The 55,534-nt window shown below is 68.8% G+C and carries 57 protein-coding genes and 1 pseudogene (1 of these 58 cut by a window edge); 30 read left to right on the plus strand and 28 right to left on the minus strand.

Features of this window, described 5'->3' with window-relative positions:
* Positions 1 to 201: 201 nt before the first annotated feature.
* Together ACNAYW_RS00005 and ACNAYW_RS00010 are read left to right on the plus strand one after the other, a co-directional pair.
* Positions 202 to 2,388 (plus strand): transglycosylase domain-containing protein, encoded by a 2,187-nt coding sequence (locus ACNAYW_RS00005; RefSeq protein WP_415847767.1) that lies wholly within the window; start codon positions 202 to 204, stop codon positions 2,386 to 2,388.
* 98 nt (positions 2,389 to 2,486) lie between these two features.
* Positions 2,487 to 4,088: a glycosyltransferase family 87 protein gene (locus tag ACNAYW_RS00010; RefSeq protein WP_415848198.1), complete on the plus strand. Its 1,602-nt coding sequence runs from the start codon at positions 2,487 to 2,489 to the stop codon at positions 4,086 to 4,088.
* On the opposite strand, the pseudogene ACNAYW_RS00015 reads toward ACNAYW_RS00010, so the two are convergent.
* The 4 genes and pseudogenes from ACNAYW_RS00015 to ACNAYW_RS00030 all read right to left on the minus strand — a co-directional run.
* A pseudogene (locus tag ACNAYW_RS00015) lies at positions 3,980 to 5,323 on the minus strand (hypothetical protein); the annotation flags it as partial. The gene ACNAYW_RS00010 and the pseudogene ACNAYW_RS00015 overlap by 109 nt on opposite strands.
* Positions 5,324 to 5,370: 47 nt before the next feature.
* Positions 5,371 to 5,775, minus strand: a complete 405-nt coding sequence (locus ACNAYW_RS00020; protein ID WP_415847768.1) for a CPBP family intramembrane glutamic endopeptidase — start codon at positions 5,773 to 5,775, stop codon at positions 5,371 to 5,373.
* A gap of 42 nt (positions 5,776 to 5,817) precedes the next feature.
* Entirely contained in the window at positions 5,818 to 5,952 is a 135-nt protein-coding gene (locus ACNAYW_RS00025; RefSeq protein ID WP_415847769.1) for a hypothetical protein, read from the minus strand.
* Positions 5,953 to 6,048: 96 nt separating this feature from the next.
* Entirely contained in the window at positions 6,049 to 7,539 is a 1,491-nt protein-coding gene (locus ACNAYW_RS00030) for an aldehyde dehydrogenase family protein (RefSeq protein WP_415847770.1), read from the minus strand.
* Positions 7,540 to 7,617: 78 nt separating this feature from the next.
* On the opposite strand from ACNAYW_RS00030, the gene ACNAYW_RS00035 reads away from it, so the two are divergent.
* The 3 genes from ACNAYW_RS00035 to ACNAYW_RS00045 all read left to right on the plus strand — a co-directional run bounded on the left by ACNAYW_RS00035 (position 7,618) and on the right by ACNAYW_RS00045 (position 9,974).
* Positions 7,618 to 8,607, plus strand: a complete 990-nt coding sequence (locus ACNAYW_RS00035) for an NAD(P)H-dependent flavin oxidoreductase (protein ID WP_415847771.1) — start codon at positions 7,618 to 7,620, stop codon at positions 8,605 to 8,607.
* The gene (locus ACNAYW_RS00040) at positions 8,604 to 9,365 is read left to right on the plus strand and encodes an enoyl-CoA hydratase-related protein (RefSeq protein WP_415847772.1); all 762 of its coding nucleotides are present in this window, start codon (positions 8,604 to 8,606) and stop codon (positions 9,363 to 9,365) included. Before ACNAYW_RS00035 ends, ACNAYW_RS00040 begins: the two co-directional genes overlap by 4 nt.
* Before the next feature lie 138 nt (positions 9,366 to 9,503).
* Complete coding sequence (locus ACNAYW_RS00045) at positions 9,504 to 9,974, plus strand: DUF3995 domain-containing protein (RefSeq protein ID WP_415847773.1); 471 nt, start codon at positions 9,504 to 9,506, stop codon at positions 9,972 to 9,974.
* Here the strand turns inward: ACNAYW_RS00045 and ACNAYW_RS00050 are convergent.
* Positions 9,966 to 10,616: a response regulator gene (locus tag ACNAYW_RS00050; protein ID WP_415847774.1), complete on the minus strand. Its 651-nt coding sequence runs from the start codon at positions 10,614 to 10,616 to the stop codon at positions 9,966 to 9,968. The two genes, ACNAYW_RS00045 and ACNAYW_RS00050, sit on opposite strands and share 9 nt — an antisense overlap.
* 14 nt (positions 10,617 to 10,630) lie before the next feature.
* Complete coding sequence (locus ACNAYW_RS00055) at positions 10,631 to 11,743, minus strand: sensor histidine kinase (protein WP_415847775.1); 1,113 nt, start codon at positions 11,741 to 11,743, stop codon at positions 10,631 to 10,633.
* 165 nt (positions 11,744 to 11,908) lie between these two features.
* On the opposite strand from ACNAYW_RS00055, the gene ACNAYW_RS00060 reads away from it, so the two are divergent.
* From ACNAYW_RS00060 to ACNAYW_RS00075, 4 genes are all read left to right on the plus strand, one after another.
* Positions 11,909 to 12,457, plus strand: coding sequence for a hypothetical protein (locus ACNAYW_RS00060; RefSeq protein WP_415847776.1), 549 nt, complete (start codon positions 11,909 to 11,911; stop codon positions 12,455 to 12,457).
* The gene (locus ACNAYW_RS00065) at positions 12,454 to 13,965 is read left to right on the plus strand and encodes a hypothetical protein (RefSeq protein ID WP_415847777.1); all 1,512 of its coding nucleotides are present in this window, start codon (positions 12,454 to 12,456) and stop codon (positions 13,963 to 13,965) included. The genes ACNAYW_RS00060 and ACNAYW_RS00065 overlap by 4 nt, the downstream gene beginning before the upstream one ends.
* Positions 13,966 to 14,014: 49 nt before the next feature.
* On the plus strand, positions 14,015 to 14,464 hold the full coding sequence (locus ACNAYW_RS00070) for a hypothetical protein (RefSeq protein ID WP_415847778.1): 450 nt from the start codon (positions 14,015 to 14,017) through the stop codon (positions 14,462 to 14,464).
* A 158-nt stretch (positions 14,465 to 14,622) separates the two neighbouring features.
* Positions 14,623 to 15,099 (plus strand): DUF805 domain-containing protein, encoded by a 477-nt coding sequence (locus ACNAYW_RS00075; RefSeq protein WP_415847779.1) that lies wholly within the window; start codon positions 14,623 to 14,625, stop codon positions 15,097 to 15,099.
* An 83-nt stretch (positions 15,100 to 15,182) separates the two neighbouring features.
* On the opposite strand, the gene ACNAYW_RS00080 is transcribed toward ACNAYW_RS00075, so the two are convergent.
* Positions 15,183 to 17,354 carry a 3-hydroxyacyl-CoA dehydrogenase NAD-binding domain-containing protein gene (locus ACNAYW_RS00080; RefSeq protein WP_415847780.1) on the minus strand — a complete coding sequence of 724 codons (2,172 nt, stop codon included), beginning with the start codon at positions 17,352 to 17,354 and terminating at the stop codon, positions 15,183 to 15,185.
* 33 nt (positions 17,355 to 17,387) lie between these two features.
* Positions 17,388 to 18,599, minus strand: a complete 1,212-nt coding sequence (locus ACNAYW_RS00085; protein ID WP_415847781.1) for an acetyl-CoA C-acetyltransferase — start codon at positions 18,597 to 18,599, stop codon at positions 17,388 to 17,390.
* Positions 18,600 to 18,709: 110 nt separating this feature from the next.
* Here ACNAYW_RS00085 and ACNAYW_RS00090 point away from each other — a divergent pair, with 110 nt between their 5' ends.
* Positions 18,710 to 20,293, plus strand: a complete 1,584-nt coding sequence (locus tag ACNAYW_RS00090) for an AMP-binding protein (RefSeq protein WP_415847782.1) — start codon at positions 18,710 to 18,712, stop codon at positions 20,291 to 20,293.
* A gap of 105 nt (positions 20,294 to 20,398) precedes the next feature.
* Here ACNAYW_RS00090 and ACNAYW_RS00095 read toward each other — a convergent pair whose 3' ends face one another.
* Complete coding sequence (locus ACNAYW_RS00095) at positions 20,399 to 21,340, minus strand: oxygenase MpaB family protein (protein WP_415847783.1); 942 nt, start codon at positions 21,338 to 21,340, stop codon at positions 20,399 to 20,401.
* A 128-nt stretch (positions 21,341 to 21,468) separates the two neighbouring features.
* Here ACNAYW_RS00095 and ACNAYW_RS00100 point away from each other — a divergent pair, with 128 nt between their 5' ends.
* Complete coding sequence (locus ACNAYW_RS00100; protein ID WP_415847784.1) at positions 21,469 to 22,653, plus strand: TetR/AcrR family transcriptional regulator; 1,185 nt, start codon at positions 21,469 to 21,471, stop codon at positions 22,651 to 22,653.
* A gap of 19 nt (positions 22,654 to 22,672) precedes the next feature.
* Here the strand turns inward: ACNAYW_RS00100 and ACNAYW_RS00105 are convergent, their stop codons facing one another.
* From ACNAYW_RS00105 to ACNAYW_RS00160, 12 genes are read right to left on the minus strand one after another with little or no spacing between them, the layout of a single operon-like run.
* The gene (locus ACNAYW_RS00105) at positions 22,673 to 23,584 is read right to left on the minus strand and encodes an oxygenase MpaB family protein (protein WP_415847785.1); all 912 of its coding nucleotides are present in this window, start codon (positions 23,582 to 23,584) and stop codon (positions 22,673 to 22,675) included.
* Positions 23,585 to 23,594: 10 nt separating this feature from the next.
* Positions 23,595 to 23,789, minus strand: coding sequence for a hypothetical protein (locus tag ACNAYW_RS00110; protein WP_415847786.1), 195 nt, complete (start codon positions 23,787 to 23,789; stop codon positions 23,595 to 23,597).
* Entirely contained in the window at positions 23,789 to 24,004 is a 216-nt protein-coding gene (locus tag ACNAYW_RS00115; RefSeq protein WP_415847787.1) for a hypothetical protein, read from the minus strand. Before ACNAYW_RS00115 ends, ACNAYW_RS00110 begins: the two co-directional genes overlap by 1 nt.
* Positions 24,005 to 24,022: 18 nt before the next feature.
* Positions 24,023 to 24,826 (minus strand): hypothetical protein, encoded by an 804-nt coding sequence (locus ACNAYW_RS00120; RefSeq protein WP_415847788.1) that lies wholly within the window; start codon positions 24,824 to 24,826, stop codon positions 24,023 to 24,025.
* Between the two features lie 17 nt (positions 24,827 to 24,843).
* Positions 24,844 to 25,803: an MlaD family protein gene (locus ACNAYW_RS00125; protein ID WP_415847789.1), complete on the minus strand. Its 960-nt coding sequence runs from the start codon at positions 25,801 to 25,803 to the stop codon at positions 24,844 to 24,846.
* The gene (locus tag ACNAYW_RS00130) at positions 25,800 to 26,846 is read right to left on the minus strand and encodes an MlaD family protein (protein ID WP_415847790.1); all 1,047 of its coding nucleotides are present in this window, start codon (positions 26,844 to 26,846) and stop codon (positions 25,800 to 25,802) included. The genes ACNAYW_RS00125 and ACNAYW_RS00130 overlap by 4 nt, the downstream gene beginning before the upstream one ends.
* Complete coding sequence (locus ACNAYW_RS00135) at positions 26,843 to 27,952, minus strand: MlaD family protein (RefSeq protein WP_415847791.1); 1,110 nt, start codon at positions 27,950 to 27,952, stop codon at positions 26,843 to 26,845. The genes ACNAYW_RS00130 and ACNAYW_RS00135 overlap by 4 nt, the downstream gene beginning before the upstream one ends.
* The gene (locus ACNAYW_RS00140; RefSeq protein ID WP_415847792.1) at positions 27,952 to 29,016 is read right to left on the minus strand and encodes an MlaD family protein; all 1,065 of its coding nucleotides are present in this window, start codon (positions 29,014 to 29,016) and stop codon (positions 27,952 to 27,954) included. Before ACNAYW_RS00140 ends, ACNAYW_RS00135 begins: the two co-directional genes overlap by 1 nt.
* The gene (locus tag ACNAYW_RS00145; protein WP_415847793.1) at positions 29,004 to 30,023 is read right to left on the minus strand and encodes an MlaD family protein; all 1,020 of its coding nucleotides are present in this window, start codon (positions 30,021 to 30,023) and stop codon (positions 29,004 to 29,006) included. Before ACNAYW_RS00145 ends, ACNAYW_RS00140 begins: the two co-directional genes overlap by 13 nt.
* Before the next feature lies 1 nt (position 30,024).
* Positions 30,025 to 31,185: an MlaD family protein gene (locus tag ACNAYW_RS00150; RefSeq protein ID WP_415847794.1), complete on the minus strand. Its 1,161-nt coding sequence runs from the start codon at positions 31,183 to 31,185 to the stop codon at positions 30,025 to 30,027.
* A gap of 7 nt (positions 31,186 to 31,192) precedes the next feature.
* Positions 31,193 to 32,050, minus strand: coding sequence for an ABC transporter permease (locus ACNAYW_RS00155; protein ID WP_415847795.1), 858 nt, complete (start codon positions 32,048 to 32,050; stop codon positions 31,193 to 31,195).
* Positions 32,051 to 32,054: 4 nt separating this feature from the next.
* Complete coding sequence (locus ACNAYW_RS00160) at positions 32,055 to 32,909, minus strand: MlaE family ABC transporter permease (RefSeq protein ID WP_415847796.1); 855 nt, start codon at positions 32,907 to 32,909, stop codon at positions 32,055 to 32,057.
* Between the two features lie 202 nt (positions 32,910 to 33,111).
* On the opposite strand from ACNAYW_RS00160, the gene rpsF reads away from it, so the two are divergent.
* From rpsF to rplI, 4 genes are all read left to right on the plus strand, one after another.
* Positions 33,112 to 33,396 (plus strand): 30S ribosomal protein S6, encoded by a 285-nt coding sequence (gene rpsF / locus ACNAYW_RS00165; protein WP_415847797.1) that lies wholly within the window; start codon positions 33,112 to 33,114, stop codon positions 33,394 to 33,396.
* 28 nt (positions 33,397 to 33,424) lie between these two features.
* Positions 33,425 to 33,958 (plus strand): single-stranded DNA-binding protein, encoded by a 534-nt coding sequence (locus ACNAYW_RS00170; protein WP_415847798.1) that lies wholly within the window; start codon positions 33,425 to 33,427, stop codon positions 33,956 to 33,958.
* 77 nt (positions 33,959 to 34,035) lie between these two features.
* Positions 34,036 to 34,293 (plus strand): 30S ribosomal protein S18, encoded by a 258-nt coding sequence (rpsR, locus tag ACNAYW_RS00175; RefSeq protein WP_068526176.1) that lies wholly within the window; start codon positions 34,036 to 34,038, stop codon positions 34,291 to 34,293.
* A 14-nt stretch (positions 34,294 to 34,307) separates the two neighbouring features.
* Complete coding sequence (rplI, locus tag ACNAYW_RS00180; protein ID WP_068537267.1) at positions 34,308 to 34,760, plus strand: 50S ribosomal protein L9; 453 nt, start codon at positions 34,308 to 34,310, stop codon at positions 34,758 to 34,760.
* Positions 34,761 to 34,826: 66 nt separating this feature from the next.
* On the opposite strand, the gene ACNAYW_RS00185 is transcribed toward rplI, so the two are convergent.
* A complete protein-coding gene (locus ACNAYW_RS00185) occupies positions 34,827 to 35,321 on the minus strand; it encodes a hypothetical protein (protein WP_415847799.1) in 495 nt (164 codons plus the stop codon).
* 539 nt (positions 35,322 to 35,860) lie between these two features.
* Here ACNAYW_RS00185 and dnaB point away from each other — a divergent pair.
* The 6 genes from dnaB to ACNAYW_RS00215 all read left to right on the plus strand — a co-directional run bounded on the left by dnaB (position 35,861) and on the right by ACNAYW_RS00215 (position 45,508).
* Positions 35,861 to 37,267 (plus strand): replicative DNA helicase, encoded by a 1,407-nt coding sequence (dnaB, locus tag ACNAYW_RS00190; protein ID WP_415847800.1) that lies wholly within the window; start codon positions 35,861 to 35,863, stop codon positions 37,265 to 37,267.
* Between the two features lie 134 nt (positions 37,268 to 37,401).
* Positions 37,402 to 38,136 carry a TnsA-like heteromeric transposase endonuclease subunit gene (locus tag ACNAYW_RS00195; RefSeq protein ID WP_225536084.1) on the plus strand — a complete coding sequence of 245 codons (735 nt, stop codon included), beginning with the start codon at positions 37,402 to 37,404 and terminating at the stop codon, positions 38,134 to 38,136.
* A gap of 35 nt (positions 38,137 to 38,171) precedes the next feature.
* Positions 38,172 to 40,280, plus strand: coding sequence for a helix-turn-helix domain-containing protein (locus tag ACNAYW_RS00200; RefSeq protein WP_068526171.1), 2,109 nt, complete (start codon positions 38,172 to 38,174; stop codon positions 40,278 to 40,280).
* Positions 40,277 to 41,380: an AAA family ATPase gene (locus ACNAYW_RS00205; protein ID WP_019201592.1), complete on the plus strand. Its 1,104-nt coding sequence runs from the start codon at positions 40,277 to 40,279 to the stop codon at positions 41,378 to 41,380. The genes ACNAYW_RS00200 and ACNAYW_RS00205 overlap by 4 nt, the downstream gene beginning before the upstream one ends.
* A complete protein-coding gene (locus ACNAYW_RS00210; protein ID WP_040765942.1) occupies positions 41,377 to 43,971 on the plus strand; it encodes a TniQ family protein in 2,595 nt (864 codons plus the stop codon). Before ACNAYW_RS00205 ends, ACNAYW_RS00210 begins: the two co-directional genes overlap by 4 nt.
* Positions 43,972 to 44,350: 379 nt before the next feature.
* On the plus strand, positions 44,351 to 45,508 hold the full coding sequence (locus tag ACNAYW_RS00215) for a hypothetical protein (RefSeq protein WP_126195752.1): 1,158 nt from the start codon (positions 44,351 to 44,353) through the stop codon (positions 45,506 to 45,508).
* Here ACNAYW_RS00215 and ACNAYW_RS00220 read toward each other — a convergent pair.
* Positions 45,483 to 46,106: a hypothetical protein gene (locus ACNAYW_RS00220; RefSeq protein ID WP_068526169.1), complete on the minus strand. Its 624-nt coding sequence runs from the start codon at positions 46,104 to 46,106 to the stop codon at positions 45,483 to 45,485. The two genes, ACNAYW_RS00215 and ACNAYW_RS00220, sit on opposite strands and share 26 nt — an antisense overlap.
* Positions 46,103 to 46,474 (minus strand): hypothetical protein, encoded by a 372-nt coding sequence (locus ACNAYW_RS00225; RefSeq protein WP_068526168.1) that lies wholly within the window; start codon positions 46,472 to 46,474, stop codon positions 46,103 to 46,105. Before ACNAYW_RS00225 ends, ACNAYW_RS00220 begins: the two co-directional genes overlap by 4 nt.
* Positions 46,475 to 46,531: 57 nt before the next feature.
* On the opposite strand from ACNAYW_RS00225, the gene ACNAYW_RS00230 reads away from it, so the two are divergent.
* Positions 46,532 to 46,657: a hypothetical protein gene (locus tag ACNAYW_RS00230; RefSeq protein WP_280512879.1), complete on the plus strand. Its 126-nt coding sequence runs from the start codon at positions 46,532 to 46,534 to the stop codon at positions 46,655 to 46,657.
* Positions 46,658 to 46,778: 121 nt separating this feature from the next.
* Here the strand turns inward: ACNAYW_RS00230 and ACNAYW_RS00235 are convergent, their stop codons facing one another.
* Entirely contained in the window at positions 46,779 to 47,132 is a 354-nt protein-coding gene (locus ACNAYW_RS00235) for an Rv2640c family ArsR-like transcriptional regulator (RefSeq protein WP_068526167.1), read from the minus strand.
* A gap of 95 nt (positions 47,133 to 47,227) precedes the next feature.
* Here ACNAYW_RS00235 and ACNAYW_RS00240 point away from each other — a divergent pair, with 95 nt between their 5' ends.
* On the plus strand, positions 47,228 to 47,689 hold the full coding sequence (locus ACNAYW_RS00240) for an ArsI/CadI family heavy metal resistance metalloenzyme (protein ID WP_068526166.1): 462 nt from the start codon (positions 47,228 to 47,230) through the stop codon (positions 47,687 to 47,689).
* A 168-nt stretch (positions 47,690 to 47,857) separates the two neighbouring features.
* Here the strand turns inward: ACNAYW_RS00240 and ACNAYW_RS00245 are convergent, their stop codons facing one another.
* Genes ACNAYW_RS00245 through merA form a run of 3 tightly spaced genes read right to left on the minus strand, consistent with a single transcriptional unit; the run spans position 47,858 to position 50,435 of the window.
* Positions 47,858 to 48,313 carry a hypothetical protein gene (locus tag ACNAYW_RS00245; protein ID WP_126195754.1) on the minus strand — a complete coding sequence of 152 codons (456 nt, stop codon included), beginning with the start codon at positions 48,311 to 48,313 and terminating at the stop codon, positions 47,858 to 47,860.
* On the minus strand, positions 48,310 to 48,972 hold the full coding sequence (merB, locus tag ACNAYW_RS00250) for an organomercurial lyase MerB (RefSeq protein ID WP_074850279.1): 663 nt from the start codon (positions 48,970 to 48,972) through the stop codon (positions 48,310 to 48,312). The genes ACNAYW_RS00245 and merB overlap by 4 nt, the downstream gene beginning before the upstream one ends.
* Before the next feature lie 38 nt (positions 48,973 to 49,010).
* Positions 49,011 to 50,435: a mercury(II) reductase gene (gene merA, locus ACNAYW_RS00255; RefSeq protein ID WP_068526164.1), complete on the minus strand. Its 1,425-nt coding sequence runs from the start codon at positions 50,433 to 50,435 to the stop codon at positions 49,011 to 49,013.
* 65 nt (positions 50,436 to 50,500) lie between these two features.
* Here merA and ACNAYW_RS00260 point away from each other — a divergent pair, with 65 nt between their 5' ends.
* The 7 genes from ACNAYW_RS00260 to ACNAYW_RS00290 all read left to right on the plus strand — a co-directional run.
* Complete coding sequence (locus ACNAYW_RS00260; RefSeq protein WP_068526163.1) at positions 50,501 to 50,890, plus strand: heavy metal-responsive transcriptional regulator; 390 nt, start codon at positions 50,501 to 50,503, stop codon at positions 50,888 to 50,890.
* A gap of 46 nt (positions 50,891 to 50,936) precedes the next feature.
* A complete protein-coding gene (locus ACNAYW_RS00265) occupies positions 50,937 to 51,311 on the plus strand; it encodes an ArsR/SmtB family transcription factor (RefSeq protein ID WP_068526162.1) in 375 nt (124 codons plus the stop codon).
* A complete protein-coding gene (arsB, locus tag ACNAYW_RS00270) occupies positions 51,308 to 52,423 on the plus strand; it encodes an ACR3 family arsenite efflux transporter (RefSeq protein ID WP_068526161.1) in 1,116 nt (371 codons plus the stop codon). The genes ACNAYW_RS00265 and arsB overlap by 4 nt, the downstream gene beginning before the upstream one ends.
* The gene (locus ACNAYW_RS00275) at positions 52,423 to 52,866 is read left to right on the plus strand and encodes an arsenate-mycothiol transferase ArsC (RefSeq protein ID WP_068526160.1); all 444 of its coding nucleotides are present in this window, start codon (positions 52,423 to 52,425) and stop codon (positions 52,864 to 52,866) included. The genes arsB and ACNAYW_RS00275 overlap by 1 nt, the downstream gene beginning before the upstream one ends.
* 43 nt (positions 52,867 to 52,909) lie before the next feature.
* Positions 52,910 to 53,575 carry an arsenate reductase/protein-tyrosine-phosphatase family protein gene (locus ACNAYW_RS00280; RefSeq protein ID WP_068526159.1) on the plus strand — a complete coding sequence of 222 codons (666 nt, stop codon included), beginning with the start codon at positions 52,910 to 52,912 and terminating at the stop codon, positions 53,573 to 53,575.
* Positions 53,576 to 53,680: 105 nt separating this feature from the next.
* Positions 53,681 to 55,102 (plus strand): FAD-dependent oxidoreductase, encoded by a 1,422-nt coding sequence (locus ACNAYW_RS00285; RefSeq protein WP_068526158.1) that lies wholly within the window; start codon positions 53,681 to 53,683, stop codon positions 55,100 to 55,102.
* A 62-nt stretch (positions 55,103 to 55,164) separates the two neighbouring features.
* A protein-coding gene (locus tag ACNAYW_RS00290) for a GNAT family N-acetyltransferase (RefSeq protein ID WP_068526305.1) crosses the window boundary here: on the plus strand, positions 55,165 to 55,534 show its 5' portion. It continues 92 nt past the right edge of the window; the window shows 370 of its 462 coding nt (coding positions 1-370); it begins with the start codon at positions 55,165 to 55,167; its stop codon lies off the right edge, out of view.

Raw genomic sequence — 55,534 nt, forward strand, 5'->3', positions numbered from 1 at the left:
GCCGCGCCCGCCGAGCAGCCCGTCGTGATCCGCAAGGCGGCGCCCGCCGCGCCCGCCCCCGGCGACGACGGTCCCGGTGGCGACGGCCCGGGCGGCGATGGCCCGGGTGGCGACGGTCCCGGCGGTGGCGACGGCGGCGGCCCCGACGAGCCGGATGACGGCGACCATGACGACTCCGACAAGAAGGGCCTGCGAGCGCTCGTGAGCGGTTCACTGTTCCGACGTGTCGTGACCGGCGGCGTGGCCGCGGTCGCGCTGATCATGGTGATCGCCCTGCTCGCCTTCCTCGTGGGCTACTGGCGCACCGATGTGCCGCAGCCCGGCGAGATCCAGACGAGCCAGGTCGCGACCATCGTCATGAAGGACGGCAACACGCCGATCGCGCGCGTCGTGCCGCCCGAGGGCAACCGCGAGATCCTGCCGGCGCAGGACATCCCCGACGTCATGAAGAACGCCATCATGGCCGCGGAGGACCGGGAGTTCGCCACGAACCCCGGCTTCTCGGTCAAGGGCTTCGCGCGCGCCGTGTGGAAGCGGATCCCGGGTGTCGCCGGCGACGGCGAGGACGCCGGCGGCGGCTCCACCATCACGCAGCAGTACGTCAAGAACGCCCTGGTCGGCGACGAGTCCTCCCTCACGCGCAAGTGGAAGGAACTCATCATGTCGACCAAGATGTCGAACTCCTGGTCCAAGGACGACATCATGGCCGCGTACCTCAACACCATCTACTTCGGCCGCGGCGCCTACGGCCTCCAGGCGGCCGCCAAGGCCTACTTCAACGTCAACGCCAAGGACCTCAAGGTCGAGCAGGCCGCGCTGCTCGCCGGCCTCGTCCGCGGCCCGTCGCTGTACGAGCCCACGACGCACCTCCCCGACGCCACCGGCCGGTGGAACTACGTGCTCGACGGCATGGTCGACATGAAGACCCTCGACCCCGCGCAGCGCGCCGCGCTGCAGTTCCCGAAGACCATCGCGCCGGGACGGGGCAACGGCGACGACCTGTCGGCGGGCCCGAACGGCCTGATCAAGTCGCAGGTGATCCGCGAGCTCAAGGACGCCGGCATCGACGAGTCGGCGCTCACCTACCAGGGCCTGAAGATCACCACCACGATCGATCCGCAGGCGCAGTCCGCGGCCGTGAAGGCCGCGGCGAACATGGCCGAGAACCAGCCGAAGGACCTGCGGACGGCGATCGTCTCCGTCGACCCCAAGACCGGCGGCGTGCTCGCCTACTACGGCGGTAGCGACGGCAACGGCTACGACCGCGTCCAGGCCGGCCTGCAGACCGGCTCGTCGTTCAAGGTCTTCGCGCTGGTCGCGGGCCTCGAGCAGGGCATCGGCCTCTCCCGCGTGTACTCCTCCTCGCCGTTCAAGGCGCAGGGCGTCACGGTCAACAACTCCGACGGCGAGTCCTGCGGCAGCTGCAACCTGGCGACCGCCATGAAGATGTCGCTGAACACGGTCTACTACCGCCTCATGATGGACCTGAACAAGCAGGCGCAGGACGTCGCCGACGCGGCGCACAAGGCGGGCGTCGCCGAGAGCTTCGGCGGCATCAAGAAGACCCTGGAGCAGGCCGACGGCAGCGGCGTCGAGGGCGGCGTCGTCCTCGGTCAGTACCAGAGCCGCCCCATCGACATGGCCTCCGCGTACGCGACCTTCGCGGCCGAGGGCATCTACCGCGCGCCGCACCTGATCAGCAAGGTCACCACCGCCGACGGCCGCACGCTGTTGGACCGGCAGAACGACCCGGGCGAGCGCCGGTTCAGCAAGGACGTCGCCAACAACGTGACCGCCGCCCTGCAGCCCATCGCCTCGTACTCGAACGGCAACGGGCTCGCCGGCGGGCGCGCCTCGGCCGCCAAGACCGGCACCGCGCAGTACCAGGACACCGGCCAGAACAAGGACGCCTGGATGGTGGGCTACACCCCGTCGATCTCCACCGCGGTGTGGGTCGGCAACGATAAGGGCGGCCCCATCACCAACGGCTGGGGCGGGCCGATCTACGGCTCCGGCGTCCCGTCGACCGTCTGGAAGCAGACGATGGACGGCGCGCTCTCGGACACCGACTACGAGTCCTTCCCGACCCCCGGCATGATCGGTGGGCAGGCGGGCGTCCCGGTGGAGACCCGGACGCGACCCACGTCGTCGGGTTCGGCGTCCGCGTCCGCGTCGGCGGGCGAGAGCGGTTCGGCCACCCGCACCGTTCCGGGCCTGCCCGGCGTGCCGCTGCCGACCTTCCCGTGGGACCCGACCACCACGCAGCCGGGCGGCAACCCGACCAACCCCGGTGGGCCGACCACGCGGCCCCGCCCGGGCGGTAACGGGACGGTTCCCGGCAACGGTGGCCGCACGGTCGCGCCGCGGGTGACGAACCCGGTGCCGTGACGGACCCCCGCGCAGCGGCTCCCGCAGCGGTTTCCGCAGCGGAGGACGACGGGGACGATCGTCTCCACGTCAGCCCCGGCCCGTTCGACCCGGCGACGGTGATCGAGCCGGACCGGGACGTACCCAGTCATACGGATGCGGTCGCGCGGGACTTCTCGACGGTGCTCGGTGGTCCGGTGGGCGCGCACGCGCTCGTCGGCTTCCAGCGCTTCTTCACCCCGCTGCGCCTGATCCTACTGGTCGCGGTGCTGTTCCTGGCGCTCGGCTGGACCACGAAGGCCGGCTGCCTGCAACAGAAGTCCGAGGGCGGGCAGCTGGTGCTGGACTGGTCGGGCAACCGGCCGTACGCCGCGATGTGCTACTCGGACACGGTGCCGCTGTACGGCGCGGAACGCCTGAGCGAGGGCCTCATGCCCTACGTCACGCAGTTCTTCGACACCGATCCCACGGGCGCCCGTCAGGAGCGCTACATGGAGTACCCGGTGCTCACCGGCATGTACCAGTACGCCGCCATGAAGGTGGCCAAGGCGTGGGTCGCGCTGCACGAGAAGTGGGGCGTGCCCGCGGCGATCGAGGTGGTGCTGTTCTTCACCGTCGCGGCCGTCGGGCTGGCCCTGTTCTGGCTGATCGCGGTGTGGGCCACGACGCGCTTAGCCGGCGGCGCGGCGTCCCCGTCGCGCCCGGCCGCGCGGCGGCCCTGGGACGCGATGCTCATGGCCGCGTCGCCGCTGGTGATCGTGCACGCCTTCACCAACTTCGACGCGATCGCCGTGGCGGCGATGGCCGTGGGGATGCTGCTGTGGTCGCGCGAGAAGCACGCGTGGGCCGGCGTGGTCCTGGGGCTGGGTACCGCCGCGAAGCTCTACCCGGCGTTCCTCCTCATCGTGCTGTTCCTCCTGTGCCTGCGCGCGGGCCGGCTGCGGCCCTGGTTCACGGCGACCGCACTGGCGCTCGCGACGTGGGTCGCGGTCAACCTGCCGATCCTCGTCGCCGCTCCGCGGGGCTGGTGGGAGTTCTTCCACCGCAACTCGATCCGCGCGGTCGATATGGATTCGATCTACGCCGTCATCAGCTCCTTCACCGGCGGCTGGGTGTTCGGCGGGCAGGGCCCGCGCGGTGGGGCCTCGTCGCTGGCGAACGCCATCACGCTGGTCCTCTTCCTCGCCGTGATCGCCGGCGTCGGCTACCTCGCGCTCAGGGCCCCCCGGCGGCCGCGCGTCGCGCAGCTCGCCTTCCTCCTGGTGGCCGGCTTCCTGGTGGTGAACAAGGTGTGGAGCCCGCAGTACTCACTGTGGCTGGTGCCGCTGGCGGTGCTCGCGATCCCGCACACCCGGCTCCTGCTGGCCTGGATGACCATCGACGCCCTCGTCTGGGTACCGCGGATGATGTACTTCCTCGGCATGCAGAACAGGGGCCTGCCGGAGCAGGCCTTCACGGCCACCGTCCTCCTGCGCGATCTCGCCGTGATCGGCCTGTGCGCGCTGGTGGTCCGGCAGATCTACCGGCCCGACGAGGACCTGGTCCGGTCGACGTACCCGGGCCCGTACTCGCCGCCGTTGGACGATCCGGCGGGCGGCGTGCTCGACGGTGCGCCGGACTCCTCCTGGCTGCGCAGCCGCAGCGCGCAGCGAGGCAGGTACCAGATGAAGACCACGAGCAGCGCGGCCCGGCCCCAGACGCCGATCCACACGCCCCACTGAACCCACCAGGTGATCGGCAGGTTCGCCGCGTGCTCGGAGAAGTAGTTCCACACCGTGAGTTCGAGGCTGAGGTCGAACAGCAGGTACGCGGCGATGAGCCGCCAGTCGACCTTGAGCAGGACGAAGAAGGGCAGCAGCCACAGCACGTACTGCGGCGAATGCACCTTGTGGAAGAGCATGAACGCCGCCAGGATCGCCCCGCTCACGCCGAGCCACGGGTAGACCCCGGTGCCCCGGTAGCGGAGCCAGCCGTACACCAGCAGTGCGGCGATCGAGATCACGATGAGCAGCGGTGAGATCGACGCGACGAAGGCGTCGTAGTCCTTCGGATCGTCGAAGGCCTTGAGCACGCCCCAGTACCAGATCGAGTTGGTCGACAGGTCCGCCGTGCGCAGTTCCTGGAACTTCAGCGAGGCCCGCCAGCCCTCGAAGCCGAAGACCATGAACGGCACGTTGATCGCGACGGCCACCACCACCGCCGTCGCCGCGGTGGCCGCGGCGCCCACCCAGTCGAGCAGGCGCCAGTCGACGCGGGCGCGCCGACCGGGGCCGTCGGGCAGGGCGACGGTGCCGGACCTGCCGTGGGTGAGCACGTACAGCACCAGCGGCGCGACGAACAGCCCGGGGTAGATCTTCAGGTCGAAGCCGACGGCGAGGACCGCCGCCGTCGCGATCGCCGGTATCCGGATGGAGCCGCCCGTGCGGTCGGCCCAGGCCATGATCCCGAAGCCGACGGTCGCGGCGGCCACGACCGGGAGCTCCATGTTGTGGAAGGCGTAGAGCGCGAGCGGCGGTGCGACGGCCCACAGCGCGGCGGTGCGGCCCGAGACCTTCGCCAGTACCCAGCCGGTGAGCAGGCCGAAGGGCGCCAGCAGCAGCGCCATGTGCAGGAGGAACTCGGCGTCGTTGTGCGCGCCGATCGCGCCGACCCAGAACAGCAGGCCGCTGAGCACGGGGTACTCGATGGCGCCGCCCTGCAGTTTGCCGTCGCCGTCGATCCAGCCGGTGAGGTACGGGAAGACGTGGTTGTTGACCTCGCGGCCGGTCCACAGGAACTGGATGTCGGAGTAGCAGATCCGCCCGGGCGTCGACGCGAAGCCCTCGGAGCGGCCGAACTCGTCGAAGGGCGCGCCGGTGCACTGCGCCTTGATCTGGTAGCCGATGACGAGTGCGAGAACGGTGAGACCGAGCACGGTCCACGCCACCCGATCGGGGCGGAAGCTGGGCCGGGACATGCGCCCCACCCTATCGGCCCCGGTCGGACGGGCCGGTCGACGGTGCGTCACGATCCGTCGGTGAGCAGCTGCAGCGGGTTCGCGTTCCACACGCCGTGGATCACCAGCAGCGGCCACATCACCCGGTACCGCAGCCACAGGAAGCCGAGGAACAGCCCGCTCACGCCCTGGTTCGCGAGCACGTTCATCGCGTCCAGCGGCAGGTCGCCCGACCCCTGGATAGCGACGTGCAAGGACGCCCACACCACCGCGGAGAGCGCGACGGCCGCCCACGGCCCGAGCACCGCCCGCCGGCGGGTGAGCAGCCACTGCCGGTAGAAGACCTCCTCGAGCAGCGCGTTCACGGCGAAGCCGACGAGCAGCAGGAGCGCCGCGTCGAGCAGCGGCTCGCCGGCGAAGAAGTTCTCGCTCCGGTCACTGAGCGCCGGGTACACGGCCGGGTAGGCGATCACGGCGGGCGCCGGCGCCCACCCGGCGCGGGCCGTCGGGTCCGGCTACCGCCGGCCCCACCGCCGATCGAGCGCGAACACCGCCGCGGGCACCGCGAGCAGCAGCGCAAGCTTGAGGAGCGGGTACGTCGGCTCCGGGGCGACGCCGCACGCCAGGAGCACCCACGCCTGCGCTCCCACCGTACGGCGGCGTCCGTTCTGAAACCCGCCTCGAGAGGCGCGACGCCGCGAATGGTTCGCCGCGCCCTCACTGAGGCGCGGTTTCGGAACTTCAGATCAGCGCCCGTACAGGTGCTTGAGCATCATCCGGACGGAATTCATGTCGCGCTCCTTGCGGGTGAACGAGAGCAGGTCCATCGGCAGCGCGAACTTCTGCGCCGCCACGGACTGCGGGCGACTGAACTCGCGCAGCCCGTCCGCGCCGTGGATCCGGCCGAATCCGGAATCGCCGATGCCGCCGAAGGGGAGCGCGGGCACGGAGGCGAAGGAGAGGAACGAGTTCACGGCCACCGCACCCGTGCGCAGCCGGCGGGCCAGTTCCCGGCCGCGGGCGAGGTTCTTCGTCATGATCGCGGCGGAGAGCCCGTAGGTGCTGTCGTTGGCCTTGTCGATCGCCTCGTCGATGTCCGCGACGCGAGTGACCACGACCGTGGGGCCGAAGGTCTCCTCGGTGACCGCGGCCGAATCGTCCGGCACGTCCACGAGCAGCACGGGCTGCACGGTGCGCTCGCCGACCGACTCCCGCCCACCGACGAGGGCGCGGCCGCCGCGGCTCAGTGCGTCGTCGATGTGCGCGGCGATGATCCGCAACTGCGCGGGCATGGTCGCGGGGCCGTAGTCGGCGCCGTCGCTCTCGCCGCCGCGGATCTCGCGCGACGCCGCGGCCAGCTTGTCGACGAACTCGTCGTACCGGTCCGCGACCACGTACACCCGCTCGACCCCGGCGCAGGTCTGCCCGCCGTTGCCGTACGCACCGAACGCCGCGGCCTTCACCGCGGCGTCGACGTCCGCATCGGCGTCCACGATCATCGCGTCCTTACCGCCGCCCTCGATCGCCACGGGCGTGAGCGTCTCCGCGCACGCGGCCATGACGGTGCGCGCCGTTCGAGCGGAGCCCGTGAACGCCAGCTTGTCGACGCCCGCGCGGCACAGGGCGGCGCCCGTGTCGCCGCGGCCGTGCACCACCTGCAGCACGGGCTGGGCGGGGCACGCGGCGGCCCAGGTGTCGGCGAGGAACTGCCCGACGGCCGGCGTCAGCTCGCTGGGCTTGAACACGACCGCGTTGCCCGCGGCGAGGGCGTACGAGATCGACCCCATCGGCGTGTAGACGGGGTAGTTCCACGGTCCGATCACGCCGATCACGCCGAACGGCCGGTGCTCGACGGTGGCGGTCAGGTTGGCGCCCATCATCCCGGTGCCGACCCTGCGGCGGCCGAGCACCTTCTCGGCGTTCTTCGCGGCCCAGTCCAGGTGGACGATCGCGAGCATGACCTCGAGGAGCGCGTCGTCGTGCGGTTTGCCGGTCTCCGCGGAGATCACGGTGGCCAGGTCCTCGGAGCGGCGGGCGAGCTCGCCGCGGAAGCGCAGCAGCCAGCTCCGGCGGGCCTTGGGCTCGAGGTCGCCCCACCACTGCGCGGCCTCGCGGGCCCGGTCCACGGTGCCGACGACGGTGGCCGCGTCGGCGACGGGGAAGCGCGCCACCTCGGCTCCGGTGCGCGGGTCGGTCGAGATCAGCTCACCGGTCGCGGTCTTCGACGGTGCGGTCATGACGGTCCTCCAGAATCGGATCAGGTATCTGGCCGATATGTTAGAGACTGTTCTCTCATCTGTGCTAGCTTTCGGAGCATGTTCTCCACGCGCTTCACCGAGCAGTTCGGCGTCCGGTACCCGATCGTCCAGGGCGGCATGATGTGGGTCGGCCGGGCCCGTCTCGCCGCCGCCGTCTCCGAGGCCGGCGGCCTCGGCATCCTCACGGCGCTGACCCAGCCGTCGCCGCAGGACCTGCGCGAGGAGATCGCGCGCACCCGCGAGCTCACGGCGAAGCCGTTCGGCGTGAACCTCACGGTGCTGCCGACGATCGACCCGCCGCCCTACGACGAGTACCTGCGCGCCGCGGTCGAGTCCGGCGTGAAGATCATCGAGACGGCCGGCTCGAACCCCGCGAAGTTCCTGCCGTACCTCAAGGACAACGGCGTCAAGGTGATCCACAAGTGCACCAGCGTCCGGCACGCGCTCAAGGCGCAGGCCATCGGCGTCGACGCGGTGTCGATCGACGGCTTCGAGTGCGCGGGCCATCCGGGTGAGGACGACATTCCCGGCCTGGTGCTGATCCCCGCCGCGGCCGACGCGCTGGACATCCCGATCCTCGCGTCCGGCGGCATCGCCGACGCCCGCGGCCTCGTCGCCGCCATCGCGCTGGGCGCCGACGGCATCAACATGGGCAGCCGGTTCCTGTGCACCGTCGAGTCGCCGATCGCGCCCGAGGTGAAGGCACAGATCGTCGCCAACTCCGAACTCGATACCAAGCTCATCTTCCGCACGCTGGGCAACACCGCGCGCGTGGCGAAGAACTCGGTCTCCGTCGAGGTGGTCGAGACCGAGGCGGCGGGTTGCGAGTTCGAGGACATCCGGCACCTCGTCGCCGGTGCCCGGGGCCGCAAGGTCTTCGAGGACGGCGACGTCGAGGCCGGCATCTGGAGTGTGGGCCTGTGCCAGGGCCTCATTCGCGACGTGCCCACGTGCGCGCAGCTCATCGAGCGGATGATCGCCGAGGGCGGCGCGATCATCGAGCGCCGTCTCGCTCCGCTCGCGAAGGTCGCGGAGGGCGTGGCGTGAGCGAGGACTTCCGGCGCGACCTGTCGGGCGGCGTCCTGACGGTGACCATCGACCGCCCGCAGCGCATGAACGCCTTCGGTATTCGCGCCGCGTGGGAGCTGGCCCGCATCATCGAGGAGGCGGACGCCGACCCCGCGGTCCGTGTCGTGGTGGTCACCGGCGAGGGTCGGGCCTTCTCGACCGGCGCCGACCTGGCCGGCGAGGCCGCCGAGCCGCACGAGGCGCTCGAGGCGGTGAACGCCTACATCCGCGCGATCGTCGGGGCGTCGATCCCGGTGATCGCCGAGGTGAACGGCCCGTGCGCGGGCATGGCCGTGGGCCTCGCGCTCTCCGCCGATCTCGTCTTCGTCGCCGACACCGCGTACTTCCTGCTGCCCTTCGTGGGCATCGGGCTGCTGCCCGACGCGGGCACCACGGCACTCGTCCCCGCCGCCATCGGCCGGACCCGCGCGATGGGAATGGCGCTGCTGGGCAACCGGGTTCACGGCCCGGAGGCGCTGGCGGCCGGCATGGTCACCGCCGTTCATCCCGCGGAGGAGCTCGACGGCGCCGTCGCCGCGGCCGCCGCGAAGCTCGCGGCCGGGCCCCGGGAGGCGATCGCCGCCACGAAGCGCGCCGTCAACGCCTCCACCCTCGCCGGCCTCGACGACGCCCTGCGCCGCGAGACGGAGTCGCAGGTCATCCTGCTCAAGACCGACGACCACCGCGAGGGCGTCGACGCCATGCTGAACAAGCGCCCCGCCCGCTTCACCGACTGAGCCTCTAGCTCGGCGCGCCTGCCCGGTGAGCCGTACTGCGCTCCGGAGTCGATTGCGGCACACTGGGGTCGATGCCGCGATCCGGGTCCGGATGGGGTGGCGTCAGCGTTGTGACGGCGATGGAGGAGATGCCGGTCGATGGACCGATCGCGAGTGGACCTTGCCCGCGGAGGCTTCGTCGCGGCAGCCGTGGCCGGCGTGGTCCATGCCCTGTTCAGCGTGTACTGGGGGCTGGGCGGCGACGTGCTGCTCGACACGGTGGGCGAAGTCGCGGACGCCTTCGCCGGGCGACGTCGGCTGCTGTGCGTGGTCGGGATCGCCAAGGGCGCCGCCGCCGTCGTTCCCCTCGTGATCTTCCTGCGGTGCCGCCGGATCCCCTGCGTGTTGCGCGGTGCGATGTGGGCGGGCGCCGGGGTCCTCGTTCTCTGGGGTGCCGTCAATACCGTGTCGTCCGCGCTGCTGGCGGCGGGGATTCTCGCCCGAGCACCGGAGACCTACGACCGCACCGCCACTCTCGGTCATGCACTGCTGTGGGATCCGCTCTTCCTCGTGTGGGGCCTGGCGCTCGTCGCCGGGCTGTGGGCCACCCGTACGAACCGTTCAGCCTGAGCCCGGAATGACCAGCCCGGTCTCGTACGCGGCGATAGCCAACTGGGTCCGACTCCGCACGCCGAGCTTGGCGAGGAGTCTCGAGATGTGCGTCTTCACGGTCGTGATGCTGATGAACAGTGCGGAAGCGATCTCGTCGTTGTTCAATCCCGCGGCGATCGCGCGCAGGACGTCGCATTCACGCTGGGTCAGCCCGTCCAAGCGGTCACGTGCCAAGCTCACTTCGGGGCGGCGGGTGACGAACTCGCCGATGAGACGGCGGGTCATCGACGGGCTCAGGAGGGATTCGCCGTCGGCGACGGTCCGGATGGCGTCGATCAACCGCTCCGGTGTGGTGTCCTTGAGGACGAACCCGCTCGCACCCGCCCGCAACGCCGCGAAGACGACCTCGTCGTCGTCGAAAGTGGTCACGATCAGTACCTTGGCCCGAAGCCCTCGCGCAGCGAGATGCGCCGTCGCCTCCGTCCCGTTCATGACCGGCATCCGCACGTCCATGAGGACCACGTCCGGATCGGTCTGCGCGGCGACGCGGAGGGCTTCGTCCCCGGTGGCCGCCTCGCCGACCGTCTCCACGCCCGGCGAGGCCTGGATGAGTGCCCTCAGGCCGGCACGAACGAGGGCCTCGTCGTCGGCGATCAGCACGCGAACCGGTTCGATCACAGTGGTATCACCGCTTCCACCCGGTAGCCGCCGTCGACGTTGCCCAGCGTCAGGACCCCGCCATGCGTCGCGACCCGTTCCCGCATGCCGGTGAGGCCGAGGCCGGGCGTCGCCGTGGCGGTGGCGCCGGCACCGTCGTCGGTCACCCGGACGGTCAGTTCCTTTCCCGCCAGGGCGATCTCGATCGCCACGCGCGAGGCCCGAGCGTGCCGCACCGCATTGGTGAGCGCTTCCTGAACGATCCGGTAGGCCGTGGTCTGAACGTGCGGATCGAGCGCGGAGTGGTCGGTACGGTCCACCAGCGCGACCTCCACCCCGCCCGGCCACTGCGTGGTGACCAGGGGCTTCAGGTCCGACAACCCGGGGCAGATCGGGGCCGAGGTGTCGCGGAGGGTGCCCAGGACACGCCGGACGTCGTCGAGCGCCCCTCGGCTCGACTCCTCGATGGCTCGGAGCGCCGAGCGTGCTTCGTCCGGGTCGCGGTCGATCACCAGCCGTGCGACGCCGCTGCGGAGAGCGATCATGCTGAGGCTGTGGGACACGACGTCATGGATCTCCCGCGATACGCGTAGGCGCTCTTCAGCCCTGATCCGGGCCTCCTTCTGGGCCTCGATCTCGCGTTGTTCGGTGAGGTGCCGGTCGCGATGGGTACCTTCGCGACCGAGGAGCGTGCCCAGGAGCCACGCGGGGATCGCGATGATCAGTTGGACGGCGTCCTGGTCGTGCTCGCTGTAGGTGCTCCACACCGCGAAGCCGACCGCGGAGACGCCGAATGCGGCCAGTGCGCACACGATGAGCGACGTACGCCAGGGCAGCCGGTAGGCGGCCCACCCCACCGCGATGCCGAAGGCCGGGCCCGCATTGCTCACCAGCCAGGTGAACCGGAGGTCCGCGAGCGCGGCGAGGACGAGGACGGCCGAGACGCAGCCGAGAGCGAGAACGGGGAATCGCCTGCACAGTACGGTGGGTGCGATCGCGGCGGCGCCGACGAGACCCGCCGCCCATGCCGACGACTCCGTGGGAGCGCGCACGATCTCCGGGCCGGTGACCCAGGCGAAACAGATCACCGCCACCGTGCTGTCGATCAGCAATGCTCGACGAGTACCCACTCCAACCACCATAGGACCAGGTCGCGATCGGAGAACCCGACCCGCGAACGATCCGCGGGTCCTCCTTCCGGACCACCCGACTGTCGCGCACCTCCACCCCGGGCGACGGTGACTCGGACCCGCGGGAGGATGCGTCCGGGAGGCGCGACGGTGAATCCTGGAGCCATGCTCGAACGGTGCCGACTGTCCCCGTGGCTCACCGCGACGGCGCTGGCCGCCTTCGGCCTCGGGGTCGTCGCCGGTGGTCGCGAGTTCGTGGCCGAGCGACCGACCGCTGTGGGGCACAGCCCCGGCACCGAAGCGTGGGGCGTGCACATCGCACTGACCGGCGTCGCGCTCGCCTGGATCGTGGCGGCGGTGCGCTACCCGGCGGTGCGGCCACCGATGCCGCTGTCGGCCGATTTCGCGCGGCGGGTCCGCGCGGTGCATCGATCGCCGCTGCGGGCCGTACCCGTGACGGTGCTGCTCGTGGTGTGCCTGTACCTCGTGTGGCGGATGGGCCAGCAGGTCCTCGGCGGCCTCGACCCCTCCTTCACCGCCAATGCCTGGGGCGGGCCGGGGTACACGGGGGCGTTCTACTGCCACTACCTCGATTGCCTACTCCAGATCGCCGTGGGCCTGGTGCTCGTCGACCGACTGCTGCCGGGCCGCACGCGCGTCGCGCGGCCGGGGGCGAGTGCCGATGACGCGACGGTACCGAAGGGCGCGCGATGACGAGTGCCGACCCCGACGGCGCGTGCGACGCGGATGCGGGCGCGCGGCGCCGGCGTTCGGCGGCACCCGCGGTCGTGCTCGTCGTTCTCGCCCCCATCGTCGGGGAGTTCTTCCTCGGGAACCTGACCCTCGACAAGGTGCCGATCCTGGTGCTGTTCACCCCGCTCTACGGGGGTGGAGCGCTGTTCATCCGCGAGACGGTCCGCCGCGCCCTCCGCGGATGGCCGTCGATGATCCTCCTCGCCGCGGCGTACGGACTGATCGAAGAGGGCCCCGTCGACCAACTGTTGTGGAACCCCGGCTACAGCGGAGCGCACGATGCGCTCGCGGGGGACGCCTACCTCCCCGTGCCGGGGACCAACGTCTCCATCGTGCAGGCGGTGCTCTCGCTCCACGTCATCTGGAGCATCTGCGTCCCGATCGCCCTCGTCGAGGCGCTCTTCCCGGACCGACGGACGACCCCGTGGCTCGCGCGGCCGGGGTACGCGGGTGCCGCGGCGCTCTTCGGTGCCGGCGTCGTGATCGGTTTCGTCGGGACCCGTGTCGAAGACCCGTTCCGCGCGACGCCGCTGCAACACGCGCTGTCGATCGCGGTGATCGTCGTCCTGATCGTTCTCGCCTGCGTCGTCCCGGCCGGCCGGCCGCGAGTGGCGCGGGACGCGCCTCCGCCGTGGCTGGTCGGAGTCGCGACCCTGCTCCCGACCAGCTCGATGCTGGTACTCGTCATGTTCTGGCCGGCCGGGTGGTCCCAGTGGATCAGCGTGGCCGCCTGGTTCCTCGTCGCGGGGGTGTTGGCGTGGGCTGTGGGGTACTGGTCCCGCTGTCGCGGATGGGGAGCCCCGCACCGGCTCGCCGCCACTGCCGGTGCGATGGCCACGTACGCCTGGATCGCCTTCCCCCACGAACCGGTCGGGGGTGGTTCCCGCTCCGTGGACCTCATCGGCAACATCGTGTGCGCGGTGGCCGCCGCGGCCCTGGTCGCCCTGGCTGCGCGGCGCATCGCCCCGCGCACCGGATCACGCGGTGCACCGGACGCTTCCGGCGTCGGAGCGCCCGCGCCGCCCTCGGCGTGGCGACTGTTGATCCCGCCGGTCGTCGCCACCGTCACCATCGTGGTGATCGTCGCGGCGGTCTCGGTTCTCCAGCACGACGATCTGCTGGCCCGCGCGCAGGCTGCGGACCCCGGTGCCCCGCGCTCCGCGCTGCTCGCACAGCTGTGGGGGCGCGTCACGTTCGGAGTGCTGCTCGCGGTGAGCTGGCCGCTGGCGCTGCGACGGCTCGCGCGAGGGAGTACGACTGCGTACCGGCGGTGCCGCCGGGTCGCGGTCGCCGCCGCGATCCTGCTCCTGGTCTCGGCCGCCGTCGCCCCGGGGCCGGGCTGGTTACGCCTCGCGCACGTCGCGCTGGCCGTCTGCGAGATCGGAATCTACGCCGCGGCACTGCATCCCGCGCTGCGTTCCTGGTACGCGGCCTCGACCGGCGCCCCGGGCCGCCGCGAGGGCGGGTGATACCGGCCCCCTGCCCCCCATCGATCCGACAGAGAAGAAAGGCGAGAACGTGCAGCATGTCACTCTCCGATTCAGCGGCGCCCTCGGCGTCGCCGCCGCGGCGATCGCGGCGATCGTCCCGACGGCGTCCGCGACGCCACCGACGCCCGGCGACGCGCACGATGTCGTCCTGTGCAGGGCTCCGAACATCGAAGTGTCCGTAGGGAAACGGAACCTTCCCCCGGGCGGGGTCGTCGTCAAGGTCTGGCAGGACCTGGGGCCGTTGTACACCGGCGTCGTGATGCCGACCACCGTCGCCGTCGACTGGCACAACCTGCGGACCGGCGCGCGCGGTCACCTCGACGGCGCGGCGAACAACCTCGTCGAACTCACCGCCGTGACCGGGACGGGGCCGGTGAGCATCACGAGCAGTGCGGAGTCCAGGACCACGACGCCCGGGCCCGTCGGCATTCCGATCACGCCGCACGGTCGGTGCGAGGGAAGGTTCACGGTGACCTGATCCGCCTGGTCGCGCTCCGATGACGTCCCGCCCGCTTCACCGACTGAACGTCGCTCGATCGACCTTCGTGACGGACCGCACATTGGCAATTGTGTATGTAGGATCCTAAAGTTTCCGTGAGCGGCCGCGCCGGCGGCCGGGGATACGAGGGGGAATTCATGACGTACGAGTACGCCGCACCGACGACGGAGCCGCGGAATCCGCAGGACCTGACGGTTCCGCTGCGCGGTGCGACTTTCGGTGAGGCGGTGAAGCGCTTCTTCCGGAACTACTTCGTCGCCGCAGGTCGCGCGTCGAAGAGCGAGTACTGGTGGGCGCTGCTGCTCGTCATGCTGGTCGCCTTCGCCGTGGGCGTGCTCGCGGGGGTGGGGTCGGCCCTCGGCGACGGTGTCGGTGCGGGCGTGGTCCTGGTGCTGGCGGTCATCGTCGGGATCGGCCTGCTCGCCGTCTCCTTCGGGACGATCGGTCTGACGATCCGGCGCCTGCACGACGCCAACCAGTCGGGGTGGTGGTACCTCGCGCTGTTCCTGGTGAACCTGATCCCCGTGGTGGGCCTCCTCAGCATCGCCGGCGCCATCGTGATCGGTGTGCTGAAGAGCGATCCCGCAGGCGCTCGCTTCGACGCGCAGCAGTAGCCCGGGCCCGCATCAGCAAGAGAGGCCCGGCACCACCGCACAGGTGATGCCGGGCCTCTCGGTGCTCCAGCGGTCAGCGAGTCCTACTCGTAGGTCTCGCCGGCCTCGGCCTTGGCGACCAGCGAGGCGGGCGGGGTGAACTGCTCGCCGTACTTGGTCAGCTCCTGCGCGCGGGCGACGAAGGCCTTGGGGCCGACGGTGCCGTCCGGCGCGGTGTAGCCGTTGATGAACTGCAGCACGCCGCCGGTCCAGGCCGGGAAGCCGATGCCGAAGATCGAGCCGATGTTGGCATCGGCGACGGAGTCCATGACGCCCTCGTCGAAGCAGCGGACGGTCTCGAGCGACTCGGCGAACAGCATCCGGTCGATCATGTCCTGCAGCGGGATGTCCTGGCCCGCGGGCAGGAGATCCTTCAGGCCCGGCCACAGGCCGGTGCGCTTGCCGTCGACGTAGTCGTAGAAGCCCGCGCCGTCCTTGCGGCCGGTGCGGCCCGCGTCCACCATCGCGTCGACCACGGCGTCGCTGCCGTGCGGCGGCAGCGGCTTGCCGGCGGCCTCGGCGGCGGCACGGGTCTCCTTGCGGATCTTCTGCGGCAGCGTCAGGGTCAGCTCGTCCATGAGCTGCAGCGGCGCGGCCGGGTAGCCGGCCTGCTGGCCCGCCTGCTCGATCAGCACCGGGTTCACGCCCTCGCCCACGGCCGCGATGGCCTCGTTGACGAAGGTGCCGATCACGCGGGAGGTGAAGAAGCCGCGCGAGTCGTTGACCACGATCGGCGTCTTCTTGATCTGCAGCGTGTAGTCGATGACCTTGGCCAGCACCGCATCCGAGGTCTTCGCGCCGCGGATGATCTCCACCAGCGGCATCTTGTCCACGGGGGAGAAGAAGTGGATGCCGATGAAGTCCTCGGAGCGCTTGACGCCCTCGGCGAGGATGGTGATCGGCAGCGTCGAGGTGTTGGAGCCCAGGACGGCGTCGGGCTCGACGATGTCCTCGATCTCCTGGAACACCTTGTGCTTCACCTCGACCGACTCGAACGCGGCCTCGATCACCAGGTCCACGCCGGCGAAATCGGCCGCATCGACGGTCGGCGTGATCCGCGCGAGCAGTTCCGCCGACTTCTCGGCGGTGGTGCGGCCCTTGGCGAGCGCCTTCTCCTCGAGCTTCTCCGAGTACGCCTTACCGCGCTTGGCGGCGTCGAGGTCGATGTCCTTGAGGACGACCTCGATGCCGGCCTTGGCGGAGACGTACGCGATCGCGGCGCCCATCATGCCGGCGCCGATGACGCCGACCTTCTTGGCGGTGTACTTGTCGTAGCCCTCGGGCCGGCTGCCACCGCCGTTGATGGTCTGCAGGTCGAAGAAGAACGCCTTGATCATGTTCTTCGACACCTGACCGGTGGCGAGCGAGACGAAGTAGCGGCCCTCGATCACACTGGCGGTGTCGAAGTCCACCATCGCGCCCTCGACCGCGGCGGCCATGATGGCGCGCGGCGCGGGCATCGGGGCGCCCTTGAGCTGCTTGCGCAGGTTCGCGGGGAACGCCGGCAGGTTCGCGGCGATCGCGGGCGACGAGGGCGAGCCCCCGGGGATCTTGTAGCCCTTGACGTCCCACGGCTGCACGCCGCCCTCGGGGTTGGCCTTGATCCACGCCTTCGCGGCGGGGATGAGCTCCTCGACGGTGCCCACGACCTCGTGGACCAGGCCCACCTCCTTGGCCTTGGCGGGCTTCATCCGCGGGCCCTGCAGCAGGACGCCCATGAGCGCACCCTGCAGCCCCAGCAGCCGCACGGTGCGGGTCACGCCGCCGCCGCCGGGGAGCAGGCCCAGGGTCACCTCGGGGAGGCCGATCTGCGAGCCGCGCGCGTCGGCGGCGATGCGGTGGTGCGTGGCCAGGGCGATCTCGAGGCCGCCACCCAGGGCGGCGCCGTTGATCGCGGCGACGACGGGCTTGCCGAGGGTCTCGAGGCGGCGCAGCGCGGCCTTCATCGACTCGACGTTGTCGCGCAGCGTCGCGGCGTCATCGGGGCGCGCCTGGCGGATCAGGCCCAGGTTGCCGCCGGCGAAGAAGGTCTTCTTCGCGGAGGTCAGCACGACGCCGGTGATGGCGTCCTTCTCGGCCTCCAGGCGGTCGATGGTGGCGCCCATCGACTCGCGGTAGAGGTCGTTCATGGTGTTCGCGGAGCTGGTCGGGTCGTCCATCGTCAGGGTGACGATGCCGTCGGCGTCCTGCTCCCAGCGGATCATGTTCTCAGCCATGTCAGTTGTTGTCTCCGTAGTCTTTCCGGCCGGTCAGAGGCGCTCGATGATGGTGGCGATGCCCATGCCGCCGCCGACGCACAGGGTCATCAGGCCGTAGCGGCCGCCGGTGCGCTCGAGGTTGTCGAGCACCGTCGAGACCAGCATCGCGCCGGTCGCGCCGAGGGGGTGGCCGAGCGCGATGGCGCCGCCGAGCGGGTTCACCTGCTCGCGCTCGAGCTTCATGTCCTTCATCCACCGCAGCACGACGGACGCGAACGCCTCGTTGAGCTCCCAGTGGTCGATCTGCTCCTTGCTCAAGCCTGCTGCGGCGAGCACCTTCTCGGTGGCCGGCGTGGGGCCGGTCAGCATGATGGTCGGCTCCGAGCCGGTGACGGCGGTGGCCACGATGCGGCCGCGCGGCGTCAGGCCGGCCTTCGCGCCGCCCTTCTCGTTGCCGATCAGCAGTAGGGCGGCACCGTCGACGATGCCCGAGCTGTTGCCGCCCGTATGGACGTGGTTGATCTTCGGCACGGTGTAGTACTTCTGCAGCGCGACGGCGTCGAAGCCGCCCATCTCGCCGATGCCGTCGAAGGCGGGGCGGAGCTTGCCGAGGCCCTCGAGCGTGGTGCCGGGGCGGCGGTGCTCGTCGTTGTCGAGCACCGTCAGGCCGTTGATGTCCTTGACGGGCACGACGGACTTGGCGAACCAGCCGTTCTCCCACGCGGCCGCGGCATTGGCCTGCGACTGCACGGCGTACTGGTCGACGTCCTCGCGGGTGTAGCCGTCGATCGACGCGATCAGGTCGGCGCCGATGCCCTGCGGCACGAAGTACGTGTCGTAGTTGGTGGTGACGTCCTGGTGCATGGCGCCGCCGTCGGAGCCGAGCGGCACGCGGGACATGGACTCCACGCCGCCGGCGAGCACCAGGTCGTCGCCCAGGCCCGCGGCGACCTTCTGGGCCGCCATGTTGGTGGCCTCCAGGCCCGAGGCGCAGAACCGGTTGATCTGCACGCCGGCCACGGTCTCGGGCAGGCCGGCGACGGTGGCGGCGGTGCGCGCGATGTCGCCGCCCTGCTCGCCGACGGGCGAGACCACGCCGAGCACGATGTCGTCGATCGCGGCGGGGTCCATGGTCGGGTAGCGGTTCTTGAGCTCGTCGATCAGGCCGACCACCAGGTCCAGCGGCTTGGTGGCGTGCAGGGCGCCGCCGCGCTGCTTGCCGCGGGGCGTACGGATCGCCTCGTAGATGAATGCTTCGGGCACGGTGTTCCTTCCATGGGTGCTGTCTCCGGGATGATCACAAGTGAATCACTATTCTTTAACTTTGCGCGATTCGGCTCCCGTCGAACATGTTCTAGAACACAATCGCATACATGACGTCTCTTGAGAACATCGCCTGGTACCCGCGCGCGGAGGAACCCCGCAGCTCGCAGCGCAACACGTGGAACAACAGCGTCCGGAACCACGCCGTCATGCGCGGCGATCAGGCGGCCCTGCGCTACCTCGACAAGGAGGTCACCTGGGCGGGGCTGGCCGAGCGCGTCGGCGCCTTCGCCGGCGCGCTGCGCGAGCGGGGCATCGCGGCCGGCGACCGCGTGCTCATCCTGGGGCTGAACCGGATCGAGTACGTCGAGGCCGCGCTCGGCGTCACCGCGCTCGGCGCCATCGCGGTCCCGGTCAACTTCCGCATGGCGCCGCCCGAGGTCGCCTACCTGGTCCAGGACACGCTGTGCAGCGCCGTCGTCTACGAGGCGCCGTTCGACCCGCTCATCGCCGGCGTCGCCGGGACCGGTGCCGATTTCGGCCTGCGCATCCGGTTCGACGGTGCCGACGAGGCCGCCGGGGCGCTCGGCTTCGAGGACCTCATCGCCGAGGGGCGCCCCGACCCGCACGCCGACGTCCCGGAGGACTCTCCGGCGCTGATCATGTACACCTCCGGCACCACGGGCCGCCCCAAGGGCGCGGTCCTCACCCACGTCAACATGACCGCGCAGGGCTGGAACAACCTCGTGGCGCCGGGCGTCGTCGACCCGGACGCCGTGGGCGCCGTCGCCGTCCCGCTGTTCCACATCGCCGGCTTCGGCGTGCTCGCGACGGCTTTCGTGCAGGGCCTGACCTCGGTGATCTTCCCGCTCGGCGCGTTCGACCCGGCGCAGACCCTGGACGCCCTGGAGCGCGAGGGCATCACGAGCATGTTCATGGTCCCCATGCAGTGGCAGCTCGCGGTCGCCGAGCAGAAGGCGCGCCCGCGCAACCTCAAGCTCAAGTTCGTGTGGTGGGGCGCGGCGCCGGCGAGCGAGACCCTGCTGCGCGAGCTGGCCGCGACCTTCCCCGACGCCGAGATCTGCGCCGTCTTCGGCCAGACCGAGATGTCGCCGGTCACCTGCGCGCTCTCGGGTGCCGACGCGCTGCGCAAGTTCGGCTCCGTCGGCAAGGTGGTGCGCACCGTCGCGGCCCGCGTCATCGACTCCGAGGGCAACGACGTGCCGCGCGGCGAGGTCGGCGAGATCGTCTACCGCGGGCCCAACATGATGTCGGGCTACTGGAACAACCTCGAGGCCACGAGGGAGGCCTTCCACGGCGGCTGGTTCCACTCGGGCGACCTCGTCCGGATGGACGAGGAGGGCTTCGTCTACGTCGTCGACCGCGCCAAGGACATGGTCATCTCGGGCGGCGAGAACATCTACTCGGTGGAGGTCGAGAACGCCGTCGCGGCGCACCCCGACGTGACCGAAGTGGCGGTGATCGGCAAGCCCGACGACCGCTTCGGCGAGGCCGTCGTGGCGGTGGTGCAGCTGCGCGACGGGGCGGAGCTCACGGTCGAGTCGCTCTCGGAGTTCCTCAACGATCACATCGCCCGGTACAAGCACCCGCGCCACCTGGTCGTGATCGACGCGCTGCCGCGCAACCCCACGGGCAAGGTCACCAAGCCGGTGCTGCGCCGGCAGTTCGGCTGACGGTCCCGCCGCCCGACGGTGCCCGCCCGGCCCGTCGGGCGAGGGCCGGGACAACGAGCCGGGGCCCTCCGAACGAGGACCCCGGCTCCGTCGTGCGCCGCCGATTCAGACCAGCCGACGACCGAACTTCCCGCGCAGGCGGAGGTCGGCGAGGAGCAGGTGGTAGGGCAGGCGCCGCAGCGCGAGCGGCGTGAACCGGTTGCTGAAGGCCACCAGCCGCCAGAAGGCGTCGAACCGCCGCTGATCACGCGCGGTCCACTCGATCTCCATGGCCTCCCGGAACTTCGGCGCGAGGAAGCCCGCGTTCATGAACCGGTTGAAGGCCTTGACCGGGCCGGGCAGGTTGCCGACGAAGGTGAAGTCGACGAGCTGCCGCAGGTAGGTGCGGGCGGTCTCGTCGGGGTTGATCCGCGTGGCGCACAGCTCGACCCACGTCGCGTCGAACGCCTCCGGCGTGGCGGGCCACAGGTCCGCAGGCACCTGCAGCGTGGTGCCCAGCGGGGCGGCGTCGCGGTAGAACAGTGCGCGCTGCTCGCGGTTCATGCGGCCGCGGAGCAGCTGGTGGGTGTCCTCGTAGCCGATGTACAGGCACATCGCGACCCACAGCTGCAGGCCGCGATCCATCGCGTTGTACTTGACCGGACTCGACGCGGTGCTCCGGACCTGTCGGTGCGCCGTGTTGACCGCCTCGCGGTAGCGGGCCTTGTCCTGTGGGGTGCCCAGCACCGCGACCGCGAGGTAGCTGATGGTCGTGCGGGTGCGCTTGACCGGGTGCCGGTACAGGGAGCCGGAGTCGACGGGCGACTCCATCACGCCGTAGGCGACGGGCTTGTTGACCAGTTGCATCACCACGTTCGCGGCCCCCGCGGCGAGCGAGGTCACGTCCATCGCGTCGCGCAGGGTGGTCAGCACGTGCGCGGGCCGTGCGGGCGCGGTGATGGTGATGCGGTACCCCGCCGCGACCGGGTCGACGGGGCGAGCCGGCGGCGCCGACGGTGCGGTCTCCGCCGCGGAGGTCGTGGTGGTGGGCTCGGCGCTGCGAGTCATGCGCGGTCCTTCGGGTTCTTCCACCGAATCGGTGTGTGAATGTTCACTTACTTATAGTGTTGACGGTACACCGCGGACGGGCTCCTGGCAGTGAGTAGTCTCGAAGCGGACGGTGAAGAGGAGTGGACGTGACTCAGGCGCGGCGGAAGCGGCCCAAGGACCGGCGCGAGCAGATCGCACGGGTCGCCGCTGAGGATTTCTCCCGGCGCGGCTATCACGGCGTGGGGATCGAGGAGATCGCCGCGTCGCTCGACATCAGCGGGCCCGCCGTCTACCGGCACTTCCCCAACAAGTACGCGCTGCTCGAACACGCCATCACGTCGGCCTCCGACGCGCTGTGCAACGCCGTCGACGCAGCGGCCGAGGCCACCGCGGGACAGGTGCCGGAGGCGCGCATCGACGCGATCATCGAGGCCGCCCTGGGCGTCTCCTTCGAGCGCCGCAACACCGGCGGCCTGTTCCGCTGGGAGCAGCGCCTCCTCGAGGGCGCCGACCGCGCGCGCATCCGCGAGCAGCTCACCGCGATGATCGGCACCGTCGCCGATGCCGCCGAGCCCGCGCTGCCCGGCGTGGACCGGGCCGAGATCGCGCTGCGCAGTGTGGCCCTGATCAGCGTGACCGGCAGCGTCACCGCGCACCGCACCGTTCTGGCGCAGAAGCGCGCCGAGGCGGTGCTCGGCGCCGCGGCGCGGCAGGAGCTGGCGCTGCCCGCGCCGCCCGTGCCCTACGCGGTCGCGCCGCCGCCGGAACCGGCCCCCGATGGGGGGCGCCAGGAACAGGTGCTGGTCGTGGCGATCGAGCAGATCTTCCAGCACGGCTTCCACAACGTGAGCATGGGGCAGATCGGGCGCGCGGCCGGGATCGTCCCGTCGGGCATGTACCGCTACTTCCCCAGCAAGGCCGGCATCCTGGTCAGTGCCCTGGATCACGCCGCCAAGGGCGTTGCCGACGCTATCGACGAGGTCTATTCGACGGTGCCGGACCCCGCGGCCCGGCTCGCAGCGCTCGCGCAGGCCTACGTGCAGCTGTCCTTCCTGCGGGCGAAGCTGATGACCGTGTACTTCCGCGAGATCGGGAACGTCCCCGACGCCGACCGCAGCCGCCTCGCGGGGATCCAGCGCGCCAACATCGCCGCCTTCGCCGACGCGGTGGTGGCGGTCCGTCCGGAACTCAGCGCCGCCGAGGCCACCTTCCTCGTGCACGCGGCCTTCGCGGTCGTCTTCGACGTGGGCCGTACCCGCCGCTTCGATCCGGACCCCGACTTCCAGGCCGAGGTCTACGCCCTCGTCTGTGCGGTGCTGTTCCCGGCGTGACCCCGGGGGCGCGCGTCGCTCAGACGAGGGGCTTGCCCGCACCGATCCGTAGCCGGAGGTCCACCATCAGCGACCGGGTCGGTCCGAACCGCAGGAACCGCGGGATGAAGCGGTTGACGAAACCCACGAACACGAAGAGGTTGTCGAACCGCCGCTGATCCGCGGCGGTCCAGCGCACGCCCATCTGCTCGCGGAAGTACGGGGCGAGGGAGCCGGCGGTGAGGAACTTCAGCAGGCCTCCGAACGCGAACCGCAACGGCCGGTTGATCATCCGCAGGTTCAGCAGGTCGTCGAGGTACGCCGCGACGGGCTCGTCGAGCGAGGTCTCGGCGCACGCGCGGAGCCAGTACTCGTCGAAGTCGGCGCGCGTCGCCGGCCACATGTCGCGCGGCACCTGCAGCGTCGTGCCGAGCGTCGCGCAGGACTGGTAGAAGCTCTCCGCCTGATTCGCGGGGAGCTTCCCGTTGAGCAGCTGGTAGGCGTCCTCGAAGCCGACGAAGAGGCAGGCGGCCACCCACAGCTGCAGGTCGCGGTCGAAGGCGTTGTACTTCACCGCGGCGCCCGGCTTCGACTTCACCTGCCGGTGCACCACGTCGACGGCCTCGCGGTACGCCTCCTTCTCCGCCTCGCTACCGAGGATCGCGACCGCGAGGTACTGCGTCGTGGTGCGGGCGCGCTTCCAGGGCCGCTTCATCAGGGCGCCGCTCTCCACGGTGGACTCCACCACGCCGTGCCCGACGCCGGGGTTCATCATCTGCATCGCGACGTTGGCGGCGGCCCCCGCGAAGCCCCAGAAGTCGAGCGCGTCGGTGACCGCGAGGTCGCGGCTCGTGTAGCGACGGTGGGTGCCGGGAACGCGAATCCTGGTGCGCTCGAGGGTGAGCGGCGCGTCGCCGGCGTCGTTCTCGGTGGGACGGTGCGAACGTGACACGGTGGTGCTCCTATCGCGTCGGCGGGAGGGTGCCGAGGTGGTCGTTGAGGCGGACGAGCCCGAAGGCGACGAGGCCGGCGCCCGCGACCACGGCGCCGATCAGCAGGAGCCAGGCCGCGATCCGGACCACCGACGGGACGCGCTGGCGGCCGCCGAGGATCTTCACGTACTGGACCACCAGATCGATGATCCACACCAGCGCCATCACTGCATCGTCACGTTCGCGAAGAGCAGCACCGGCCAGCAGACGATGGCGCCGAGGAACGAGACGATCCGGTCGATCCCGCTGAGATCCCCGAGGTGGTCCATGTGGGTCAGCGACCAGATGAGGCCGATGATCCCGTACGGGATGCCCACCAGGACGAGGAAGCCGATGAACTCCGAGACCTTCATCTCGTAATCGAGGAAGCGCTGCACCATCGTTGGTCCTCCGGGCGGTCAGTTGGGGGTGCCCGACGGTGCGGGCAGGGCCGGCATGGTCGGGGTGGCGGGCTGCTGCGGGATCGACGGTGCGGACGGGTTCGCCGACGGGCTCGTCGTCGTCCCGCCGAGGCCGCTGAGCACCGCGTTCGGGTTGGCCGGGTCGCCCGCCTCGGTGATGATCCAGTTCCGGTTGCGGTCGAGGCTCACCGAGTAGGTGCTGGTGCTGACAGTGCCCTGCGGGGCCTGGATGTTCTGCGTCGAGACGTCGACGGCCACCTTCACCTGGTAGATGCCGTTCACCTCGGAGGTGGTCTTGGCGAAGGAGGCCCGGCCGGTGGACGTCAGCCGCAGCGGCGTGACGACCTCACGCATGAGCTCGACGATGGAGTCGAACTTCTTCGCCAGTTCCGGTGTGGTCCCGGCCTTCACGCCGTTGAGCCACGGCGTCAGATCGCGGTAGTCCATGGTCGCGGCCTTGACGGCGTAGTCCGAGGCGATCTGCTCGGCGCGGGCGCGGTCGACCTCGGCCTGCCGTTCGCCGTCGAGCGTGCGTGTCTGCAGGTACAGCAGCACTGAGACGGTGACGAGCGCGACGACGACCACCGTCGCGAGCACCGTGCGCAGCGTGCCCGACGATGCCCGCGGGCCCGGCTCCTCGTCCGGGACCTCCGCGCGCGCCGCCCGTCGTGCGGGCGTCGCCGGATTCCGGGTTCGCTTCGCGGTCGAGACCTTCGCCGGGCCGTCGGGCTCGGCGGGCTCCGTGTCGATGTCCGTGGTGTCGGTGTCGAGCTGATCGGATTCGTCGTGCTTCTGCGGCATGGGGTCCTCTCCGTGGGTCAGGGACGGGGCAGGGTCAGGGTGACGCGCGCGGCGCCGTCGGTTCCGGCGACCTGCAGCGCGTTCGACAGGAGCGTGCTGAGGTCGATCTGCGGCACCGTCCGGTTGAGGGCGGAGAAGATCGAGATGAACGGGCCGCCGGTGGTGGCGAGCGCCGGGAGCAGCTCGTCCAGATACGGCCCCAGCCGCTTGAAGAACGGGTCGATGGTGTTGAGGAACGGGTCCGGGGCGTCGAGCGTGAGCACCATCCGCTGTACGGCCCGCACAGCGCTGAGCACCACGTCCGCGGTGTTCTCGAACTCCGTGCCGAGGCGGCGCACGGCGTTCGCGGTCCAGCCCAGGTCGGCGGAGTACACCTGGGTGTTCGCGAACATGCTGCGGATCGCGGGCATTCGGCTCAGCACCGTGGAGCTGAGCAGCTGTCCCGCGCGGCTGAGCGTGGACAGATCGTCGTCGCGGCCGGACGTGGCCTGCCACGCCGTCTTCACGATGCCGCCGAGTGCGCCCGCGTCGGCGGTGCGGTTGAGCGCCGCGAGCGCCTCGAAGACGTCGCTGACGGAGCGGGATTGGGTGACCGCGGCCGCGGGGATCTCGGCGCCGGAGGTGAAGACGGCGCCGTCGGAGGAGCGGGGCGCGAATTCGACGTAGGGCTCGCTCAGTGCGCTGAGCTGCTCGACGGAGAGGGCCGAGTCCACCGGGATGCGGTACTCCGACGGGTAACGGAGGGAGACCCGGACGCCCTCGGTCGAGGGTTCGACGGCGGTGACGTCGCCGATCCGGACGCCGCGCAGGAGGATCGGGGACCCCGTCGACAGCTGTCCGGTGTGGGCCAGCTTGAGCGACAGCGTCGTGTACTTCACGCCCGGCCGCAGGCCCATGTAGCCGACCAGGAGGATGAGCAGTCCGACCACGAGCACCACGGTGAACGTGATCGCGTTCGCGAGCAGTTCCTTCTTCATCGCACCGCCCCGATCATGCGCATCGCGCGCAGCGCCTGCTCCGCCTTCTCGGCGGTGGGCACCGCGGGGCTGTCGGAGACCTTGACCACGTTCACCTTCGGTCCGTGCTCGACCCACGGGATGATCGTGTCCCGAAACAGGTTCCGCAGGTTGATCAGGTTGTCCGGGCGGGTGGCGCCGACCGGCCGGTCCAAGAGCAGCAGCGGGCTGACCACCTGGGTGAACAGGGCCGCCAGGTCGCGCACACCGGGGGTCAGCGGCGCGGTGTTCTTCATCAGCGGGGCGAGCGAGGCGAAGACCTCGGTCACGCGGGCGGTCTCCGCGATGACGCCCCAGCGGCGCAGGCCGTCGGAGGTGAGGTACTCGCTGAGCATGCGGTGTTCGGCCGCGATGGAACCGGTGACGCCCACGACGGAGCGCAGCGCGGCGTCGAGCGAGGCGGTGTCGTTGGCCCACGCCATGACCGTGGACGCCAGGTTGTCGGTGATCTTGCGGGTGCGCGCCGGATCGTCGGGAAAGGCACCGTCGATCCGCTGGACGGTGTTGCCGAGCTGGGCGACGCCCCCGCTGCCGAGGAAGCCAGACAGGCTGGTCATGAGGTCCTCCACGTGATCCGGTGGGCGGCTCTGCGCGAGGGGGATGAGCCCGCCCGAGCGGATGGGCTGCGCGGTGGAACCGGGAGCCGAGACCAGCGCGATGTAGACGTCGCCGAGCAGCGTGTCCTGTCGCAGCTCGGCTGCGCTGTCGGTCGGGATGCGGGCGGGCTCGGTGATGGTGAGGGTCGCGACCGCCCGATCGCCGTCGAGCCGCACGGACTCCATGGTCCCCACGGCCCGGCCGTTGAACCGGACCTGCGCCTGGTCGGGCAGGTTGAGGGCGTTGGAGAACTCCACGCGCAGTGGCCATCCGGAGGACGACGCCCAGCCCGTCGGGTTGGGCAGGGTGGCGGGGCTCGCGCGGAGGACCCCGACGACGCCGAGCGTCAGGACGACCAGGAGGAGCAGTCCGCGGGTGATCCGGCTGCGGACGGTCGGGCGGTTCATCGGGCGGCCCCCGTTCCGCGGAGGACGGCGGAGATCAGGTCGACGTCGATGTGGCCCGGGTCGACGACTCTGCATTGTCCCGGAGCGATCCGGTTGACGTTGGCGCAGGTCAGTTCCGGGTTGCGCGCGACCATCTTCGTCGACGGCGGGGTGAAGACGATCGTGAGCCCGAGAGTGCGCTGGTCGAAGGAGACGTTGAAGGCGTCGATCAGGGGTGGGAGGAAGCCGAGGAGATCGCCCCAGTTCCTGACCCCGGCGCTGACCAGTCGCGACGCGGGGATCACGGTGTCGAGGATCGGCCACAGGTTGTGTCCGTAGTGGGAGATCAAGTCACGCAGGAGCTTCCCGAGCGGGATGAGGGCCTCGGCGAGTGTCTCGGTGGTCCTGGCCGTCGGGACGATGATGTCGGCGAGGCCGTCGGGAGCGGTCGTGAGGAGTCGCTTGAGCGGGTCCCAGTTGGAGGTCATGCCGCCGGTGAGCGACGAGAGCGAGTCGAGACTGCGGCCCACGTCGCCGATGCCGGGGCCGGGGTCGTCGAGCAGCGCCGCGAGGCTGCCGATGACGCCGTTGACGTCGGGCCCGGTGCCGTCGACGGCGGCGGCGAGTGCGGTGAGCGAATCCTGCACCTGCTCGGCCTGTTCGGGCCCTCCGCCCGTCGTGAGCTTGCTCGCCGCGTCGCCGATGGAGCTGAGACTGCGGCTCAGGGACTGCGGGGTCCTGGTGTCGGTCAGGCACTTCCCGGCCTGCAGCGCCGGGCCCTTGGTCGACGTGTCGACGAGGGCCAGCTGCCGCGAGGCGATGAGCGAGGCGGCGACGGTCACCGCGCCGGTGCCCGCGTTCACGGCCTGATCCGAGTCGACGTCGAATTCCACTCGTGCCGCTGCATTCTCGGGTCGAACGGCCGTGACCTTCCCGATCGGCACTCCGAGGCGAGTCACGGGATTGCCGACGTAGAGACCGATCGCGTCGGGCATCAGCGCGCAGTAGCGCGCCTGGGGCTTGTCGGGCGTGCGGGCGATGTACAGGGCGGCGGCGATGATCGAGCCGACGACCGTGATCGCGATCGCGGTGACCAGCCACTTCGAGCTCAGCATCTTGGCGATCATCAGCAGGGAGCCCCTTCCAGCGGAATGCAGTACTGGGACGAGATCGTGGGGACGGAGCCGTCGAAGACGATCGTGCCGTCGGGCTTCACCGAGGACTGGATCCGCCGGAGCAGGGCCATCGCGTCGTCGATCATGTTCTGGTACTTGGCGAGCAGCCCCCCGATCTGGCCGGACATGAGGTTGAACTGGGCCTCCATCGAGGCGAGGTTCTCCTGGTAGAAGTCCGCCACCGGGATGATCCGCTTGAGCACCATGTCGAAGGCGCTCATGAACCTCTTGTATCCGGCGACGTTGAGTCGTGCGGTGGAGAAGTAGACGTTCATGTCGCGCATCACTCGGGTGAGCACGTCGCCGTTGCGGTCGATGGCGGCCGCGTACTCCGACAGCGTCTGCACGAAGCCGCCGACCTCGTCCTTCTGCGTCGAGACGCTCTGCACCACCCCCTGGAGCGTGGACAGCAGCTCCTTCATCTGCCCCGGCCGGCCGCTCGTCGCGCGCTGGATCTGGGCGAGCGACTCGCGCAGCGGCGTCGGGTCGATCGCGCGGATCTTGGGGTCGGCCTGCTGGAAGGTCTCGACCAGGCTGTACGGGATCCGCACCCGCGCCGGCGGGATCGGTGTGGCCCCCAGCGATCCGGTGCCGATCGAGTCGATGTCGACGAAGTAGCCGCCGACGCCGGTCAGCATCTTCACAGCGACCCGTGACTGGTCGCCGATGTGCACCTTCTTCTTGATCCGCAGCCCGACGTTGACGTGTCCGCCCTCCAGCGCCACGCGGTGGACGGTGCCGACCGAGACGCCCGCGACGCGCACGTCGTCGCCCGATCGGACCATCCCCGCCTCGGGGAAGTACGCGGTGTAGGTGGTGGTTCCGATCGGCCGGACGGCGAGCACCGAGCTGGCGATCATCACCACCAGCGCGAGCGCGATGCCGAGCACGCCGAAGAGCAGCTGCCGGTTCTTGGAACTCGGTAGCGCCCAGGCCTCCTCGATGCCGGAGGCGAACTTCAGTGCGAGCCGGTAGCCGTCGCGCAGCAGGGTCACGGGGAGGTTCAGCGCTTGCACAGCGTCACCTTCGATCCGCGCAGGAAGACCAGCAGGCCGGCGGGCAGCTGCGCCTCGCCGCGGCTGCAGCCGGTGTCGCCGCCCGCGGCGGGGACCTGCTGCTGGGTGAGGTTCGCGAACAGCCCGGGCAGCAGCGCGGCGAGGTCGACGAGGCTCTGCAGTCGGGGCAGCTCGGGGCGGGCGAGCTCGAGCAGGGAATTGCCGGCGGGTTGCAGACCGGCGCCGCGCAGCAGGGAGTCGGCCGCGGTCATGAGCTCGGCGCCCTGGTCGGAGAGGATCTTCGTCGAGGGTGCGGCGTTCCGCATGACCTCGCCGATGCCCTGGAGGTAGCCGATGACGGTCGGCAGGCTCCCCGACTTGCCGCCGAGGCTGTCGTTGATGGCGTTGAGGTTCCGGACCAGCGTCTGCAGCAGCGCCGAGCGGTCGTTGGTGAACCGGCTCAGCGTCTGCAGAGCGTCGAGCAGGGGACCGAGCCCGGAGCCGTCGCCCTCGACGACGGCGGCGATCGACTGTGCGAGGTGGTTGATCTGGTCGGGCTGCATCGAGGCGAGCACGGGTTGCAGGCCGTTGAAGATCGTCGTGACGTCGAAGGAGGGCACCGTCCGACCGGTGTCGATCGTGGACGCCGGAGCGATCGCGTCGGCCTGCGCGTCGCTCGGGGAGAGTTCGAGGTAGCGCAGGCCGGTGAGGTTCTGGAACCGGATCGAGAGGGTGGTGGCGGTGGTGAGTCGCTGATCGCGGTCGACGGTGAAGGCCACGCGCGCGAGGGAGCCGCGGGCGGTGTCGTCCTGGTCGAGCGTGACGTCGCGGACCTTGCCCACCTGGACGCCGAGCAGGCGGACGTCGTCGCCGGAGCGGAGCCCGGAGGCGTTGGTGAAGAGGGCGGTGTACGAGGACTGAGCCGCTTGAGCGGGACGCGTGAGCGCGCGCACGGTGAACGCCGCGCCGACCGCGATGAGGACGACGAAGATCAGCAGCAGGGTTCCGGGATTGCGGGCGGTGCGCACGTCAGCGGCCCCTCGTCGTGGTCGGCGCGGAGGTGGAGGTCGACGGTGCGGTCGCGGCGCCCGAGGTCTTCGGCGCGGACGGGATGGTGGGCTTCGCGGGCGCCGGCTTGCCGGGCGGGGTGACGGAGAACCGGGGCGCCGGCGGCAGCAGGGAGGCGATCGCGGGGAACTGCTGGAACGTGACATCGAGATTGAGGACCGGGCCGGATCCGTTGTCCGGCATGGATCGCCGGATCCGCTCGATGAGCTCCTCGAGTTGGCGGCCGTTGCGTGCGGCGTCGGGGAAGCTCGCGACGGCCCGGGTGGCGAGTTCGCGCACGGGCACCAGCACCTCGGTGAGCGCCGCGACGTTCGGGGCGCTGAGGAGCGCCGTGAGGGCGGGCGAGAAGTCGTAGGCGAACGCGTTGATCGTCGCCTTCTGCCGCTCGGGGTAGCCGGGGGTGTCCGGACCGGTCCAGGACCAGAGCGCGCGGAGTCCGGGGAGCATCCGCTTGACCGACGTGTCGAGGGCGCCGAGCGTGGTCGCGATCGTGGGCAGGGTCTCGGACGTGGGGATCCGCTGGGTGTCGGCGTTGGCCTCCGCGATGGCGCCGACGGCGCCGAGGAAGGGGAGGAACTGCCGGGTGGTGGTGTCCATCTGGGCGATGAGCTGCGCCATGTGGGGCCGGAAGCTCTCCCGTTCCACCGTGCTCAGCGAGCGGAGGAGCGAGGCCATCGTCCCGTCGTCGGGGGTCGCGAGGGGTTCCCACGAGGCCCCATCGGCGAGGGTCCGGCCGCCGCGCCCCGGGGTCAGGGAGACGACCGTGATGCCGAAGGTGTTGCCGGGCGCGAACGCGACCCGCACGGCGTCGGTCACGAGGTCGTCGGCGGCGCCGTTGAACCGCATCGTCACGCCGAGCCGGCCGGCGCCCCGGTCCACGACGTCGCTGACCTCGCCGATCCGCAGGCCGTCCATCTCGACCGCGGTGCCGGGCGCGACGCCGGGGGCGACACTGCGCACCACGAGTGTGAGGGTCTTCGGCGGGACGGTGGCGATCGCCCGGACCGCCCAGAACGCGGCGGCGGCGAGGAGCATCACCAGGATCGTGGCGAGGCCGCGGCGCAGCAGCACGGGGCCCGGCGTCATCATGCCCGTCACGGGAGCGGGCCAGCGCGTCGTCATCGTCGCCTCACCCCCGGAAGACCAGTTCGCTACTGGCGCCCCAGATGCCGATGGTCATCAGCATGTCGAGCACGACGATGGCGACCATCGAGGCCCGGACGGCGCGGCCGGACGCGACGCCCACGCCCTCGGGCCCGCCCGCGGCGAAGAAGCCCTGGTAGCAGTGGATGAGGATGACGGCGCAGATGAAGACGACCACCTTGGCGATGGACGCGATGAGATCGGCGGGGGAGAGGAACTGCTGGAAGTAGTGCTCGTACGTGCCGGCGGCGTCGCCCTGCGCGAGCGTGACGATGGTGCTGGAGGCGAAGAAGCTCACGATGATCGCGATGAGGAAGATCGGCACGATCGCGACGACACCGGCGATCATGCGGGTGCTCACCACGAAGGAGATGGACCGGAGGCCGAGCGCCTCGAGGGCGTCGATCTCCTCGGTGATCCGCATCGCGCCGATCTCGGCGGTCATTCGGCACCCGGCCTGGACGGCGAAACCGGCGGCGGCGAGGATCGGCGCGAACTCGCGGGTGTTGGCGAGCGCGGCGATGACACCGGTCAGCGGGCCCATGCCGAGGAGGTCGAGGGACGCGAAGGCCTGGACGGCGACGGTGCCGCCGACCGCGAGGCCGAGCACCACCATCATCAGGGAGGTGCCGCCGCCGACGATGACGGCGCCGCGACCCCAGGTCAGGTCGGTGATGGTGCGCACCGTCTGCTTGGGGTAGTTGCGCACCGCGTGCGGGATGAGCGCGACCGACGCGACGACGAAGGACACCATCTGGCCGAGGCGCGCGAGGGTGCCGCGCAGCGAGTCCGTGAGGCGTCCGGCGGTGCGGAGCCCTTTCGGGCGGTAGGGGGCGATCGTCATGGAATCAGCCCACCCTCATGGGGAAATAGGTCGTGTAGATCTGGGTGAGCGCGAAGTTGAGAACGATGATGCCGACGGTGGACACCACGACCGTCGTGTTCACCGCGTCGGCGACGCCGCGCGCGCCGCCCTTCGCCTCGAGGCCGTGCTGGCAGCCGAGGACGGCGATCATGACGCCGAAGATCGCCGCCTTGACCAGGGAGAAGCCGAAGTCGCGCGTGGTGGCGTAGGCGCCGAAGCTGAGCCAGTAGCTGCCCGGGGTGACGTTCTGTCCGGCCACGGCGAGGTAGTAGGCGGCGCCGATGCCCACCACGGTGATGAAGACGCACAGCAGCGGCGCGACGACGGCGGCGGCGAGGATCCGGGGCACGACGAGCCGGCGGACGGGGTCGATGCCCATCACCCGCATGGCGTCGACCTCCTCGCGGATCGTGCGCGAGCCGAGGTCGGCGGCGATGGCGGAGGCGCCCGCGCCACCGAGGAGGAGGCCGGCGGCCATGGGTGCGGCCTGCTGGATCACGGTGAGCCCGCTCGCCGCGCCCATCAGGGAGCCGGCGCCGATCTGGTTGACGATGCTGCCGATCTGGATGGTGACGATGACGCCGAACGGGATCGCCATGAGGAAGGCGGGGACGGCGGTGACACTGACCAGGAACCACGCCTGGACCACGACCTCGCGGACCGGGATGCGGGCCCGGAGGATGTCGGCCACCATCGACACCAGGGAGTGGAGCACGAGTTCGACGGTCCGCCCGAGCGTGCGAACGGGGCCGAGCGCGTTGTCGTCGAGGTTCCGGCGGAGGGCGTCGATCGCGCCGGGCCGGCTCGCGGCCGCATCCCGAGACGATTGCGATGTCATAGCTCACCTCCTTCCTGGCACATGTTAGGGAATGTTCTCTATCAGGGAGGGGTTTTCCGGTGAATTTTCAGATCCGGTCGTCAGTCGACTGATTTCGCTGGTGGTGAGGGGTTGGGGTACCCTGGTCCGGTTGCCTTTCGGGCAACGCTCCTGCCGTGGAGAGTCCACGGCCGCATAGTCCATAGGAGGAGGCGAAAAGCCCATGCGTAATTACGAACTGATGGTGATCCTGGATCCGAGCCTGGATGAGCGCACCGTCGCGCCCTCGCTGGAGACCTTCCTGAACGTGGTCCGCAAGGACGGCGGATCGGTCGGGAACGTCGACATCTGGGGCAAGCGCCGTCTTGCTTACGAGATCTCGAAGAACGCCGAAGGCATCTACGCGGTGATCGATCTGACCGCCGAGCCGGCGACCGTCAGCGAGCTGGATCGCCAGCTCAAGCTGAACGAGTCGGTGCTTCGCACTAAGGTGCTGCGGCAGAACTAGTCGCGCACTAACTACAGGGAGAGACACCATGGCAGGCGACACGATCATCACGGTCATCGGCAATCTGACGGCGGATCCGGAGCTGCGCTTCACCCCGTCGGGTGCGGCGGTGGCCAACTTCACCGTCGCCTCCACGCCTCGCACGTTCGACCGGAACACCAATGAGTGGAAGGACGGCGAGGCGCTGTTCCTGCGTTGCAACATCTGGCGGGAGGCGGCCGAGAACGTCGCCGAATCGCTCACGAAGGGCACGCGCGTCATCGTCTCCGGCCGGCTCAAGCAGCGGTCGTACGACGACCGCGAGGGCCAGCGGCGCACGGTGGTGGAACTCGAGGTCGACGAGATCGGCCCCTCCCTGAAGTATGCGACGGCGAAGCCGACGCGCACGCAGCGCGGCGGTGGCGGCGGCGGTTTCGGAGGCGGCGGCCAGGGCGGCGGTGGCGGTTACAGCCAGCCCGCCCAGCAGGCTCCGCGCCAGAACCAGCCCGCAGACGATCCGTGGGGCAGCGCCCCTGCGGCCGGGAGCAGCTTCGGCGGCGGCAACGACGATCCGCCGTTCTGATCCCCGGGATCGAACACTGTGAAGGCGCCCCGGTTCGCCGGGCGCCGAAGTAGACCTCATCAAGGAGTACCAACACCATGGCCGGTAAGGGCAATGGCCGGAAGGTGCGCGTCGAGAAGGCCGTCAAGGCCAAGGCGTGCACGTTCTGCAAGGAGAAGAACACCAAGATCGACTACAAGGACACCACGCTGCTGCGTCGGTTCCTGTCGGAGCGGGGCAAGATCCGCAGCCGTCGTGTGACGGGCAACTGCGTTCAGCACCAGCGCGACATCGCGATCGCCGTCAAGAACGCGCGTGAGGTGGCCCTGCTGCCGTTCACGTCGACGACCCGCTAAGGAGGGGTGAAGAAATGAAGCTCATCCTCACCGCCGACGTCGACAACCTGGGCGCGCCCGGCGACACCGTCGAGGTCAAGGACGGCTACGGCCGTAACTACCTGCTGCCCCGCGGCCTGGCCATCGTCGCCACCCGTGGCGCCGAGAAGCAGGTCGAGGGCATCCGTCGTAGCCAGGAGGCCAAGCGCGTCCGCGGCCTCGATCACGCCAACGAGCTGAAGCAGGCCATCGAGGGCCTCGAGTCCGTCTCGCTGACCGTGAAGACCGCCGACTCGGGCAAGCTCTTCGGCTCGGTCACGGCCGCCGATGTGGCCGCCGCGCTCAAGACCGCCGGCGGCCCCGCCGTCGACAAGCGCAGCATCGAGCTGCCGCAGGGTCACATCAAGTCCACGGGCTCGTTCCCCGTGGTCGTGGTGCTGCACCCCGACGTGCGCGCGAAGTTCGCGCTCACCGTCGCCGCGCAGTAACGAGGCACGAACGAGAAGAACCCCCATCGCCCTCGGGCGGTGGGGGTTCTTTCGTCGTCGGGTGGCTCAGACCGTGATCGTGCCGACGCACGGCGTGCTGGTCTGCGTGCCGATCCACTCGCTGCCCGCGCCCGCCTTGATGACCAGGTTGAAGGTCACGGCGCCCTTACCGGTGGTGACGGGCGTCTTGTTCAGGACGGGCAGGGGGCCGACGCCGCTGAGCTTCGCGCTGCCGAACTTGCCGGAGGTGGTGTTGTTCCAGGACAGCGTCGCGGACGAAGCGAACTGGCTCAGGACGAGGTCCCGGGCGCCCGCATTGCCCGTCGCGGAGACCAGGATCTGCCCCTTGCCGCCGACGGTGGCGGTCACCTTCCAGGTCAGCATCTGGCCGCCGACCACGAACATGGGGTTGGCGCTCGTGCACGTGGCGGTGGCCGAGGCGGGCTTCGGCTTGGGGGCGGGGTTCGGGGCCGCCCCAGCGGGCCCGATGGCGCACGTGGCGACGGCCGCGAGCGCGACCGCGACGCCGGCTGTGCGCGCCGAGATCGTGGAGGTGTTCATCGGGTGGTCCTTCCGCAGTGGGTGATGCACCGATCAGAATACGCGGCGACGCCGACGGGAAGAAGGTGCACCGTCGTCCAGTGACCTGTTAGCCCTGGTAGGGAGCCCGGCAGGTGACCGGCGGGTAACAACTGAGGGTGGTTTTCTCTGCGCGACGGTGGCCGATTCACTCACGACACGCCCGAATGTCAAGTCGGTGCGACACGCGGGGGAATCTCGATCCACAACGGTACCCACCCTCATTACCTGGTCCGAGCTGGGGCGACTCCGAAAGCGCTCCGGAGTTTCCACAGGTTTTCCCCATCGGTCCACACCGTCGTCCCCACCCTGACCGCGCGCCCTCCACAGGCGCCACACAGATTTGTCCACAGGCCCGCTTTGCGGTCTCGAGCGGAGGGCCTAGCGTTCACGTGCGTCCGTCGCGCGCCCGCAGGGATTTGCTATCCGAAAACTTGTCGGGGCCGCGCGGTAGACAGAAGTCGAACTGGAGAGTCCTCGCCGCCGCGCGGCGGCGAGGGCGTGAGAGAGGTGGGTGCGCGGTGTCTGTCACGGACGAGCAGGAGTTCACTCCGGGGCCCGTCGGACGTCCGGAGCCCACTCCCGACCGTCCGCCCGCCGAGGACTTCGGGCGCCAGCCCCCGCAGGACATCGCCGCCGAGCAGTCCGTGCTGGGCGCGATGATGCTCTCCAAGGACGCCATCGCGGACGTGCTCGAGGTGATCAGCCCGGGCGACTTCTACCGGCCCGCCCACCAGTCGGTGTACGACGCGATCCTCGACCTGTACGGCGCGGGTGAGCCCGCGGACGCCGTCACCGTGTCCGCGACCCTGGACCGCAAGGGCGAGCTCAAGCGCGTCGGCGGCGCGCCGTACCTGCACACGCTGATCTCCACCGTGCCCACTGCGGCGAACGCCGGCTACTACGCGGAGATCGTGGCGGAGAAGGCCATCCTGCGGCGTCTCGTCGAGGCCGGGACCCGGATCGTCCAGTACGGCTACTCGGGGTCCGACGGTGCCGACGTCGCCGAGGTCGTGGACCGCGCGCAGGCCGCCGTCTACGACGTCACCGAGCGCAAGGCCTCCGAGGACTACGTGATCCTCGAGGAGCTGCTGCAGCCCACGATGGACGAGATCGACGCGATCGCCTCGCGCGGCGGCGTCAGCATGGGCGTGCCCACCGGCTTCACCGACTTCGACGCCCTCACCAACGGCCTGCACGCCGGCCAGATGATCATCGTCGCCGGCCGTCCCGGCGCCGGTAAGTCGACGATGGCGCTCGACGTGCTGCGCTCCTGCGCCATCGAGCACCAGATGCCGGGCGTCCTGTTCAGCCTGGAGATGAGCAAGACCGAGGTGGTCATGCGCCTGCTCTCCGCGGAGGCGCGGATCAAGCTGGCGGACATGCGCTCCGGCAAGATGTCCGACGACGACTGGACCCGCCTCGCGCGCCGCATGTCGGAGATCTCCGAGGCGCCGCTGTTCGTCGACGATTCGCCCAACCTCACGATGATGGAGATCCGCGCGAAGGCCCGGCGGCTCAAGCAGCGGCACGACCTCAAGCTCATCGTCATCGACTACCTGCAGCTGATGACGTCGGGCAAGAAGGTCGAGTCCCGTCAGCAGGAGGTCTCGGAGTTCTCCCGACAGCTCAAGCTGCTCGCGAAGGAGCTCGAGGTCCCGCTCATCGCCGTCGCGCAGCTCAACCGTGGTCCCGAGCAGCGCACCGACAAGAAGCCCCAGGTCGCCGACCTCCGCGAGTCCGGCTCGCTCGAGCAGGACGCCGACATGGTCGTCCTGGTGCACCGCCCCGACGCGTACGAGCGCGACGATCCGCGCGCAGGCGAGGCCGACTTCATCCTGGGTAAGCACCGTGCCGGCCCCACCGCGACCGTCACCGTCGCCCACCAGCTGCACTACTCCCGCTTCGTGGACATGGCGAAGGGCTGATTCGCCCTGTAGGGTCCCAGATTCCGTGGCGGAATCCCAAGCTACGTGGCGGACAGTTGGCGGATCCGCCAACTGTTTGGGACACGCCGGGGCACGTCCCCGCATCTGAGGGCGGAAGTGGCACCGTCAAGACCATGTCGCCCGGCAGCTCCGCGGGGACCGCGGTGGAAGTATCGTTCCGCCGCGGTGAGGACCTCTGTGAGCGGACCGTGGAGTGGAAGTCGGCCGCAATGGAGGACCTTCGCGAGGCAGCGCCGTGGCGCACATTTCGCTGGTATCGAGGGCAGAAACACTACTCGGGGTGGTACTGGTCGAGCACTACCCGCGATCTGGTGATCTATGAGTCCCGCCTGGAGCTCGCTAACCTGATGCTCGCAGACTTCGACGATCGGGTTCGGGGCATCGTGGCCCAGCCTTTCCTTCTCGCGACTGAGGTCGATGGTGTCCTGCGGAGGCACGTTCCGGACTTCCTACTCGATACTGATTCCGGCCCGGTCGTCGTTGACGTAAAGCCTGCTCGAAGGCTTGATAATGATGATGTTGCAAGGGTTTTGAACTTGACTCGGGATGTCGTCGAGGCCAAGGGGTGGCGATACGAGGTCGCCACCGAGCCGCCGCCGCGGAGGGCCGCGAATGTCAGATTCCTCGCTGGCTATCGGCGCGAGAGTGCAATCGTGCCTGACCATTGCGAGGCGGTTCAGGCGGTCGCTCAGGTGGGATTGACGATTGGTGCTCTCATCGATCGGATGCCAGATCGTCCTGACGCGAGCGTGCGAGCGGCGGTGCTGCACTTGATATGGCGGCGTCGGCTGCACGTCGACATTGACGCCGCAATCACTAGTCGCACTCAGATTTCGAGGGTCTTGTGAGTGGCGTTGAGCGGGTTGAGGTTGGCGGACGGTACATGTACGACGGCGAGGCGTTCGAGATCGTGGAGCTCGCCACGGCTAAGGGCGTCGTCGATGTGCTGGGGAAAAGCGCTGCAGGGCAGTACATGCGAGTTGGCCTCGCGGAGTTGCTGTCTTCGGTCCGGGGTCGGGTCCTCCCGACCGGCCCTGGCGTTTCGAGCACTGATGCAACCGAGCCTGCAGGCGTCATCTTCGGTGAGTTGTCCGCGGCAGAGCTTCAGAAGGTGACGGAACGCGCGGGGCACGTACGCGAGATTCTTACCGGGTACAGATCTGGCAGCGCGGAGACTGCGAGCAAGGGGGAGCCCAGGCCGGAGTTTTCCGGCGACCGCCCGCTCACTGACCGCTACGCAGCGAAGGCGCGCGAACTGGGCGTCGGCTTGCGATCTGTGGAGCGGTGGGTGTCCAAGTTCCGCACTGAAGGGCCCGCAGGCCTGGTAGACGCGCGACGTACGAGAGAGGCGGAGCCCTTCCCGTCTGTCGATCGGCGGTGGTTAGACACAGCTGTCGAAGTCATGGTTGAGCACGCCACCGAGTCGAAACCGTCCCGCACGATGGTGATGGCACGCGCGGAGGCACGGGTCTTGGCGCGATTCGGAGAAGGGGTCGTCGCCATCCCGTCTCGGACAAATGCTTTCCGCGTTCTCGAGTATCTGGAACAGCGCTATCCCACATTTCGACTGTCTGCCAAGCGAAATCGCGACATCGCTGAGCGGCCAGAAGGCGTGTACGGCAAGCTCCGTCCAACTCGGCCTGGCGAGTACATGCTGATGGACACAACCAGGCTCGATGTCTTCGGGCTCGATCCTCTGACGCTGCGATGGGTGCAGGTCGAACTGACCGTCGCGATGGACTGGTACACCCGCTGCATCACCGGGTTGCGATTGACCCCGGTTTCCACGAAATCGGTTGATGTAGCGACCGTGATGTACGAGGTTTTCAGCCCACGTCCGGCCGGCGCGGACTGGCCGGAATACGCGGTGTGGCCAGCTCACGGAGTACCGCGGTCGGTACTTGTAGATGTCACCGCGGAGCGGCCAGCGGATGCGGCCGCTGGACCAGCTATTGTCCCTGAGACACTGGTCGTGGACCATGGCAAGGTCTACCTCTCGAACCACGTGATGAGTGTGTGCCAGCGCTTCGGGATTTCGGTGCAGCCAGCTCGGCTCCGAACCGGCCGCGACAAAGGGCCAGTTGAGCGGTTCTTTCGTACTATTCGTGAAGATCTCCTCCAGGCCTTGCCGGGGTACAAGGGACCTGATGTCCACTCGCGCGGCGAGGATCCTGAGGGCGGAGCGTTCTTCTACATCGACGAGCTCGAAAGCATCATCCGCGAGTGGGTTGCGCAGGTCTACCACCACCGCCAGCATTCGAGCCTGCTCGACCCGCGAGTTCCGGGCTTACGTATGTCGCCCGCCGCGATGTTCGAGCACGGTGTTTCTCGCGCCGGATACATTGAGGCGCCTCGCGATCCGGACCTGGCATTCGAGTTCCTCAAGCCGGTATGGCGGAAAATTCTTCACTACGGTGTCGAGATCGGAGGCCGCCGCTACAACGGAGACGGGCTCAACGGCTACCGTAACCTCGCGAGCCGGTTCACCGGCGAGGCCAAGGGACGATGGCCGATCCACTGCGATCCCGACGACATCACCAAGGTGTACTTCCGGCGCCCAGATGAGCGGACCTGGCACACATTGGTGTGGGAGCACGCACCGTCGATCGATATGCCGTTCAGCGAGGATGCACTGCTCTACGCAAGGAAGCTAGCAGCATCGAAGTACCGATTCCCCAACGACCGCCTTGCGGTAGCTGACTTGTTGGAGCGGTGGAACATCGGCCTGGGCTCGACCCGAGTGGAACGGCGCATTGCATTGAGAATGTCACGCGAGACCGAACTGTCGCAGCGACCGCAGGGCGAAGCGCGTGTGGATCGACTGCCGTCGGTCGCCCGCGTGCTCGCTCCCGACCAGGACGAAAGCGATGTGCAAGCAGAGGACACCGCGATTGATCGCGGTCTCGACTACGCCGGCGAGGAAGGTGACGACGATCGATTCGACCAGGAAAACATCGATGACTTCTACTCCGACGCGCTGGAGGACGTATGACCGAAACCGCCGCGACACTCGACAATCTGACCCTCGCCCGAAAGGAAGGGTGGCAGAAGTTCGTCAACACCCCCGCACGTGTTCCACCGGAGGCGTTGAACCGCGATGAACTCGACAGACTGACCGACAAGGAGCGCACCGACTACGACCGTGAGCGCCGCGAGTGGCACGCGAACCTCGGGCCCCTCAAGACCAGACAGCTGGTCGAGGTGCACGAAAACCTCTGGGATGTCATCGACTCCAACGCCCAGGACGGAGACAAACCGAAAGGCGCCGTTGCGATCGACGCAGTACCCGGACTAGGGAAGACCACCGCGGTATTGAGCTTCGCCCGCGCGTTCCACCGCCGCGAAGTAGCCGAGAACGGCACTACGACCGAGGAAGGTCATGAACGGTGGCCGGTGTGCCGGGTGGGACTGACCGGCAACACTGGCCTACGCGAGTTCAACCGGGCGATGCTCGCGTTCTACGCCCACCCAGGCGGCCGCCGCGGCAACGCCGCCGACTTCGCCCACCGAGCCCTGGACTGCGTGCTGGCATGCGAAACGAAGATCCTCATCGTCGATGATCTGCACTTCCTGCGGCTGCAGTCCACCTCCGGTGTCGAGGTCAGCAACCACTTCAAGTACATCGCCAACGAGTTCCCGTTGACGGTGATCTTCGCTGGCGTCGGTTTGGAGGCGCGGGGACTGTTCTCCGAGGGCAGTAGTGACCGAGATGCTCTTCTCGCGCAGACCGGCCGGCGTACAACGCGGCTGACAATGGATCCTTTCGGTGTCACCAATGATGCTGGGCGCCGGGCATGGCGTCAGACGCTCAAGGCGATCGAGCAGCGGGTGGTTCTGGCCGAAAAGTATCCGGGCATGATCGCCGACGATCTCTCTGACTACCTGTATGCCCGGTGTACCGGCCAGATCGGCTCACTGATGACCCTGATCAACCGGGGATGTCAGCGCGCGGTCCGGACTGGGTATGAGCGCCTCGACGAGGAACTGCTCGATCGGGTCAAGATCGACGAGGCATCGGAGAAGGCTCGCGAAGAACTGCGCCTGGCATTCGACAACGGCTGCCTGAGAACTCGCATCGGCAGGGCCGGATGACAGTGCCACGTTCGCTTCCCTTCAGGGTGGACCCGGTGCCGGGCGAAGCGATCGATTCCTGGCTCGAAGCGATCGCCTTCCGCGCCGACTCAGCGTGGGGAGACCTTCTCGACGCAGTCGACATACCTGCGCCTGCAGGTCTTGGGTACCCGCCCTGGACGATCGCACTCAGCGAGGCCGAAGTAGCCAGCCTGTGTGCCGCCACGGGCAGCGACGTCGAATTTTCGATGATGACCCTCACCCGGTTCGACGGGACCGCGGTGCGCATCGACTCGCAGTCGCGGAGTTTGCGCCGCGAAGTGGCATGGACCCGCCGCACCGGATCCCGCTTCTGCCCGCACTGCCTCCGAAGCAACGGCGGCCGATGGAAGCTCGAATGGCGACTCGGCTGGGCGTTTGCCTGCACCGACCATCGTTGTTTGCTGTCCGACGAATGCCCTCGCTGCCATAGAATTCCACGCCGCCGCCCGCTCCCGGGCCACTGCACCCCGATCCCCGGCCGATGTGCATCGCCGGCGCAGGAAGGAGGCATTGGACGGGAGGCCCGACGGTGCGGCGCCGATCTCACGGCTGCCGAGGTCCTCGACCTTCCTGGTGCGCACCCCGCTCTTCGGGCACAGGCCCTCATCGATCGAATCATCGACGACGGAGTCGTGCGGTTCGGGGTCTACGCGCGCCTTCCACAGCCTGCGGCTTCTGTGCTTGCCGACATTCGCGCCATCGGCGGCCGAGTACTGTCCTACGCCACCGACGAAGAGCTCTTAGCGCGAGTGGGACCCGAACTGGCGGTTGAGTACCGGGCAGTCGATGAACAAGGTGGTGCACGATCCGGACAAGTCCGACAGAGCCGCACGAAGCCGGCCCTCGAAGCGCCAGCGAGAGCCGTCACAGCTGCGATTGGCGTCAGTGCCGCGATCGACGTTCTGCACTGCTCGGACCTCGCAGCCGCAGCTGATCGCCTGCGATGGTTAGTGACCTCGGCCCGGGAGACAGGCCTCAGTGTTCAACCGACGAACATCGGCTGGGGGACGCGAATCTCACCAATCCTGACCGGTGTCCAGCTCGCCGCGCTATCCCCGATGCTCGACCCGTCCGACCAACTTCGCTACCGCACTCACTCCGACCTTCCCACCTTGGTGACCAGTGGGCGCGCAGAGCTACTAGCGCGTCACACGCCGACGCAATTTTGGGCCGGAATCAGTTTGCCCTTCACGGTCCCGGCGGCGAGGCGCACAATGATGCGCCTGGCATTGTCTGCGGCCTTACAGTTGGTGGGCACTCGGTTGAATCTGACGGCCGCTGGTCAGCAGGTCGGAGGTCACCTGGCTGGCCATGCCCTATCCCGATTCCTACAGATTCTGGAGTCCGATCAACACTGGAGCGATGTGTGCGCGGGTCTGACACGCGTTGCCGATTACGTTGTCGAGCGCGGCGTACCGATCGACTATCAGCGCCGACGGGCACTCGATTGCACCGGTTTGCTTCCGGACGATGAGTGGAGGCAGATCTGCCACCGCACCGGAACGCCGTCACAGGGCGGCTCCGCCCGGGCGGCTGTTGTTCGGGCGTTTCTTCGCGAGGAGCTCACAGGCGTCCCCACGGTTGACGGGTCCGCAGACTTGCTCGCTAAGATCGCCGCGTTTCCCCGCGATCTGACACCCGGCCTTCGGGACGAGCTGATCAACCACGCACGGGTGTTCTTGGACGCCGCGGGCATCGATGAGGAACCAATTGCCTGGGAGCCGCCAATTGAGCTCCTCGCTGGTCTCGACCTCCCTGGCCCGCGACCAGGACTGATCGACCGTGATCGCCTTCGAAAGCTCATCCGAGAACGCGACCTTCCCATCGGCGCCGCCGCCCGCGACCTCGGCACCACTGGCGAGGCGGTTCGCCTTGAGCTGATCGTCAATCCCCTCCCAGTCGATACCGGCCGCCGGAAGTACGCCAGCGCTCGAACGCAGCTCCCCCCGGAGGCTTTGACCCAGCTCTATCATCACGATCGCCTCACCTTGCGACAGATCGCTAACCGTATTGGAGTCAGTCGTCAGGTGATCCGTCGACTCCTCACCGAATACGAGATCCCGACGATCCCCGCTACCGAGCGCGCGAAGATCATCATCGACCGCGACTGGCTCTACCAGCAATATGTCACCAACAGCAGGGCCCTCCCTGACATAGCCCGAGAACTGGGCATGAGCACGGCGAACCTGGCTCGGTGGGCGAACAAACACGAGATTCCGATGAGACCCCGCGGCGGACCCAGTCACACCGCGGCCCTCGACGCCGCGGCCGCCGCGAAAACGGTGCCGCCGATCTTGCGCACAGCTGTTGCGGCCCAGGGCGGGCGCGACCGACTGGAACGGGCGAAAGCAGCATCGCGATTCCCCACGCTGACCGAGGCTGCACACGCGTTAGGAACCAGCCAGGCAACCCTCACGAACCAGTTTCTCCGGCTCGAACGCGAGACCGGCGGAGCTCTGTTCGACCGTGCCGAGCGCAATCGCCCTATGACCCTGACCGCCCACGGACGGAGGGTGATCGACGCCATTCGAAAGCTGGACGGAACTGCTAGCGAGTCTCCCGGTGGGTAAAACGGTGCACCAAGTTCCTGAACCTGGCCTCTCAGGTGGTGAAGACGTGGTTCGGAATGCCCTAGCCTCCACGCACGTCGTCGCGTCGGTAGGGTCAGGAGCGAACCGCGATTCCACGTCCCGGAACCTGTCATGGTGAGGCTCTAGAATAGAGACAGCTAAGCCCGGCTCGTTTGCCGACGAACCGGGCTCAGCTGAACAACCGAATCACCACTCCGAGGGTTCGCCCCTCGATACCGTGACCGTTGCGAATGTCTTTGGATGACGCCTCCGATGGTAGACGGTGTGCGCGGGTTCGCCAAACACCGGAACGCTGGTGTGGGCGAGCGATGCGGACCTTGGCGTGGTGGCTCATCCACACTGCCTTGAGGAGGCACCGTTGACCAACGACAGTCGCGACTCTGATCGCACAACCGATACCACCAGCACTGAACGGGCTGGAGGTGCCCGGCCCATCCAGGTCGGGCAGCACCGGCTCGAGGGCATGTCGACGGACCTGTTCGTTCAGGTCCCGACGACCTTGATCGACCCGACTCGCGCGCTGATCGCGTCGGAAGGTGTCGGCGCGGTCTACTCCGTGCCGTGGCAGTCCCGGACCCACCGCTCCGCGGTGGCGAGGACCGCGGCGGATCAGACCCGCAAGAAGTGCCCCGAAGCAGCGTTGCTGCTCGACGCGAACCTCTACAGCGGCCGGCAGCGGAAGGTGGCGACGGCGGAGCCGACCCGCGACTGGATCACCGTGCAACGTAGCGCGGGCCTGACGTGGGCATTGACCGATTCCGGCTATGTGGCCAAGGGCGACACCGCTGGGCTGCGGACCACCCTGAAGACGGCGGCCCGCTTCGGTGGACAGGTGATTGCGGCGCTGCCGATCGCGAGCTGGTGGCTTTCGCACGCCGCCGATTCGCTCCGGTCTGAGATCAACGCGCACGGCATCCCCGTGGCGTTGATGGTCGAAGACACCGACGACCCGTTCGACCGGACCAACGTCGTGACCGGGCTGGTGCACGTCCTCACCGCAGATGTCCCGGTGCTGCTCCTGCGCAGTGACACGGCGGGGTTGGGGGCGCTGGCGTACGGCGCCGCAGGCGCGGCGATGGGGTCATCGACCACCTACCGGCACATCTACCCCGACATCGGCGGGGGCGGCACCAGCGGGTCGGTGTCGTTCATCCTCCCGGAGCTTCTCGCGTACACGTCGCTGACCGCGTTCGAGCGGCATTACCTCAAGGACAAGTCCCACGCCGCGTGGTGCTGCGACTGCGCACTCTGCGGTGGACGGGACCTGACCTGGATCCGCACGGCTGACATCCCGAAGGCAGCAGCGTTCTCGCATTCGGTCTCCGCGGTCGCGATGCTCGGTCGCGGTTTGGCCACCGCTATCGCCGCCCACAACGGCCCGCAGGCGTGGACGGCGATGTGCGAGGCCGCCCACGAGAGCAACATCGAGATCGAGAAGCTCACCGGCGGGGACTGGAAGCGCAAACGCGCCCTGTCCGCCTGGATCGGCGCTACGCCGGAGCCGGCTGCGGCGTGATCGGCACCCCTGTCGCGAGGGCGTGAGCGAATAGCCGCTCCTCCCAGTACCGCACCGCGACGATCCGCGGAGGATCGGCAACCTTCGATCCCCGCACCAGTAGTTCCTCGCCGGCGTGAGAGGTATGCACCACGCTCACGTCGGCGAGGTCCGCCGCCGTCAAGCTCAGCGCCGTGGGCCGCCGCTCGGTCAGCACCACGGTCTCGCCGAACCCGCGAAGCTCACTGGCGACGTACAGGGCCCTCTTCCACTGCCCGGTGGCGACGAACCCGACGATGCTCAACGGCGCCGCCGGCGGCGCCCCCGCGCCCTCCGCCGGGCACATCTCCCACAGCTCGAGGACCTGCGCGTCGAGCATCGGTCCCGCCCCGGACGACATCCGTTCGGCGACGGTCGACGACCATCGGACCACCGGATACCCGCGAAGCCCCGACAGTTCGGTCCGCGGCAACACCGACACCGAGCTATCGAGGACGAGCTCCGCAGCCGCGACCACGGCCGCGTCGACCAGATCCGCCGGCGCGACGGCAGGGACGTCGAACAGGGGGAGCTGACCCGCCTCTGCGTGGATTGACCGGGTACGTCGCCGCGCCGTCACTGGTCTTCCTCTCCCACGGGCGCGGGCTCCGGCGCGATGACCCGCGACGCGGCGAACAGATGAATGCGGTCCTCCAGGGCCAGGAACGCCACGACGCTCCCAATGTCCAGACCGACCGAGTCGAGGACCGCCGCCGGCAGCGCGATCTGTCGCGACGTCCGCAGCCGCCGCGGACGATCCGGGTTACCTCGTACGGACGGCTTCGTCCCGCGCGGGCCGCGAGTGGGAATGATCTCGACGATCCTCTGGTCGGCGACGACACCGATCCGGACCCACGAAGGCTGCCGCACTCCGGACGCCTTCGCCACCTTCGCTGGGATGGTGATCCGGCGGAAGCTGTCGATCGTCCGGGGACCCGTGGGAAGCATACTGCTGATTTTAGCAGTCAAGGACCGAACAGTCACTGGTACTGCGGATTACAGCGCATGTTCCTCGTGCCGACCGCTGTCCCGCTAAGGCACGGAAGCGCCGTCGTCGAGGGCTTCGAGGACGGCGCGGAGGAACTCAGCCGCAGTGAGGGGGATGCCGCGTTCGCGGAGCTGTTGCTCTAGCTGCTGCTCGATGTGGTCCACGCGTGTCGATCCTGCCGCAGGCGATCGTGCTGGTGCTGTGCCGGGGAGCCTCGCGACGGTGTCGTGCAGCCACTACCTGCGCGCGAGAGGCGCGTTCGCGCTAGCAGCACGTGGCCAGGACGGCCCGGAGCGCTTCAAGGGAGTCAGGTTCGGCCCGGTAGAAGACGTTGATCCCGCGCCGCTCGGAGCTGACGAGGCCGGCCTTCTTGAGCTGGCTCAGGTGGTGACTGACGGTCGCCGACGACAGGCCCACCGTGTCGGCGAGGTCGCCGGTGCTGATTTCGCCTGGACGTGCGGCCATGAGGATCGAGATCAGCTGGATCCGGGCCGGGTCGGCGAGGGCCTTGAGGCGCAGGGCGAGCTCGAGTGCCGCGGCCTCGTCCATCACGCCGGCGGCCAGCGGAGCACAGCAGATCGGGGCGCTGATGTCGACGACGGGGAGCGTCTTGGGCATACGCTTCAATCTACCTACTCGTTGACATATGTCAAAGCGTGGTCTAGAACTGAACGAGCAACAGTTAGATGTATGTCGAAGCCTCGGAGGTTCTCATGTCCCGCGTCCAGCTCGCCCTCAATGTCGATGACCTCGATCAGTCGATCGCGTTCTACACCAAGCTGTTCGGCACGGGCCCGGCGAAGGTCAAGCCCGGTTACGCCAACTTCGCCGTCGCCGACCCGGCGCTCAAGCTGGTCCTGCTGGAGAACCCCGGCCAGGGCGGCAGCATCAACCATCTCGGCGTCGAGGTGGACTCCAGCGACAAGGTGCACGCTGAGATCGCCCGCCTCACCGAGGAGCAGCTGTTCACCGAGGAGGAGATCGGCGCCACCTGTTGCTTCGCCACCCAGGACAAGGTCTGGGTCACCGCCCCCGACGCCGAGCGTTGGGAGGTCTACACCGTCCTCGCTGACGCCGAGACCTTCGACGGCGGACACACTCCGGCGACGACAGCCGAGGACTCCGAAGCGACGCCGGCCGCGTGCTGCACCCCTGCGGCGGCGAACTGCTGCTAGTCCGCCCTCGATCGATGGCCGTCACCGCTTCGGGTGGCGGCCATCGACGCGGTTACCAGAGAGCGCTGGCGCGAAACGCAGTAGCGGGCCGCACTGCGCTGTACCGGCTGGTTCTCGCGGTCGGCGTCCCCCTGGGCGGAGGCTGCGCTGGAGGAGAGGCATCTGCGGTTAGGCGCAGTCGCGTGGGTGGAATCCCTCGATGCGGTCGATCGGGGTAAAGACAGGGCAACCGACTTGGTCGTTTCGGTTGAGGATCACGTTCGATGCCGCCATCACTTCGCAGGCTGCGAGCCCGCGGCTAGCGGCGAGCAGCATGGAAAGCCCGTAGAACGTTGCTGCCGCCGGCGGGGTGAGCGCGAAGAACGCGAAGAAGACCAGCGTGTTAGTGGCCATGGCCCACGCGCCTGTGACCCGCAGTGGTGCCGAATCACGACCCCGAAGTACAACCGCGAGGGTGATCGCGGCAGGGACCAGTGCGACCGCGATGATGAGGTCGATTGTGGAAGGTCCGATGATGATCCCGGCTCCCACGAAAGCGGCACCGATCACTGTCCGGGCGGCGGTGCCCCATCGGCCGATCTCTCTTGTCCTGCGTGCGAGGGGCGATTTCACTGTGTTGGTCATTGGGCGGTTCCTTCGTGCTGATCCGGCGAGCAGCATCCGGCCTGTCGGGCTGTGTCCGGGCTGATGAGCGCTTGTTCAGCGAGAGCTTTCCCGAGGGCGTGCGCGTGGGTGATGTCGAGGAGTTGGTTGCCGGGATTTTCGCGCGTCCACGTTTGGGCATCGTGTGGGGAGGCGAAGAAGTGCACTTGGTTGCAGAACGACGTTCGAAGCGAGCTGAGGTCATCGGGGTCGACGAGCGATAGCACTGCGGTGTCGGGTTCGATGCTGGTCACGGTGTCTGCCGTGACAGAGATTCTGATCGTTTGACCGCTCGCGGGTGAGGTCGACTCGATGGTGGCTGACTGGTTTAGGAGTGTGGGGAAGATCAGGGTGTCGAGTGCGCACCACGTGAACAGTTCGTGACCTGCGACGGTGAACCGATGCGGGGTCGGACGGAGGGTCAGTCCTTGCCCGACTATTTGGTCGCGATCGTCGTATTCGGTGTCGGAAACGGATTGGAGTCGTTCCCGTACATCGGGTTCCGACAGTCCGGCCGCAGCTGCTAAGTCCTCTACGCTGACGGGGTTTCCCTTGGAGAGGAGCCTGAGTAGGGGAACCAGGACTGCCGGATCGAGGCCGGACCCCTCGGGGGTGATGAGTCGATCGAGTGGATTGGTCATTGTCTGGGACTTCGCTTGCGGATCGGTGGAATCAGGAATTAGGAAGCGCAGCAGGAGAGCTGGGCGATGTCGGTGCTGAAGGATTGTGCGGCGATTTTGATGCCCTCGGCCATGGTCAGGTAGGGCGCCCATGTCCGGGCGACCTGCTCGACGGTCATCCTTGCTTCGAGGATGTAGACCCCAGCGGCGGCGATCTCGCCGGCACTATTCGCGACCGCCGAAATTCCGAGGACTCGATGACTATCGGAGTCTGCGATGAGCTTGATGAAGCCTCGGGTATCTCGGTCAACTTGGGCCCGGGGTACGTGAGTGAGCGGAAGAAGCGAGCTCGTGTACCGGATTCCGCTTGCGAGGGCCTGCGTCTCGGTCATACCGACGCTCCCGATTGCCGGACTGGTGAACATCACGCGCGGCAGGTGCGTGTAGTCCAACGACCGCGGGGTCTGTCCGAACATGTTGTCGGCGACCGTTGTGCCTTGCGCGGCTGCGACATAGACGAACTCGGGATGGCCGGTCACATCGCCCGCTGCCCACACACGCGGGTTTGATGTTCTGAGCTGATTCGACACGAGGATCGCGCCGCTGGTGCTCGTGTCGACTCCAACCGTCTCCAGATTCAAACCTCTAGTATTCGGGGTTCTGCCCGTCGCGACGAGCAGCTTCGCCGCACGGAAGTCGCCTTGTCCACCAGGGCTGGAGGCGGTCACGACGACCTCACCCGCCTCGGTGTCGACCGAGGTCGCGGTCGCGAGCTGCACTACCTCGATGTGCTCGTCAGCGAGCGCTTCCAGGAGAGCATCTGCGACGTCAGCATCTTCGGCCGAAGCGATCCTGGACCGCACCAAAACGGTTACCTTCGCCCCCAGTCGCGCGAAGAGTTGCGCCTGCTCGAGCGCGATGAACCCGCCGCCGATCACTAGGAGTGATTCCGGGACTGCGGTCAACTCCATCGCGGTCGTCGACGTCAGGTAGTCGACCAGATTGAGTCCGGGAATCGACGGAATCGACGGTTGGGCCCCTGTTGCCACCAAGTACCGTCGAGCAATTATCGTCTCGGTAGTCCCATCGGGAGCTGTGACCACCAGCGATGGCGCTGCCCGCGTTCCCGCGAACGCGGCCGCACCCTGGACGCGGCGCCAGCCGTACGAGTCCGCAACGGCAACGTACTTCTCTGACCGCATCGACTCTGCCAAGCGCCGTGTCCCCGCCGCCAGGGCGGCCATATCTACCGGCACGGCGGTCGCACCGACCCCCGGGAACCGGCCAGCATCAGAGACCGTGTGCTGTGCCTGCGCCGCGGCGATCAACGCCTTCGACGGCACGCAACCGGTATTCACACAGGTGCCGCCGAAAGTGCCTCGCTCGATCATCACCACGGACTTGCCCATGGCTGTTGCGCGGATCGCCGCCGCCATCGCTGCAGCACCCGAACCAACGATCGCAAGATCAAACTCTTCACTCATGTCACCATCATCAACCCTCCAGTACCCTTGAAGGTCAAGCCCAGAATCCGGACAGGGAGGACCCGATGCGGATCGGAGAACTCGCCCGCAAATCTGGCGCCACGCCATCGACGCTGCGGTACTACGAGGAAGCGGGGCTCCTCCCTGAACCGGGACGTACCGCCGGTGGATACCGCAACTACACCCCCGACGCCATCGGCATCGTGCAATTCATCAAGAGGGGGCAGGCGGCGGCACTCACTCTCGCGCAAGTCAAAAGAATCATCGACATACGCGGCACCGGCCAAGCCCCATGTGATCACGTACGCGACCAGCTAGACAGGTCGATCCACCACCTCGATCAACAGATCGCGGAACTGATCGCACTGCGCGACAACATCACCCACCTACGCCAAGCTGCCGAACACACCGATCCGAAGTCGTGCGCTAGCGAAGATATCTGTCGCTACCTATAACCCAGACACGCTTGTGTCCAACATCGATATCTGTCAATATTGATGTGTGTCGAATTCGATTCCGTTGACCGATGTGACCGTGCGGTGCTCACCGCTGGTCCGTGAGCCTCTGTCGGAGGGGCAGTCCGTCGACCTCGCGGCGGTGTTCAAGGCCCTGGCCGACCCGGTCCGGCTGCGCCTGTTCAGCCTGATCGCCAGCCACGAGGGAGGCGAGGCTTGCGTGTGTGACATCTCGCCGGCGGTGGACGTCTCGCAACCGACGATCTCGCACCACCTCAAGGTCCTCAAGACCGCAGGCCTGCTCGAGTCCGAGCGCCGCGCCTCGTGGGTGTACTACCGCGTCATCCCCGAAGTCCTGTCCTCGCTCGCCGGGATCCTGCAGTCCGGTGACCCCGCCATCTCGTTGGAGGTTCTTTCGTGACCAGCCCCGCCCCGACGACTGAGCATCAGCCGGTCGTCGGCAAGCTCTCCACCCTCGACCGGTTCCTGCCGGTGTGGATCGGTGTCGCCATGGTCGCCGGCCTGCTGCTCGGCCGGATGATCCCCGGGCTGAACACCGCGCTGGAGAAGATCCAGGTCGACGGTGTCTCGCTGCCGATCGCCCTGGGCCTGTTGATCATGATGTACCCGGTGCTGGCGAAGGTCCGCTACGACCGCCTCGACACCGTCACCGGCGACCGCAAGCTCCTGCTCGGCTCCCTCTTCCTGAACTGGATCCTGGGCCCGGCGCTGATGTTCGCACTCGCCTGGATCTTCCTGCCCGACCTGCCCGAGTACCGCACCGGCCTAATCATCGTCGGCCTCGCCCGGTGCATCGCCATGGTGATCATCTGGAACGACCTCGCCTGCGGCGACCGCGAAGCCGCAGCCGTCCTCGTGGCGCTGAACTCGGTGTTCCAGGTGATCATGTTCGCCGTCCTCGGCTGGTTCTACCTCTCGATCCTGCCCGGCTGGCTCGGCCTCGAACAGACCACCATCAGCACCTCGCCCTGGCAGATCGCCAAATCCGTGCTGATCTTCCTCGGCATCCCGCTCCTCGCCGGCTACCTCTCCCGCCGAATCGGAGAGAAGACCAAGGGCCGCGACTGGTACGAAACGAAGTTCCTCCCCCGGATCGGACCATGTGCCCTCTACGGGCTGCTGTTCACCATCGTCATCCTGTTCGCCCTGCAGGGCGAGCAGATCACCTCCCGCCCGTGGGACGTCGCCCGTATCGCCCTGCCGCTGCTGGTGTACTTCGCCGTGATGTGGGGCGGCGGGTACCTGCTCGGCGCCGTCATGGGACTCGGCTACGAGCGCACCACCACGCTCGCGTTTACCGCCGCCGGCAACAACTTCGAGCTCGCCATCGCCGTCGCGATCGCCACCTACGGCGCCACCTCCGGCCAAGCCCTCGCGGGCGTCGTCGGGCCGCTCATCGAGGTCCCCGTCCTGGTCGGCCTGGTCTATGTCTCGCTGGCCCTGCGCAAGCGCTTCCCGCTGACCCCGTCCTCCACCGCCGCGACCGCGGATCCGTCCAGGAGTGTGAACTGATGTCCGACAATACGATCACCGCCGACACCGAATCGGCCACGCCGAGCGTGTTGTTCGTGTGCGTGAAGAACGGCGGCAAGTCCCAGATGGCCGCCGGCCTGATGCGCAAGACCGTCGGCGATGCCGTCGAGGTGCACTCGGCCGGCACCAAGCCCGGCTCCGTGGTCAACGGCCTGTCCGCCGAGTCGCTGGCTGAGGTCGGTGTCGACATCACCGGCGAGACCCCGAAACCGATCGACCCGGCGCTGCTCGCCCGGGTGGACCTGGTGGTCACTCTCGGCCGGGAAGCCGTCGTCGACACCCCGGACGGTGTCGCGTTGGTCAACTGGGATACCGACGAGCCGTCGGAGCGGGGCATCGACGGGATCGAGCGGATGCGCCTCGTGCGCGACGACATCGCCGCCCGCGTCACCGCGCTGGCAGCCGAACTCACCACCCGGTAGCGACCGAGCAGGCCGGGAAGCCCGAGAAGCGGGAGAAAGTCGGATGAACGCCAACGCCACGACCGAGTCGGCCGGAACACCGGAACTGCTGATGCCCCAGGCCCTGCTGGCGCGGACCGCGGAGCGGCTCGCCGCCCAGTACCGCGGGATCGTCTCCGAGCAGACCGTCGAACGGGTCGTCTTCGAGTCCTACACCGCGCTGCGGCGCACCGCCCGCATCCACACTCACCTGGTGACTCTCGCCGGCCGGTTCGCCGCCGAGCGTCTCGCCGCCCTGGCGCAGTCGACCGGTGCGAGCACCAAGACCGTGCCCGAGGTGCTGTTCATCTGCGTCCACAACGCGGGCCGCTCGCAGATGGCTGCCGCGCTCCTGACACACCACGCGGCCGGGGCGGTGCACGTACGCTCCGCCGGGTCGCTGCCTGCTGCGGTGATCAACCCGATCGTCGAGCAGGCCATGACCGAGGTCGGGCTCGACCTGGCCGCTGAGTTTCCCAAGCCTCTCACCGACGACGTGGTCGCGGCCGCGGACGTGGTGATCTCCATGGGCTGCGGCGACGCCTGCCCGGTCTACCCGGGCAAGCGGTACCTGGACTGGCAGGTCGCCGACCCCGACAACCACCCCATCGAGACCGTCCGCCTGATCCGTGACGACCTCGACCGCCGCGTCAAAGACCTCCTCGCCGAGCTCCATCCCACGATCACCTGACCCACCCCTTTGATCGACGTGCTCGACGGCCCCGCTCACCGCCGTCAGTGCCGCTGTGCCTGCTCACACCTCATTTGCCTGTTCTTGGAAGGGAACCGACACCCCATGTCTGCACGCAAGATCATCGCCATCGGCGGATCGGACGCCGGGATCTCCGCCGCCCTGCGGGCCCGCGAACTCGACCCCACCAGCGAGGTCACCGTGGTCGTCGCCGACGCCTACCCGAACTTCTCCATCTGCGGCATCCCGTACTACGTCTCCGGCGAGGTCACCCACTGGAGCAACCTCGCCCACCGCACCGCCGCCGACCTCGCCGCCACCGGCATGACCGTGCACACCGACACCAGAGCTACCGCGATCGATCCGGCCGGACACCGCCTGACCGTCACCGGCCCGGACGGCGCCGCCCGGGACCTCGACTACGACGTCCTCGTCATCGGCACCGGCGCTGTGTCCGTGCGGCCGCCGATCACCGGCCTCGACCACCTCGGCCCCGCTGACGGCGTGCACCTGCTGCACTCGATGGGCGACACCTTCGCCGTGATGAACACCCTCACCACGAAGGACCCGAAGACCGCGATCATCATCGGCGCCGGCTACATCGGCCTGGAAATGGCCGAAGGTCTCACTGCCCGCGGCATCACCGTCACCCAGATCGAAGCCCTCCCTGAGGTGCTCCCCACTGTCGAACCCGAACTCGGCGCCCTCGTCCACGATGAACTGGTCCGCAACCGGGTCGACGTCCGCACCCACACCCTGGTCACCGCGGTCGACCGCACCGACACCGGCGCCCTGACCGTCACCACCAGCAGTGACGGCCAGAGCGATCACCTCACCGCCGATCTCGTGCTCGTCGTCGTGGGCGTGCGCCCCGACACCGACCTCGCTGCCGCAGCGGGCGCGCAGCTCGGCATCAAGAACACGATCGCCGTCGACGAGCAGATGCGCACCAATCTGTCCGACGTCTTCGCCGCCGGCGACGCCGTGCACACCCACCACCGCCAGCTCGGCATCACCTGGCTCCCGCTCGGCACCACCGCGCACAAGCAGGGCCGCGTCGCCGGCGAGAACGCCCTCGGCGGCACCGCCCGCTACACCGGCTCCCTCGGCACCCAGGTCGTGAAGATCTTCGACCTCGTCGCCGCCCGCACCGGCCTCAAAGAGACCGAAGCCCTTGCCGCCGACCGCGGCTGGGTGCCGGTGTCGACGACCTCCACACCGGACGATCACAAGGCCTACTACCCGGGTGCCACCCCCATCAGCATCCGGATCACCGGCGACCAGAACACCGGCGCACTACTCGGTGCCCAGCTCATCGGGCACCGCACGGCCGAGATCTCCAAGCGCGTCGACACCTACGCCACCGCCCTGCACCACGGCATGAGCGTCGACGCCCTCTCCGAGCTCGACCTGTCCTACACCCCGCCCCTCGGGTCCCCGTGGGACGCCGTGCAGGTCGCCGCCCAGAACTGGGTCCGCGAGCACCAGCTGCACCATCAGCGCAGCGTCCTTAGCCTGAACAGGTGACCACCAGCCCCCACGACTCAACCGGGTCCGCCGCACGNGCGGCGGNCCCGGCGATCGTTGCGATGCGGCCCGAGCATGGGCCACAGGTCCTCGCGATTTACCAAGCCGGCATGGACACCGGCAACGCCACCTTCGAAACCGCCGCACCCGGCTGGACGGACTTCGACCAACGACACCTACCTGAGCACCGCGTCGTCGCCCTCGCCCCAGGTGGGCAGGTCGCCGGGTGGGTTGCAGCGGCGCCCGTCTCGGGGCGCTGCGTCTACGCCGGCGTCATCGAGCACAGCGTCTACGTCGACTCCGGCCACGCCGGGCAGGGCATCGGAGCCGCGCTGTTGCAGGCCCTCATCCAGTCCGCCGACGCTGCCGGGGTGTGGACCATCCAGACCGGGATCTTCCCCGAGAACCACGCCAGCCTCGCCCTGCACCGGC

Origin of the sequence: Tsukamurella ocularis, from assembly GCF_965138335.1 — a bacterium.
GTDB classification, from domain to species: Bacteria; Actinomycetota; Actinomycetes; order Mycobacteriales; family Mycobacteriaceae; genus Tsukamurella; species Tsukamurella ocularis_A.

Bases quoted from the DNA above. Each gene is read 5' to 3' on its own strand.
- ACNAYW_RS00205 (WP_019201592.1), top strand. From the start codon at position 40,277: ATGACCGAAACCGCCGCGACACTCGACAATCTGACCCTCGCCCGAAAG.
- rplI (WP_068537267.1), top strand. From the start codon at position 34,308: ATGAAGCTCATCCTCACCGCCGACGTCGACAACCTGGGCGCGCCCGGC.
- ACNAYW_RS00235 (WP_068526167.1), bottom strand. From the start codon at position 47,132: ATGCCCAAGACGCTCCCCGTCGTCGACATCAGCGCCCCGATCTGCTGT.
- merB (WP_074850279.1), bottom strand. From the start codon at position 48,972: ATGACCAATCCACTCGATCGACTCATCACCCCCGAGGGGTCCGGCCTC.
- ACNAYW_RS00150 (WP_415847794.1), bottom strand. From the start codon at position 31,185: ATGACGACGCGCTGGCCCGCTCCCGTGACGGGCATGATGACGCCGGGC.
- ACNAYW_RS00210 (WP_040765942.1), top strand. From the start codon at position 41,377: ATGACAGTGCCACGTTCGCTTCCCTTCAGGGTGGACCCGGTGCCGGGC.
- ACNAYW_RS00160 (WP_415847796.1), bottom strand. From the start codon at position 32,909: ATGACATCGCAATCGTCTCGGGATGCGGCCGCGAGCCGGCCCGGCGCG.
- ACNAYW_RS00080 (WP_415847780.1), bottom strand. From the start codon at position 17,354: ATGGCTGAGAACATGATCCGCTGGGAGCAGGACGCCGACGGCATCGTC.
- rpsR (WP_068526176.1), top strand. From the start codon at position 34,036: ATGGCCGGTAAGGGCAATGGCCGGAAGGTGCGCGTCGAGAAGGCCGTC.
- ACNAYW_RS00280 (WP_068526159.1), top strand. From the start codon at position 52,910: ATGAACGCCAACGCCACGACCGAGTCGGCCGGAACACCGGAACTGCTG.
- ACNAYW_RS00195 (WP_225536084.1), top strand. From the start codon at position 37,402: ATGTCGCCCGGCAGCTCCGCGGGGACCGCGGTGGAAGTATCGTTCCGC.
- ACNAYW_RS00110 (WP_415847786.1), bottom strand. From the start codon at position 23,789: ATGGCGCTGGTGTGGATCATCGATCTGGTGGTCCAGTACGTGAAGATC.
- ACNAYW_RS00155 (WP_415847795.1), bottom strand. From the start codon at position 32,050: ATGACGATCGCCCCCTACCGCCCGAAAGGGCTCCGCACCGCCGGACGC.
- ACNAYW_RS00115 (WP_415847787.1), bottom strand. From the start codon at position 24,004: ATGGTGCAGCGCTTCCTCGATTACGAGATGAAGGTCTCGGAGTTCATC.
- ACNAYW_RS00130 (WP_415847790.1), bottom strand. From the start codon at position 26,846: ATGAACCGCCCGACCGTCCGCAGCCGGATCACCCGCGGACTGCTCCTC.
- ACNAYW_RS00260 (WP_068526163.1), top strand. From the start codon at position 50,501: ATGCGGATCGGAGAACTCGCCCGCAAATCTGGCGCCACGCCATCGACG.
- ACNAYW_RS00075 (WP_415847779.1), top strand. From the start codon at position 14,623: ATGACGTACGAGTACGCCGCACCGACGACGGAGCCGCGGAATCCGCAG.
- ACNAYW_RS00225 (WP_068526168.1), bottom strand. From the start codon at position 46,474: ATGCTTCCCACGGGTCCCCGGACGATCGACAGCTTCCGCCGGATCACC.
- ACNAYW_RS00120 (WP_415847788.1), bottom strand. From the start codon at position 24,826: ATGCCGCAGAAGCACGACGAATCCGATCAGCTCGACACCGACACCACG.
- ACNAYW_RS00095 (WP_415847783.1), bottom strand. From the start codon at position 21,340: ATGACTCGCAGCGCCGAGCCCACCACCACGACCTCCGCGGCGGAGACC.
- ACNAYW_RS00035 (WP_415847771.1), top strand. From the start codon at position 7,618: ATGTTCTCCACGCGCTTCACCGAGCAGTTCGGCGTCCGGTACCCGATC.
- ACNAYW_RS00185 (WP_415847799.1), bottom strand. From the start codon at position 35,321: ATGAACACCTCCACGATCTCGGCGCGCACAGCCGGCGTCGCGGTCGCG.
- ACNAYW_RS00170 (WP_415847798.1), top strand. From the start codon at position 33,425: ATGGCAGGCGACACGATCATCACGGTCATCGGCAATCTGACGGCGGAT.
- ACNAYW_RS00065 (WP_415847777.1), top strand. From the start codon at position 12,454: ATGACGAGTGCCGACCCCGACGGCGCGTGCGACGCGGATGCGGGCGCG.
- ACNAYW_RS00200 (WP_068526171.1), top strand. From the start codon at position 38,172: ATGTACGACGGCGAGGCGTTCGAGATCGTGGAGCTCGCCACGGCTAAG.
- ACNAYW_RS00135 (WP_415847791.1), bottom strand. From the start codon at position 27,952: ATGATCGCCAAGATGCTGAGCTCGAAGTGGCTGGTCACCGCGATCGCG.
- ACNAYW_RS00090 (WP_415847782.1), top strand. From the start codon at position 18,710: ATGACGTCTCTTGAGAACATCGCCTGGTACCCGCGCGCGGAGGAACCC.
- ACNAYW_RS00245 (WP_126195754.1), bottom strand. From the start codon at position 48,313: ATGACCAACACAGTGAAATCGCCCCTCGCACGCAGGACAAGAGAGATC.
- ACNAYW_RS00125 (WP_415847789.1), bottom strand. From the start codon at position 25,803: ATGAAGAAGGAACTGCTCGCGAACGCGATCACGTTCACCGTGGTGCTC.
- ACNAYW_RS00230 (WP_280512879.1), top strand. From the start codon at position 46,532: ATGTTCCTCGTGCCGACCGCTGTCCCGCTAAGGCACGGAAGCGCCGTC.
- merA (WP_068526164.1), bottom strand. From the start codon at position 50,435: ATGAGTGAAGAGTTTGATCTTGCGATCGTTGGTTCGGGTGCTGCAGCG.
- ACNAYW_RS00060 (WP_415847776.1), top strand. From the start codon at position 11,909: ATGCTCGAACGGTGCCGACTGTCCCCGTGGCTCACCGCGACGGCGCTG.
- ACNAYW_RS00240 (WP_068526166.1), top strand. From the start codon at position 47,228: ATGTCCCGCGTCCAGCTCGCCCTCAATGTCGATGACCTCGATCAGTCG.
- ACNAYW_RS00045 (WP_415847773.1), top strand. From the start codon at position 9,504: ATGGACCGATCGCGAGTGGACCTTGCCCGCGGAGGCTTCGTCGCGGCA.
- ACNAYW_RS00030 (WP_415847770.1), bottom strand. From the start codon at position 7,539: ATGACCGCACCGTCGAAGACCGCGACCGGTGAGCTGATCTCGACCGAC.
- ACNAYW_RS00275 (WP_068526160.1), top strand. From the start codon at position 52,423: ATGTCCGACAATACGATCACCGCCGACACCGAATCGGCCACGCCGAGC.
- ACNAYW_RS00285 (WP_068526158.1), top strand. From the start codon at position 53,681: ATGTCTGCACGCAAGATCATCGCCATCGGCGGATCGGACGCCGGGATC.
- rpsF (WP_415847797.1), top strand. From the start codon at position 33,112: ATGCGTAATTACGAACTGATGGTGATCCTGGATCCGAGCCTGGATGAG.